The sequence below is a fragment of the Paraburkholderia fungorum genome, from assembly GCF_046026025.1.
In the GTDB taxonomy this organism is placed as follows: Bacteria; Pseudomonadota; Gammaproteobacteria; order Burkholderiales; family Burkholderiaceae; genus Paraburkholderia; species Paraburkholderia fungorum_E.
The window spans coordinates 115,344-172,024 of sequence record NZ_JAQQFL010000007.1 but is presented as its reverse complement, the minus strand read 5'-3'; the positions used below and the strand labels follow the sequence as shown (position 1 = coordinate 172,024).

At 63.1% G+C, this 56,681-nt stretch carries 54 protein-coding genes (2 of these 54 cut by a window edge); 27 read left to right on the top strand and 27 right to left on the bottom strand.

Annotated features, from left to right (window positions below):
- Both PQR67_RS10785 and PQR67_RS10780 read right to left on the bottom strand, forming a co-directional pair.
- Positions 1-1,117, bottom strand: the 5' portion of a protein-coding gene (locus PQR67_RS10785) for an FAD-binding and (Fe-S)-binding domain-containing protein (protein WP_408458088.1). The gene continues 1,907 nt to the left of window position 1, outside the view; 1,117 of the gene's 3,024 nt are visible here — the first part of the coding sequence; its start codon is at positions 1,115-1,117; the stop codon falls past the left edge of the window.
- A 52-nt stretch (positions 1,118-1,169) separates the two neighbouring features.
- Positions 1,170-2,207: a DUF1338 domain-containing protein gene (locus PQR67_RS10780; RefSeq protein ID WP_408458085.1), complete on the bottom strand. Its 1,038-nt coding sequence runs from the start codon at positions 2,205-2,207 to the stop codon at positions 1,170-1,172.
- 170 nt (positions 2,208-2,377) lie between these two features.
- Here PQR67_RS10780 and PQR67_RS10775 point away from each other — a divergent pair, with 170 nt between their 5' ends.
- Complete coding sequence (locus PQR67_RS10775; protein WP_408458082.1) at positions 2,378-3,310, top strand: LysR substrate-binding domain-containing protein; 933 nt, start codon at positions 2,378-2,380, stop codon at positions 3,308-3,310.
- A 42-nt stretch (positions 3,311-3,352) separates the two neighbouring features.
- On the opposite strand, the gene PQR67_RS10770 is transcribed toward PQR67_RS10775, so the two are convergent.
- Positions 3,353-4,486 (bottom strand): 4-hydroxyphenylpyruvate dioxygenase family protein, encoded by a 1,134-nt coding sequence (locus PQR67_RS10770; protein WP_408458080.1) that lies wholly within the window; start codon positions 4,484-4,486, stop codon positions 3,353-3,355.
- Positions 4,487-4,779: 293 nt separating this feature from the next.
- On the bottom strand, positions 4,780-5,778 hold the full coding sequence (pcaQ, locus tag PQR67_RS10765) for a pca operon transcription factor PcaQ (RefSeq protein ID WP_408458077.1): 999 nt from the start codon (positions 5,776-5,778) through the stop codon (positions 4,780-4,782).
- A 107-nt stretch (positions 5,779-5,885) separates the two neighbouring features.
- On the opposite strand from pcaQ, the gene pcaH reads away from it, so the two are divergent.
- Both pcaH and pcaG read left to right on the top strand, forming a co-directional pair.
- Entirely contained in the window at positions 5,886-6,590 is a 705-nt protein-coding gene (pcaH, locus tag PQR67_RS10760; RefSeq protein ID WP_408458075.1) for a protocatechuate 3,4-dioxygenase subunit beta, read from the top strand.
- A gap of 3 nt (positions 6,591-6,593) precedes the next feature.
- Complete coding sequence (pcaG, locus tag PQR67_RS10755) at positions 6,594-7,181, top strand: protocatechuate 3,4-dioxygenase subunit alpha (protein WP_408458071.1); 588 nt, start codon at positions 6,594-6,596, stop codon at positions 7,179-7,181.
- A 116-nt stretch (positions 7,182-7,297) separates the two neighbouring features.
- Here pcaG and PQR67_RS10750 read toward each other — a convergent pair whose 3' ends face one another.
- Positions 7,298-7,561: an H-NS family nucleoid-associated regulatory protein gene (locus tag PQR67_RS10750; protein WP_408458069.1), complete on the bottom strand. Its 264-nt coding sequence runs from the start codon at positions 7,559-7,561 to the stop codon at positions 7,298-7,300.
- Positions 7,562-7,893: 332 nt separating this feature from the next.
- On the opposite strand from PQR67_RS10750, the gene PQR67_RS10745 reads away from it, so the two are divergent.
- The 3 genes from PQR67_RS10745 (at position 7,894) to PQR67_RS10735 (ending at position 9,537) form a co-directional block, all read left to right on the top strand.
- Entirely contained in the window at positions 7,894-8,529 is a 636-nt protein-coding gene (locus tag PQR67_RS10745) for a LysE family translocator (RefSeq protein ID WP_408458067.1), read from the top strand.
- A gap of 293 nt (positions 8,530-8,822) precedes the next feature.
- Entirely contained in the window at positions 8,823-9,026 is a 204-nt protein-coding gene (locus tag PQR67_RS10740; RefSeq protein ID WP_012428559.1) for a cold-shock protein, read from the top strand.
- A 286-nt stretch (positions 9,027-9,312) separates the two neighbouring features.
- Positions 9,313-9,537, top strand: coding sequence for a hypothetical protein (locus PQR67_RS10735; protein WP_093635010.1), 225 nt, complete (start codon positions 9,313-9,315; stop codon positions 9,535-9,537).
- A gap of 98 nt (positions 9,538-9,635) precedes the next feature.
- Here the strand turns inward: PQR67_RS10735 and PQR67_RS10730 are convergent, their stop codons facing one another.
- A complete protein-coding gene (locus PQR67_RS10730) occupies positions 9,636-11,267 on the bottom strand; it encodes an acyl-CoA synthetase (protein WP_408458065.1) in 1,632 nt (543 codons plus the stop codon).
- A 158-nt stretch (positions 11,268-11,425) separates the two neighbouring features.
- On the opposite strand from PQR67_RS10730, the gene PQR67_RS10725 reads away from it, so the two are divergent.
- Together PQR67_RS10725 and PQR67_RS10720 are read left to right on the top strand one after the other, a co-directional pair.
- Complete coding sequence (locus PQR67_RS10725; RefSeq protein ID WP_408458062.1) at positions 11,426-12,172, top strand: Crp/Fnr family transcriptional regulator; 747 nt, start codon at positions 11,426-11,428, stop codon at positions 12,170-12,172.
- 313 nt (positions 12,173-12,485) lie between these two features.
- A complete protein-coding gene (locus PQR67_RS10720) occupies positions 12,486-14,045 on the top strand; it encodes a methyl-accepting chemotaxis protein (RefSeq protein ID WP_408458060.1) in 1,560 nt (519 codons plus the stop codon).
- Positions 14,046-14,182: 137 nt separating this feature from the next.
- On the opposite strand, the gene PQR67_RS10715 is transcribed toward PQR67_RS10720, so the two are convergent.
- The 3 genes from PQR67_RS10715 to PQR67_RS10705 form a co-directional block, all read right to left on the bottom strand.
- The gene (locus tag PQR67_RS10715) at positions 14,183-14,536 is read right to left on the bottom strand and encodes a transposase (protein ID WP_408458058.1); all 354 of its coding nucleotides are present in this window, start codon (positions 14,534-14,536) and stop codon (positions 14,183-14,185) included.
- A gap of 322 nt (positions 14,537-14,858) precedes the next feature.
- Complete coding sequence (locus PQR67_RS10710) at positions 14,859-16,022, bottom strand: porin (protein WP_408458055.1); 1,164 nt, start codon at positions 16,020-16,022, stop codon at positions 14,859-14,861.
- A gap of 812 nt (positions 16,023-16,834) precedes the next feature.
- A complete protein-coding gene (locus PQR67_RS10705) occupies positions 16,835-17,242 on the bottom strand; it encodes an HrpB1 family type III secretion system apparatus protein (RefSeq protein ID WP_408458053.1) in 408 nt (135 codons plus the stop codon).
- A gap of 351 nt (positions 17,243-17,593) precedes the next feature.
- Here PQR67_RS10705 and PQR67_RS10700 point away from each other — a divergent pair, with 351 nt between their 5' ends.
- Both PQR67_RS10700 and PQR67_RS10695 read left to right on the top strand, forming a co-directional pair.
- Complete coding sequence (locus tag PQR67_RS10700; RefSeq protein ID WP_408458051.1) at positions 17,594-18,175, top strand: hypothetical protein; 582 nt, start codon at positions 17,594-17,596, stop codon at positions 18,173-18,175.
- Between the two features lie 104 nt (positions 18,176-18,279).
- Entirely contained in the window at positions 18,280-19,479 is a 1,200-nt protein-coding gene (locus PQR67_RS10695; protein WP_408458048.1) for a cytochrome P450, read from the top strand.
- Here PQR67_RS10695 and PQR67_RS10690 read toward each other — a convergent pair.
- The 6 genes from PQR67_RS10690 to PQR67_RS10665 all read right to left on the bottom strand — a co-directional run bounded on the left by PQR67_RS10690 (position 19,452) and on the right by PQR67_RS10665 (position 26,768).
- Complete coding sequence (locus PQR67_RS10690; protein ID WP_408458045.1) at positions 19,452-19,697, bottom strand: hypothetical protein; 246 nt, start codon at positions 19,695-19,697, stop codon at positions 19,452-19,454. The genes PQR67_RS10695 and PQR67_RS10690 overlap by 28 nt on opposite strands.
- 33 nt (positions 19,698-19,730) lie before the next feature.
- Complete coding sequence (locus PQR67_RS10685; RefSeq protein WP_408458042.1) at positions 19,731-21,734, bottom strand: DcrB/PsbP domain-containing protein; 2,004 nt, start codon at positions 21,732-21,734, stop codon at positions 19,731-19,733.
- A 6-nt stretch (positions 21,735-21,740) separates the two neighbouring features.
- Positions 21,741-22,136, bottom strand: a complete 396-nt coding sequence (locus tag PQR67_RS10680) for a CesT family type III secretion system chaperone (protein ID WP_408458040.1) — start codon at positions 22,134-22,136, stop codon at positions 21,741-21,743.
- A gap of 82 nt (positions 22,137-22,218) precedes the next feature.
- A complete protein-coding gene (locus tag PQR67_RS10675) occupies positions 22,219-24,450 on the bottom strand; it encodes a glutamate cyclase domain-containing protein (protein WP_408458037.1) in 2,232 nt (743 codons plus the stop codon).
- 178 nt (positions 24,451-24,628) lie between these two features.
- Positions 24,629-25,456 (bottom strand): hypothetical protein, encoded by an 828-nt coding sequence (locus tag PQR67_RS10670; RefSeq protein WP_408458035.1) that lies wholly within the window; start codon positions 25,454-25,456, stop codon positions 24,629-24,631.
- 187 nt (positions 25,457-25,643) lie between these two features.
- Positions 25,644-26,768 (bottom strand): cupin-like domain-containing protein, encoded by a 1,125-nt coding sequence (locus PQR67_RS10665; protein ID WP_408458032.1) that lies wholly within the window; start codon positions 26,766-26,768, stop codon positions 25,644-25,646.
- A gap of 311 nt (positions 26,769-27,079) precedes the next feature.
- Here PQR67_RS10665 and PQR67_RS10660 point away from each other — a divergent pair, with 311 nt between their 5' ends.
- The 4 genes from PQR67_RS10660 to PQR67_RS10645 are packed head-to-tail and all read left to right on the top strand — an operon-like array spanning position 27,080 to position 33,037.
- Positions 27,080-27,826: a DUF3455 domain-containing protein gene (locus tag PQR67_RS10660; protein ID WP_408458030.1), complete on the top strand. Its 747-nt coding sequence runs from the start codon at positions 27,080-27,082 to the stop codon at positions 27,824-27,826.
- A 31-nt stretch (positions 27,827-27,857) separates the two neighbouring features.
- Entirely contained in the window at positions 27,858-31,370 is a 3,513-nt protein-coding gene (locus PQR67_RS10655; protein ID WP_408458027.1) for a hypothetical protein, read from the top strand.
- A 10-nt stretch (positions 31,371-31,380) separates the two neighbouring features.
- Complete coding sequence (locus PQR67_RS10650) at positions 31,381-32,286, top strand: aminoglycoside phosphotransferase family protein (RefSeq protein ID WP_408458025.1); 906 nt, start codon at positions 31,381-31,383, stop codon at positions 32,284-32,286.
- A gap of 4 nt (positions 32,287-32,290) precedes the next feature.
- Complete coding sequence (locus PQR67_RS10645) at positions 32,291-33,037, top strand: class I SAM-dependent methyltransferase (RefSeq protein WP_408458023.1); 747 nt, start codon at positions 32,291-32,293, stop codon at positions 33,035-33,037.
- A gap of 46 nt (positions 33,038-33,083) precedes the next feature.
- On the opposite strand, the gene PQR67_RS10640 is transcribed toward PQR67_RS10645, so the two are convergent.
- On the bottom strand, positions 33,084-34,184 hold the full coding sequence (locus PQR67_RS10640) for an aromatic ring-hydroxylating dioxygenase subunit alpha (protein WP_408458020.1): 1,101 nt from the start codon (positions 34,182-34,184) through the stop codon (positions 33,084-33,086).
- A gap of 623 nt (positions 34,185-34,807) precedes the next feature.
- On the opposite strand from PQR67_RS10640, the gene PQR67_RS10635 reads away from it, so the two are divergent.
- Positions 34,808-35,839, top strand: coding sequence for a response regulator transcription factor (locus PQR67_RS10635; RefSeq protein ID WP_408458018.1), 1,032 nt, complete (start codon positions 34,808-34,810; stop codon positions 35,837-35,839).
- Here PQR67_RS10635 and sctC read toward each other — a convergent pair.
- The 10 genes from sctC to PQR67_RS10585 all read right to left on the bottom strand — a co-directional run bounded on the left by sctC (position 35,826) and on the right by PQR67_RS10585 (position 45,567).
- Positions 35,826-37,670, bottom strand: coding sequence for a type III secretion system outer membrane ring subunit SctC (gene sctC / locus PQR67_RS10630; RefSeq protein ID WP_408458017.1), 1,845 nt, complete (start codon positions 37,668-37,670; stop codon positions 35,826-35,828). The two genes, PQR67_RS10635 and sctC, sit on opposite strands and share 14 nt — an antisense overlap.
- Positions 37,671-37,736: 66 nt before the next feature.
- Positions 37,737-39,191: a helix-turn-helix transcriptional regulator gene (locus PQR67_RS10625; protein ID WP_408458015.1), complete on the bottom strand. Its 1,455-nt coding sequence runs from the start codon at positions 39,189-39,191 to the stop codon at positions 37,737-37,739.
- A gap of 288 nt (positions 39,192-39,479) precedes the next feature.
- Positions 39,480-40,295: a type III secretion system export apparatus subunit SctT gene (sctT, locus tag PQR67_RS10620; RefSeq protein ID WP_408458012.1), complete on the bottom strand. Its 816-nt coding sequence runs from the start codon at positions 40,293-40,295 to the stop codon at positions 39,480-39,482.
- Between the two features lie 19 nt (positions 40,296-40,314).
- Positions 40,315-40,833, bottom strand: a complete 519-nt coding sequence (locus PQR67_RS10615; protein WP_408458010.1) for a type III secretion protein — start codon at positions 40,831-40,833, stop codon at positions 40,315-40,317.
- Between the two features lie 5 nt (positions 40,834-40,838).
- Positions 40,839-42,218, bottom strand: coding sequence for a type III secretion system ATPase SctN (sctN, locus tag PQR67_RS10610; protein ID WP_408458008.1), 1,380 nt, complete (start codon positions 42,216-42,218; stop codon positions 40,839-40,841).
- Positions 42,219-42,237: 19 nt separating this feature from the next.
- Positions 42,238-43,020: a type III secretion system stator protein SctL gene (gene sctL, locus PQR67_RS10605; protein WP_408458006.1), complete on the bottom strand. Its 783-nt coding sequence runs from the start codon at positions 43,018-43,020 to the stop codon at positions 42,238-42,240.
- Positions 43,005-43,718 carry a type III secretion protein HrpB4 gene (locus tag PQR67_RS10600; protein ID WP_408458003.1) on the bottom strand — a complete coding sequence of 238 codons (714 nt, stop codon included), beginning with the start codon at positions 43,716-43,718 and terminating at the stop codon, positions 43,005-43,007. The genes sctL and PQR67_RS10600 overlap by 16 nt, the downstream gene beginning before the upstream one ends.
- Positions 43,718-44,512, bottom strand: coding sequence for a type III secretion system inner membrane ring lipoprotein SctJ (sctJ, locus tag PQR67_RS10595; protein WP_408458281.1), 795 nt, complete (start codon positions 44,510-44,512; stop codon positions 43,718-43,720). Before sctJ ends, PQR67_RS10600 begins: the two co-directional genes overlap by 1 nt.
- A gap of 36 nt (positions 44,513-44,548) precedes the next feature.
- Positions 44,549-44,938, bottom strand: coding sequence for a type III secretion protein HrpB2 (locus PQR67_RS10590; protein ID WP_408458001.1), 390 nt, complete (start codon positions 44,936-44,938; stop codon positions 44,549-44,551).
- A gap of 29 nt (positions 44,939-44,967) precedes the next feature.
- Positions 44,968-45,567 (bottom strand): HrpB1 family type III secretion system apparatus protein, encoded by a 600-nt coding sequence (locus PQR67_RS10585; protein WP_408457999.1) that lies wholly within the window; start codon positions 45,565-45,567, stop codon positions 44,968-44,970.
- A gap of 434 nt (positions 45,568-46,001) precedes the next feature.
- Here PQR67_RS10585 and sctU point away from each other — a divergent pair, with 434 nt between their 5' ends.
- The 11 genes from sctU (at position 46,002) to PQR67_RS10530 (ending at position 55,654) form a co-directional block, all read left to right on the top strand.
- Positions 46,002-47,090, top strand: a complete 1,089-nt coding sequence (sctU, locus tag PQR67_RS10580; protein ID WP_408457997.1) for a type III secretion system export apparatus subunit SctU — start codon at positions 46,002-46,004, stop codon at positions 47,088-47,090.
- Positions 47,091-47,116: 26 nt separating this feature from the next.
- The gene (gene sctV, locus PQR67_RS10575; protein ID WP_408457995.1) at positions 47,117-49,201 is read left to right on the top strand and encodes a type III secretion system export apparatus subunit SctV; all 2,085 of its coding nucleotides are present in this window, start codon (positions 47,117-47,119) and stop codon (positions 49,199-49,201) included.
- 10 nt (positions 49,202-49,211) lie between these two features.
- Positions 49,212-49,862, top strand: coding sequence for a type III secretion system protein SctP (gene sctP / locus PQR67_RS10570; protein WP_408457993.1), 651 nt, complete (start codon positions 49,212-49,214; stop codon positions 49,860-49,862).
- 118 nt (positions 49,863-49,980) lie between these two features.
- Positions 49,981-51,192: a type III secretion system cytoplasmic ring protein SctQ gene (gene sctQ / locus PQR67_RS10565; protein WP_408457990.1), complete on the top strand. Its 1,212-nt coding sequence runs from the start codon at positions 49,981-49,983 to the stop codon at positions 51,190-51,192.
- Positions 51,176-51,826 carry a type III secretion system export apparatus subunit SctR gene (gene sctR / locus PQR67_RS10560; protein WP_120348858.1) on the top strand — a complete coding sequence of 217 codons (651 nt, stop codon included), beginning with the start codon at positions 51,176-51,178 and terminating at the stop codon, positions 51,824-51,826. The genes sctQ and sctR overlap by 17 nt, the downstream gene beginning before the upstream one ends.
- 30 nt (positions 51,827-51,856) lie before the next feature.
- Positions 51,857-52,120, top strand: coding sequence for a type III secretion system export apparatus subunit SctS (gene sctS / locus PQR67_RS10555; RefSeq protein ID WP_064266295.1), 264 nt, complete (start codon positions 51,857-51,859; stop codon positions 52,118-52,120).
- Entirely contained in the window at positions 52,117-53,067 is a 951-nt protein-coding gene (locus tag PQR67_RS10550) for a hypothetical protein (protein ID WP_408457986.1), read from the top strand. Before sctS ends, PQR67_RS10550 begins: the two co-directional genes overlap by 4 nt.
- A 158-nt stretch (positions 53,068-53,225) precedes the next feature.
- Positions 53,226-54,482 (top strand): secretion protein, encoded by a 1,257-nt coding sequence (locus PQR67_RS10545; RefSeq protein WP_408457984.1) that lies wholly within the window; start codon positions 53,226-53,228, stop codon positions 54,480-54,482.
- Between the two features lie 19 nt (positions 54,483-54,501).
- Positions 54,502-54,744, top strand: a complete 243-nt coding sequence (locus PQR67_RS10540) for a type III secretion protein (protein WP_408457982.1) — start codon at positions 54,502-54,504, stop codon at positions 54,742-54,744.
- Between the two features lie 131 nt (positions 54,745-54,875).
- Entirely contained in the window at positions 54,876-55,028 is a 153-nt protein-coding gene (locus PQR67_RS10535; RefSeq protein WP_217361938.1) for a hypothetical protein, read from the top strand.
- Between the two features lie 158 nt (positions 55,029-55,186).
- Positions 55,187-55,654 carry a CesT family type III secretion system chaperone gene (locus tag PQR67_RS10530; protein WP_408457980.1) on the top strand — a complete coding sequence of 156 codons (468 nt, stop codon included), beginning with the start codon at positions 55,187-55,189 and terminating at the stop codon, positions 55,652-55,654.
- 69 nt (positions 55,655-55,723) lie between these two features.
- Here the strand turns inward: PQR67_RS10530 and PQR67_RS10525 are convergent, their stop codons facing one another.
- Positions 55,724-56,065, bottom strand: a complete 342-nt coding sequence (locus tag PQR67_RS10525; RefSeq protein ID WP_408457977.1) for a hypothetical protein — start codon at positions 56,063-56,065, stop codon at positions 55,724-55,726.
- A 320-nt stretch (positions 56,066-56,385) separates the two neighbouring features.
- Between PQR67_RS10525 and PQR67_RS10520 the strand changes: the two genes are divergently transcribed.
- A protein-coding gene (locus PQR67_RS10520; protein WP_408457975.1) for a GNAT family N-acetyltransferase crosses the window boundary here: on the top strand, positions 56,386-56,681 show its beginning. 319 nt of this gene lie beyond the right edge of the window; only the first 296 of its 615 coding nucleotides appear in the window; it begins with the start codon at positions 56,386-56,388; its stop codon lies off the right edge, out of view.

Sequence of the window (56,681 nt, the reverse complement as noted above, 5' to 3'; positions counted from 1 at the left end):
GCGTATCGGCGCCGAATTCGAGCACGACCCATGCATCGCCTTGCGGGAGCAACGCGATCTCGTCCTTCTTCAACCCGCGCGCCTGCAAACCCCGAATGATCGCGCGGTCGAGCCCTTCGACCGCGATCGGCCCGCAACGCATGAAATGCGGCACAGCATCGGCAGCGGTGTAGATGTCGGTAAAGCCAACCACGACGATCACGCGTTGCGCCGGACTCTTCACGAGCCGCACTTTTGCCTGCAGGGTCACGGCGCACGTGCCTTCGGTGCCGACCAGCGCACGTGCGACGTTGAAGCCGTTTTCCGGCAGCAGTTGATCGAGGTTGAAGCCCGACACGCGCCGCTTGATCTGAGGGAATTTCGCACGGATCTGATCGGCGTAGGTGTCGCGCAGCCGCTTGAGCGCGGCGTAAATTTCGCCCTGGCGCCCGCCTGCCGCAATGATGCGCTCGAGTTCGTCGTCAGAGGTCGGGCCGACCCAGAAACGCGCGCCATCGAAGGTCGCGATTTCCAGCGCCTCGACGTTCTCGACCGTCTTGCCGGCCATCACCGAATGCGCGCCGCACGAGTTGTTGGCGATCATGCCGCCGAGCGTACAGCGGCTGTGCGTCGCCGGATCGGGAGCGAAGGTCAGGCCGTGCTTTTCCGCGGCATCGCGCAAGGTGTCGCAAACCACGCCCGGCTCGACGAGCGCGATGCCCGCTACCGGATCGACCGACACAACGCGGTTCACATACTTGCTGGCATCGGCCACCACCGCGACGTTCACGCATTGGCCGTTCTGCGAGGTGCCGCCGCCGCGCGGCAGGAAGGGCACGTCATTGCGGCGGCACGCGGCAAGCGTTTCCACCAGATCGTCGACGTCCGCAGGCACGACCACGGCAAGCGGAACTTGCCGATAGTTCGACGCATCCGAGGCATACAGCGCTTTCGAGCCCTGATCGAAGCGCACTTCGCCGCGCACATTGCGACGCAGATCGGTTTCAAGTGCCTGCAGCACAACGGCAGTCCCTTGAAAGGGCCTGGCAACCCGCGACGCTTTCAAGGCGCTATCGGCCACGGCGCTCAACGAAGCATTCACGCCCGCGCCCTGTTCTTCATCCAATGACGTTCCCACCGCGTCCCTCACGTCTTGTATCCAACGCCTGCGCCATGCCCTGAGCCGCGCATCACGCAGCCTGGCTCGCGGTCATCTTGAAGATGCCCTGCGCGTTGCCCGCGTCGAAACGCAGGTCCGTTTCCCAGCGGCGCGCGTCCTGATCGAAGGTCCGCTTGCGCGTGATGAACTCGTAGAACGAGCCCGGCACCTCGCGCGTCACGATGCTGCCGTCAGCCGCGCGGAATTCGCGCCGCACGACATCCGCACGGTACGCGGTCTGAAACACGCGGCCAGAACGCGAGCGTTCGACTTCCGGCTTCATCGGCCGCCCTTTCGCCTTTTCGTCGTCGGAAAGCTGGAACACGTCCGCGACGCGATCGGTGGCGTGATTGAAGGCGTTCCCTTCGGTCGCGATCCATGCCATTTCCGCCGACTCGTTCAACAATACTGCGTAATCGGCTTCGCGTGGCGTCTCGTGCTGACGTGCGAATGCACCGACGATCACCGGCAGCAGCGCATGCGCCGCCTCGAGCGGCAGCACGCCTTCGCGTTCGAGCTCCCACAACTGGCCGGCGGCTTGCGGCGTCAACGGATCGCGCGAGGCGCCGATCACGTTGGTTACCGCCTGCTGGAATGCCGCCGAAAACCGCTCCGGATGCAATTCGCTGACGAAGAACTGCGCGATTTCATCGGCGGCGTCGTCATGCGCCCAGGCGCGGCCCGTCATGCCGAGACGGTCGAGCGGATAACGGCCGTTGATGCTGAAGCCGAGTGGCCGCAGGATACGCGCGAACGCCGCTTCGCCCGGCGGCAACGCGCCGCTGCCGGCCCAGCGCACGGTGCGCAATGCGCCGTGGTCGAAATAGACGCTGCCGCCCGCGGCGATCGTCTCCTCGGTGTACTGGCGGCCATTCGCCGAGCGCGCCAGCAGATCTTCGAAGAGCGCCATGTTCATCGCCTGCGCCAGCTCGGCGCGCGTGACGGTGCCGTCCTCCCATTCGTCAAGAATCCGCGGATGGTTCAACGTCGCGAACAATCTGGCGGTTTTCTCGGCGCCGAGTAGTTTCAGCAGCAATTGTTCGACATTCGCATTCTTGATGTTTCGCATATCGGTTCCGGGCGGGGCGGCGGTGGGGACGCTTGCGGGTGTCTGAAGGTGGCCTGTCGGCGCAGCTTCTGGGCGCAAAGCGCGGCATCGTTGGATGCGAGATTATTCAAATCCGCAGCGCTGCCGTAAAGCGAGATAAAATCGCCACTTGATGCGTTTTTGGAATCAACGTGCGAAAGTTCAAGATCCCCAACATGGGTGCGCTGCTCGCTTTCGAAGCCGCCGCGCGGCACGAGAGCTTCACGCATGCGGCACGCGAACTCTTCCTCACCGAGAGCGCGGTGTCCCGGCAGATCAATACGCTGGAGAGCAATCTCGGCGTGCGGCTGTTCGTGCGCGTCAAGCAGCGCGTGGTGCTGACCAAGGCGGGCAAGGTGTATAGCGCGCAGGTGCGGCGCTCGCTGGAACAACTGGACCGCGACACGCTGTCGATCATTGCGCACGGCAGCGGTGGGGGGTATCTGGAACTGGCGGTGCTGCCCACTTTCGCCTCGCAATGGCTGATTCCGCGGCTGGCGGCATTCAACGCGCAGTATCCAGATGTGCGAGTCAATATGGGCGTGCGCACCGGCACCTTCCCGTTTGCCGATACCCATTTCGAAGCGGCGATTCACTACGGCAAACCGACCTGGCCCGGCACTTCGGCGGATTTTCTGTTCAGCGAGGAAGTCGTGCCGGTGTGTGCGGCGAGTCTGCTGACGCGCCCAGTCGGGGCCGCGGCCGATCTGCTGGACTACCCGCTGCTGCATTCCACCACCCGGCCGGACGGCTGGGCATCGTGGTTCGCCGGTCTAGGTGTCGACGATAACCGGACGATGCAGGGTGTGCGCTACGAACTCCACACCATGCTGATCAGCGCCGCGGCGGCAGGCCTCGGCATTGCGCTCGTGCCGCGTTTTTTCGTCGATGCACAACTCGACCAGCTCGGACTCGTGATACCGCTCGACATGCCCGCGGTCGCCGACTCGGCGTATTACCTCGTCTATCCGACCGAGTTGAGCCACGGCAAACCGCTCACGAGCTTTCGCGAGTGGCTGCTGCGGGAAGCGGCGGCATATAGCGCGATGAATCCCGAACTAGCCAGCAATCCCGATACGGATTGATTCAGCACCAGACGGCAGGTAGCAGGTCGCAGATGGCGGGCGCTACGCGCCCGCTTGCTCGCGTGCCTGCGCCAACGCGCTCAGATTGCCTTCACCGAAGCCGTGGTGCCCTTGCCGCTGCACGATCTCAAAGAAGATTTCGCCAGCACCGCGTCGCACAAAGGTTTGAAAGAACAGCAACGGCACGCCGTCGGCGCCGATCTCGCCATCCACCAGAACATGCGTGCGCCTGAGCCGCTCGACATCGAGCCCATGGCCCGGCAGGCGCGTATCCAGGTGGTCGTAATAGCGCGGCGGCGGCTCGACGAATTCGACGCCGTTCGCGAGGAGTTGCTCAACGCACGCAAAGATATCGTCGGTGGCGAGCGCGATGTGCTGCACGCCTTCGCCCGGGTGATCCGGCAGATACTCGTGCATCAGATTCGTGCGGCGCGTGCCCTCTTCGTACAAAGGCACGCGGATCGCGCCGCACGGCGACACCATGACGCGCGATTCCGCCGACACATGCCAGTTCGCGTGCAGCTCGTGAATCTCACGGAAGTTGAGCAGGTCGCGGTAAAAATCGAGCCACTCCTGCATCCGGCCCTCGCCGACCGTTTGCGTCAAATGATCGACCGCAACGAGACCGGTGCCCGCGTGATTCAGATCGGCCTGCGCGGTATCGATCTCGATTGGACGAAAGTCGATATCGAAGATCGAGATGTCGCCCACCCCGCCGCGCTGGCCGCCACGGCCGCGCCAACGGTCGACGAAATAGATGTGCGAATCGCCGATGCCCTGGATCGCCGGAATCTGCAGTTCGCCCGCGCCGATGCGTTCACCTTCGAACGCCCATGCGCCGAGTTCGATCGCGCGGTCGAAGGCGCGTTGCGCGTTGGCCACGCGAATGCCGATCGCGCAGATGCCCGCGCCGTATTCCTCCGCGTAGCGTTCGGCGAACGAATCCGGCTCGGCGTTGATCAGGAAATGCATCTCGCCCTGGCGATACAGCGTCACGTCTTTGCTGATATGGCGAGCAATCGCCTTGAAGCCGAGTTTCGTGAAAGTCTCGCCGAGCACCTTCGGCTCGCGCGAAGCGAATTCCACGAATTCGAGGCCGGCGGTGCCGAGCGGATTGTGCTCTGGCGCCGACACGGCGCGTAGCGCGGCGTCTGGCGTGGACAGGTCGCTGGGCATGGCAATCTCCTTGTACGGATTTTCGTACAGCGTTCCGGGTGTTCGTGATGTTTCTGCTGTCTGGTGCAAGCCGCCGTCCACTCCCAGTGTGACACCGCGTGCGCGGTACGTCGCGACATTGCGGCATTGCGGCATTGCGGCCCACGACGGCTTTTGCACCGTGTTTGTACACCGGGTAGCGGGGCGTTCGCAACCCTCATTTTGTACCAGATGGTTCACAAGCGGCGAATCGGCTCACGGCGTGACCCGAACGTGCATCGCCTGCGTTTCTCGCGGCTCCCGCGCAGCATGCGTCAGGTCACGGGCGCTCCGCCGCGGCCGCGCCTCGCCGCGCGCCTGGCTGCAGGCTTGCCGGCGGCAGCCGCCATGCGCTGCCGCGCGACTTCGCGCACCGCATCGATAAGGGCCCGGCCCACTGGCGACGGCTGCGTGTCCGAGCGCCGGATCAACCCCACGGGTTCGCCGGTGCCCGCGAACGGCAAGGGCAAACGCACCAGCATCCCATGCGCCAGCTCATAGTCGACGGCGCTCAACGGCACGAACCACACCGCGTCGTTCTCCAGCGTCAAAGCGCGCCCTGTGGACACCGACAGCACCTCGACAAATCCCGACAGCGGCGGCACGCCCCACGCGCTCAACAGGCTTTCAGCCGATTGCCGGATCAACGTGCCGAACGGCGGCAGCACCACCGGAAAATCCTCCAGCGACGTGGCCGGCAAACCTGCCACGCGCGCCAGCGGATGCCCGGCGCGCACCACGGCAATCAACGGCTCGCTGAAAAGCTGCTCGAAGCTGAGCCCGACCATCCTTTCCGGGTCTGCCAGACGTCCGATCGCGAATTCGATCGTGCCGGCCTTCAGGCGTTCGAGCAATTCGGGGTTGGCGCCCGTGGCAAGGCGCACGATTACGCGCGGCCAAAGCGCGGCAAACTGCTTCAGCACCGGCGGCACCAGCGCAACCGCAACGGTTGGCAGAATGCCGATTTCCACCGTCGCGGCGGCCGCGCCTTCAGCGCGCGCCAGCAGGTCGACGCCCTGTCGCAACGCACTGACGCAGGCGCTCGCATGCGGCATGAAGAGCTGCCCCTCGCGGGTCGGCACAGCGCCGTGGCGGCCGCGCTCGAACAGCTTCACGCCGAGAATCGCTTCGAGTTCGGCCACCGTCTTGGAGACGGCGGGCTGCGTAACGGACAGGCTTTCGGCGGCCCGCTGCACGCTGCCGAACTGTGCGACGGCCAGAAAGCACTGGAGATGACGGAATTTGACGCGGCTGTCCGCGAGGCTGCGTTGCATAACGACAGGTTATACGAAAAGGGCGAAAACGTCATTTTGCATAACCTCTCAGGTTAGATAAAGTCGCTCTATACGTCGTATCCCACAATTATCCGAAGGAGACACTAATGGACGAGTCCTCTCTCACCGCGCGCGATTTCGCGTCCCATCCCGCCTACGTCTATCCCGGCTACGGCTCTTCGGTCAAACGCGGCCCGACGCGTCCGCTGATTCCTCTGAAGGAAAAACTGCGCGATCAGCGCGTGCCGGTCTACGGCACCGAAGACCTCGGCGCGCTCGATCACGATCTGACGCGCAATGCGGTGCGCAATGGCGAGCCGCTCGGCGAACGCATCATCGTGACGGGCCGCGTGCTCGACGAAGGCGGCCGTCCGGTGCGCAATACGCTCGTTGAGATCTGGCAAGCCAATGCAGCGGGCCGTTATGTGCACAAGAACGATCAGCACGACGCACCGCTCGACCCGAACTTTCTCGGCGCCGGCCGCTGCATCACGGATAACGAAGGCCGTTACCGCTTTCTGACGATCAAACCGGGCGCCTACCCTTGGGGCAATCACCCGAACGCGTGGCGCCCGAACCATATTCACTTCTCGCTGTTCGGCGACTATTTCGGCTCACGCCTCGTGACGCAGATGTACTTCCCGGGCGACCCGCTGCTGGCCTTCGACCCGATTTTCCAGGGGACGCCCGAGCACGCGCGCGACCGCCTGATTGCAAACTTCTCGCTCGATACGACGCAAGAGGCCTACGCGCTCGGCTACGACTTCGACATCGTGCTGCGCGGCCGCAACGAAACTCCGATGGAGCGCTAAGCCATGACGACCTTCAAGCAAACGCCTTCGCAAACGGTTGGACCGTACTTCGCCTATGGTCTGTGCCCGCAGCAATACGACTTCGACTTCAAGAGCCTGTTTACGCCGGTTCTGGCCGACCGTGAGGCGGCCGGTGAGCACGTCACGATCGTCGGTCAGGTATTCGACGGCGACGGCCAGGTAATCGGCGACGCAATGCTGGAAATCTCACAAGTGGACGCGCAAGGCCACTACCCGGAATCACGCGAGGAAGCCCTGAAGACGGGCTTCCGTGGTTTCGCCCGCGTGGGTACGGGAACCGATCCACAGAAGCGTTTTGTCGTTGAAACGGTGAAGCCCGGCCGCGCAAGCCCGGACGAGGCGCCGCATCTGAACGTGGTCGTGACGATGCGCGGCATGCTCCTGCACACCTTCACGCGGGTCTATTTCGAGGACGAAGCCGAAGCTAACGAAAAGGATGCCGTGCTGGCAGCAATTCCAGCGGACCGGCGTAGCACACTGATCGCGCGTCGCGAACCGAATACGGCCAATGTGTACCGGTTCGATATCCATATGCAGGGCGACAAGGAAACCGTGTTTTTCGACCTGTGACGTGGATTTTCTATACTTTCATATGGCTTTCACATACACTGGAGATGATCCGTCTAGCGACTGGATCGCGAAACTCCGAGTAGTTAAGCCCGCCCCGCGCGGGCTTTTTTTTGCGTTCAGCAGCGGAAATGGTCGATGTTCTGTCCGGCGTAGATCGCGCGCGCCAGCCAATCCGGTTTGTCGCCATGGCCATCCCACGTATTACCGTAAGCGTCGCGATACATCACGGCACGGACCGCCGCTTTGTCAGCTTCAATCGCTTCGGCAAGCGCTTCCATCGTAATGGCGTAGTCGTCCATGCGTCGGCGGATCCACACGATCAGGCGCTCACGCGCATTCCCGTCGAGGTCGAACAGCCGTTGTTCTTCTCGCTCTTTCATAACGTACCGGTTTCGCGGCTGATAATGCTCGTGTTTGAAAAACAAAAAGCTCCGCTAAACAACGCGAAGCCTCGGTGTGAATTAGATGGGTTGAGTGCAAATCGAAGTCACGACGCTACTCCCGATGCGTGACAACTCGCATCTGGAATCATGCCCAATCCTGGATTCAGGGGAACTCGTCGGCAAACGGCTCGAATCGCGCCCGGTCGGCCTTGGTGCGCCAAGGCTGCTTTAGCGTATGGAAAGTGATTCTAGCATCCAAATCCCGCTCTCTCATGCTATGTTTCACCGTTCCGACGGCCCGCCTCGCCGCCTCCAGGAGACTCACAAAAATGCCCGCCTCGACAGCCATCGCCACCATTCTCGCCGCGCTGCTGCTCGGCGCCATGAGTCCCGGACCGAGCTTCGTTATCGTTGCCCGCAATTCAATTGGCCTCTCGCGCGGCGACGGCCTCGCAACAGCCGTGGGCATGGGTATCGGCGGCGTGTTCTTCAGCGGTATCGCCTTGCTCGGTCTGTACACGTTGCTCGCGACGGTCGAGTGGCTATATGTCGGCTTGAAAGTGGCCGGTGGCCTTTATCTGATTTACCTTGCGTCGAAGATCTGGCGCGGCGCCGCTAAACCGCTCGCGTTCGATGCCGCGCAAGCCGCCACCGCCAATGTGCGCAAATCCTTCTGGATTGGTTTGAGCACGCAACTCAGCAATCCGAAAACAGCGGTCTACTACGGCAGTATCTTCGCGGCCTTGCTTCCGCAACATCCGCCGCTGTGGTGCTACTTCGCATTGCCCCCTGCGATCTTCGCCATTGAAGCCGGCTGGTACACCGTGGTCGCGTTGTGTTTTTCGAGCAAACGGCCGCGCGACATCTATCTGCGGTGGAAGGCCTGGATCGATCGCGTCGCTGCAAGCGCCGTGGCGGCGCTCGGATTACGCCTGATCCTGACAGCGCATAAAGTGGGTATCTGAAACGGAAACACCGCTTGAATGGCTTGTCGTGCCGCGAGACGCGACAAGCCAGCAACGAGGGCCGCATCGCCGTGCGCCGAACGTATATAAGTCAGGTTCATAACAAAACAGTTACAAGATAAGTGTTGACGCCGGCATACCCTGGCGGTTACTGTGGCATCCGAAGTTCAAGAAGTTCGATTGCTGTTCATCAATGTCTCGCTCCTCAGCGGTATTCGTTGTCCTCTCCCTCCTTGATGCTTCACGCGCTCACTAGCTGAGCAAATTTTTCTATTTTTACTCAAGGATTCCTCATGGATACCGGTACCGTTAAGTGGTTCAACGACAGCAAAGGCTTTGGCTTCATCACCCCGGACAAGGGCGGCGACGACCTGTTCGCGCACTTCTCCGAAATCAGCGGCGACGGCTTCAAGACGCTGGCTGAAAATCAGAAGGTGAGCTTCGAAACGAAGCAAGGCCCGAAGGGTCTGCAAGCGGCTAACATCAAGCCGCTGTAAGTTTGAAGGGCTCGGTGTCCGGCAACGGACATCGGGCTGCAGCGACATCCTCGCGGAGCTTTGTCTCCCACAGTTGGCGCAATCGCTTTTAGCTGCAAACATTGTTCAGCTAGCCTAAGCGCCAAACGCCTCGTTGCACCTCATTCTCCCCTCTGGCTTCAACGCCCTTCTTTCGCTTTCCGACTGCGTTTGGATTCGGCTCGCAATGGCTTGAATCGGCTCGTCCGCGTGACCCGTACAACGGCTCGCACGGCAGGCGCGCACTCAAATATTATTAAAATATAAAATGCAAAACAAACATATTCATCATTACAACGGCTATGCCGTCAAACCCTCGGCGCATCGATTGCCCGACGGTAGTTTTTCATCCAACCTGCTGCTCGAACGCGCTAACAGCGCGCGTACCGAAGGGCGCTACCAGTTCTATTCGCTCGACTACTTCCCGAACGAAGAACAGGCACTGCAGCACTCGGCACGCTGGGCACGCCGCTGGGTCGACACGCGCGGTTAAGCGCGAATCGAACCTGATGCACGCAAGACCCCGCGCTTGCATCGTTCAGCACTCATCGCGCGCCATCCGGCGCGCCAGACCAGACTACCGCGCGCGATCTATCCGGCTTGTTCCGCCTTGATCCGCGCGCGCAGTTCGAACTTCTGAATTTTTCCCGTCGACGTCTTCGGCAATTCGCCGAAGCGCACCGCTTTCGGCAACTTGTATCCCGCAAGAAACAGCCGGCAGTGCGCAATGATCTCTTCTGCGCTCACCTGAGCCCCTTCCTTGAGTTCGACGAAGGCGCACGGTACCTCACCCCACTTCGGATCGGCCATCGCCACCACGGCGGCAACCGACACCGCAGGGTGACGGTACAGCGTGTCTTCGACCTCGATACTCGAGATGTTCTCGCCGCCCGAAATGATGATGTCCTTGCTGCGATCACGAATGCGAATGTAGCCGTCAGGCATCCGCACGCCGAGGTCTCCAGTATGGAACCAGCCACCATGGAAAGACGCTTGCGTGGCGCGCTCGTTCTTCAAATACCCTTTCATGCAGATATTGCCGCGGAACATGATCTCGCCGAGCGTTTCGCCGTCGTCAGGCACGGGCGCAAGCGTGTCCGGATCGAGCACCGTTACGGCTGCCTGCAGGTGGTAGCGCACGCCTTGACGCGCGTTCATTTCGGCGCGCGCGTTGTCGTCGAGCGCGTCCCATTCCTCCTGTTTCGCGCAGACCGCGGCCGGGCCATAAGTCTCGGTAAGCCCGTACACGTGCGTCAGATCGAAACCGATCTCCTTCATCTTGGCGATCACCGCCGGCGCGGGCGCCGCCCCCGCCACCATCGTCGACACGCGATGCGTGATGCCTTCGCGCCATTCGGCGGGTGCATTCGCAAGCGCGCTTTGCACGATCGGTGCGCCGCAATAATGCGTGATGCCTTCGCGGCGAATCAGTTCGAACACCGTCTTCGCGTCGAATTTGCGTAGACAGACGTTCACGCCGGCACGCGCGGCGACAGTCCACGGGAAACACCAGCCGTTGCAGTGAAAAAGCGGCAAGGTCCATAGATAAACCGCATGCCTGGGCATATCCCATTCGAGGATATTGCTGAGCGCGTTCAGATAAGCACCGCGATGGTGGTAGACCACGCCCTTCGGGTCGCCGGTCGTGCCCGAGGTGTAGTTCAGCGCGATAGCGTCCCACTCGTCGGCAGGCAAGGTCCATGCGAACTCGGGGTCGCCGCTTTGCAGGAACGCTTCATAGTCGGTTGCGCGGATGAACTTGTCTGCGTCGGCAGGCATTGCATCGGCCACGCTGATCACGCGCAGACCGGGAAATTCCAGCGCCGCGCGGTGCGCGAATTCGCTGTACTCCGTATCCACGATCAGCGCCTTCGCCTCGCCATGGCGCAGCATGAACAGCAGCGACGATACGTCGAGCCGTGTATTCAGCGTATTGAGCACAGCCCCGGCCATCGGTACGCCGAAATGCGCCTCTATCATCGGAGGAATATTCGGCAATAGCGCGGCAACCGTGTCGCCGCGTTCGATACCGGCCTGCCGCAACGCACTGGCCAGGCGCCGAGCGCGCCGGTAGGTTTCGCGCCAGTTTTGGCGAATCTCCCCATGGACGACCGCCAGCCGCTCACCGTAGACTTCCGCTGCGCGTACGATGCAATCGATGGGCGTCAGCGGGACATAATTGGCCTCGCGCCGCTGCAGGCCGTCTTCGAACATGTGCTTCATCGCTTTGTCTCCTGAGGCGCTGGCCGCGCCGTCAATTTTTCTGATTGATGGACTAGCCTAACAACTGTCATGGTGAACTGTCTGTCATTCAAATGACAGAGTGGCACGCCCTGGCCCACCTCAACCGGTTTCACCCGCCTAGGCCCCGCTAGCCGCTTATGGATGACGCTTCGCTCTCCGTCCTCGCAGACGCCCCCTCGCATCGGCCTGAACGGGTCCCGCGCGCCGATCTGCCACGGTTGTTCGGCACCTGTGCCTGGTTCAGAGCACTCGCCGCCGAGCATCAGGCCATGGTCCTTGCCAGCGCGTACGCGGAACATCTGGAAGGAGGCGCATGGATCGCGCGCCGCCAGGAGCCGTCTGATTACTGGATCGGCGTCTATTCCGGACTCATCAAACTCGCCATCTACAACGCCTCGGGACGCAGTTGCACGCTCTCGGGCGTGCCGCCCGGCGGCTGGTTCGGCGAAGGCAGCGTAATCAAACGCGAATTGCGCAAATACGACGTGGCCGCCATTCAGCCTTCGCTCGTGATGTTCGTGCCGTCGCAGACGTTCCATGCACTGCTGGAATCGAGTCTGCCGTTCACCGGCTTCGTGATCAGGCAGTTGAACAACCGCATGGGCGAATTCATCGCGACGATCCAGAATAGCCGCCTGCTGGACGTCGACGCACGCGTCGCCCAGTCGCTCGCGCAACTGTTCAATCCCGACCTCTATCCCGACACCGGGCGCACGCTGGCCATCTCACAGGAAGAAGTCGGCCTGCTGGCTGGCGTGTCGCGCCAACGGATCAACCAGGCGCTGCAAAACCTCGAAAAACTGCAGATTTTGCGCCTCTCGTACAACCAGATCGACGTGTTGGACCTCGAACGCCTGGGGGCGTTTGGGCAGGAGCAGATCTAGGGCAACGAGTGCGAGTGCGCGCGGTTGGCTGCCTCGGCGTGCCCGTAGCCCCCGTCGCTTCCCGTCGCTTCCCGTCGCTTCCCGTCGCTTCCCGTCGCTTCCCGTGATTTTCTGCGGGTTTGACTCCACTTTCCCCGATTTTCCGCGGCATTTCCCCGCTTTTCATCGGCCGACTCAGCCCGAACATTCACTTTCAGCGCAGGAATTTCGGACGCCGCAATAAAGAATCCATCGCGATGGCCGTTATGCCGACTATGCAACGCAGATTGCAGCCTCTCCCTATTCCGAGTTCAACGTATTGTCGAAGCCGATAATGAACCGTCTGACACTAAAACAGAAATTGTGGGTGCCGATACTGCTTTGCTGGGCAGCGCTCCTGATCGTTACCGTGGTGAACGCGTTCGATGCACGCAACGCCCAAATGGAGGCGCGGCGTGCGGACCTGGCCGACGTCACCGACATGGCGGTATCGATCGTTGCGGACTACGCGAAGCAGGCCGACACGGGCAAACTTCCAGTCGACGAGGCCAAACAGCAGGCCATCGCCCGCATCAACGCACAGCGTTATGGCACATCGGGCTACGTGACAATCGTGCGCAGCGACTCGGTCATGGTCGCTCACCCCATGAGCCCCAAGCTCAATGGCAAGGACATGAGCAGTTTCCGCGATGCCAAAGGCAACGCGCTGTATCACGACATCGCGCAGGCGGGCGGATCGGCGGGTGGCGCGGGCTATCTGCGCTACTGGTGGCCGAAACCCGGCGAGACGGCGCCAAGCGAAAAGATCGGCTATGTGAAGCGTTTCGGTCCGTGGAACTGGGACTTTATCGCCGGTGCCTACATGGACGACATCCAGACGCAGTTCTACGCAACCCTCGCGCGCTCGGCCGGCATGCTGGTGCTGCTGGGTGTTGTGGTGTCGTTCGTGGCCTCGCGCGTGGTGCGCAACGTATCGCGTTCGATCGGCGGAGAGCCTTCACGGGCGGCGGCGATTGCCACGCAGATTGCACGCGGCGATCTCGCCACTCACATCGACCTGCGGCGCGACGACACGTCGAGCCTGCTGTTCTCCCTGCGTGAGATGCGCAATCAACTGGCTGCCACCATCGCGCGGATCAAGACCTCTGCCGAGACGATCACGGTCGCCTCGAAAGAAATCGCCGCGGGCAACCTGGATCTCTCGAGCCGCACCGAAGAACAGGCGGCCTCGTTGCAGCAAACCGCCGCCAGCATGGACGAGCTCACCAAGACCGTCACGCAGAACGCCGACAATGCGGCGACCGCGTCGGAACTCGCGACGGATGCATCGACTATTGCCGCGCGCGGCGGTCAGGTCGTCAACGACGTGGTCGAGAAAATGGCTGGAATCACCGATAGTTCACGCAAGATCGGCGAGATCATCAGCGTGATCGAAGGGATCGCGTTTCAGACCAATATTCTGGCGCTGAACGCGGCGGTGGAAGCAGCGCGCGCCGGCGAAGAAGGCCGTGGCTTCGCGGTCGTCGCGGGCGAAGTACGCAATCTCGCGCAGCGCAGCGCGACGGCGGCCAAAGAGATCAAAGTGCTGATCCAGCAGTCCGTCGCGCAGGTCGGCGAGGGTTCCACGCTGGCAGGCAAGGCCGGCAGCACGATCGGCGAAGTAGTCGACGCCGTGCGCCGCGTGACGGCGATCATGAACGAGATTTCGGCGGCCTCGAAAGAGCAGAGTTCGGGCATCGGCGAAGTCAATCTCGCGATCCGTCAGATGGACGATGTGACACAGCGCAACGCCGCGCTAGTCGAGCAAGCGGCGGCCGCGGCAGGGTCGCTCGATGAGCAGACCGAACGTCTGCGACATGCCGTTGCGGTGTTCAAGGTCGAACCGCAGGCGTGATCGAGCGGTATGCTCACTCAGCCGCTTGACATGGTTCATCAACGCAGCCGATAAGAAAGGCCGTTGTCCACCTGCCGGGCAACGGCCTTTTCTGTTTTTTGCATACGGGACCTGCTCTGGGCCTGCTCTTGGCACTGCTACGCAGTGCGCGGATAGCCCCGGCGAGTGACAGGCCGCGCCAGCATCGCATCGGTGTCGAAAAGCGCAAAGGCGATGTTCGACAGCACACCTGAATTCTTCCAGCGCAGATAGTAGCGATGCGCAGTCTGATACGGCGCATACCGCTCGGGCATCGCGTGCCACGGCTTGCCCGTGTGCAGCACCCACAGCACGCTATTCACCACGCAACGAATGTCGATGCTGGGGCGGCCACGCCGCGGCCCGAGATCTTTCATTTCAGGCAGGAGCGGCACGATGCGATGCCATTGCTCGTCGGTGAGGTCTTGAACGGCCGGCGAACGGGCCGGTGGGTTTGAAGGGGGAGTATCCATGCAGTAAGAACGCGCACCTGCAGCACACGTGCCAGCGTCGCCGCGAAAAAGAAGTCTATAAATCAATCGTTTTTCAGACTACCCCAAGCACGCCCTCAAGAAAGTCAATTATTGTCAGACTTGTGTGTGCAATTGTCAGGAATCGCAATACGTTATCGCGCCAACGGGTTAGTGGTGCGGCGAGCATGGTGGTCTATCGTCGGCGCGCCAGGCATTCACGCGAGGCGTGGGCCACCAAAGTGGCGCGCCCATAAAAAAAGGTGCCGCGAACGGCACCTTTTTTGCAACAACCAGCTTCTTCTGCTGAAGCCTGGAGGCGGTCTTAGAAGCGGTGACGCAGACCGACCGTAGCAGCCGTCTGGTTCTTCGACGACGATGCCGGGACAGTGTTGTCGCCGCTGTAGATCGAAGCAACACCGCCGTCACCCATTGCGTGCTGGTACACGGCTTGAGCGTAGACGTCCGTACGACGCGACAGCGAGTAGTCAGCTTGCAGGCCGATCTGGTGGTAACGGGTCTTCATGTCGTTGCCAGCAGAGTTGACACCGTAGCCACGTGCGTCGGTGAACGTGTAAGCAACGCCCAGAGCCATAGCCGGCGTCAGGTTGTACTTGCCGTTGACTTCGTAGTTGTTCGAACGACCTTGACGTTGGCCAACTGCTGCGCCAACCAGGTTGTCGATACGCGATTGCGTGAATGCAGCACCGACGGTAGCCGGGCCGAACGAGTACGCAGCAGCCGCGCCGAACTCACGTTGACGGAAGTTGCCCGTGATGACGCCCGAGGTGTTAGCCAGCACGCCATCCGAAGCGCCGCTCACGTTTGCAGCCGGGTTGTTCTGCTGTGCGTAAGCCGCGCCCAAACGCAGACCTTGGAACTGGTATGCAGCACCAACGCTGTATTCGCGGTTGTTTGCGAATGCGCCAGCCTGGTTCGAGAAGCCGTACGTGCCGCCGAACGTGAAGCCTGCGTAGTTAGCGCTCGAGTACTTGATCGAGTTGTTGACTGCGTAGCCGCCGTTCGTGCTCAGGTTGTCGTTGTTGAACGGGTGAGCGAAGTACGTACCGCCCCAGCTGCCCGTTGCCGTCAGCGGTGCCAGGTAGTCTTGTGCTGCGTCGTATTGACGACCCAGCGTGACCGTACCGAATTGCGCGCTCGACAGACCGACAAACGCTTGACGGTTGAACATGCCGTTGTTGTTAGCGAACTTGCCGTTGTTGATGTTGAAGCCGCTTTCCAACGTGAAGATTGCCTTCAGACCGCCGCCCAGATCTTCCGAACCACGCAGACCGAACATGCTTTGGTTGATGCCGCCGCTGCCTGCTGCCCACTTTGCGTTGCCGTGGCCGACGCCGTTGGCGGGAGCGGCGTTGCTGGTGTACGTCAGGCCTGCGTCCAGCAGACCATACAGGGTCACGCTGCTTTGTGCGTGAGCGACGGATGCGAACGATGCGGCAACCGCAACAACGATGAGACTCTTTTTCATGCGTGGGACTCCAGTTCGATAAATTTACGCGGGGAGCGGGACCTGCCTCAGCAACGCAACCAGCACGCGCTGCCGCCCTGTTCGCCGAACCATGTCGGATCAGCCGGGCACCCTTTAAACGAAGCGTGAGTGTAGGGGGAGACCCTAGTAGGGACGCCCGCAATTTACACAACAGGATTTTTCAGAATCCGCAACAATCGAACCGGAGCAGGCATTAAGTCTTTATCTTTCAGACATTTATCGCAAAATACGAGCTGTGCCGCACCTGCTCTGGACAGAATTCGTCCGCAACATATCAATATTAAAGTTGTGTGTATGCAACAGCATTTAATATGCGCGACGTAATCGGGTCGGAACGTTAGAAAATGAGAGACATCTGATTGCCCGAAAATCAGGCAATTGAAATAGGTTCAACCCGGTGCGGCGTAAATTTATTTTAAAAAAGTGGGAACTTAATTGATTTAATACAGTCGCCGATTTAACACCGCTGAATCGCCGAGGAATGACGACTGTATTTAGCCATGATTAAAGCGGGTCGCGGGTCGCCGCCTGGCTTGATGAAGTGAAACGGAGTAAAGCGAAATGAAGCCTTCAGCACGGGCATTGCCCGGAGGTGTGCTGCGGCGCCGACCGCCGCGTGACAAAAAGCCCGTGCCGAAAGCGGACGGCATAGATCGAACTACCTTCCGTATCTAATTAACGGCATCGCCGCGCACATTTTTTACACGGAGTTTCCCTAATCTCCGGCCGTCGCGCATTGGGCTCGCCATGAACCTGTCAGTCGCCGGGATCCGCTACTTGCGCCAGGCGCCTCACAGCACCTCGGCTATCCGTTCCGCGACCGACTCGCCGCTGACCTCCAGAAACCTCGCGGCGATGGCAATCCCGGTCGAGTCGCCGCTGCGCAGAACCGAAGCCACGCAGCGACGCCAGTCCTTATCGCCCAGAACGTAGAGGCACCAGCCCTGCAGCGCGAGGATGGCCGGCGAACCCGGCTCGTGCTCTTCGATTTGAATAAGCAGGCGCAGCGCTTCGATCCACTTGCGCGAATTGACAAGCAACCGGACCTCGCAGATATCGACCGCGGATGGTTTGGGGTGCAGCAAACGCAGGGCAAGCAGCAGGTCCTCCAGGTCGGCGCGCGCATCGACTTTGAGCCCCGCGCCGAAGATCGACAGCAACACGCCGAGCACCTTCGGACTGCATTGAATGTCCGTCATGTTTCGTCCTCGCGATATGCGCTGCCCAGCCTTCGTCCGCACGCGACCTTTCATTGTCCCAGCGGGGCCCGCACTTCGCCCCGCGAACACGAAAGACTGCCCAGCAAAGCGAAGTGTCAACCATGTCCCCGCACATCTGTCAGCCATGTCCCCGGTCCATACATCCGGGCAAAAAGTCCACGAGCCGTTCGCTGCACATCGATCGCACACCGGAGATTCGCGTTACGGCACCTCACTTCGCATCCCGACACGTGCCACCCTCTCAATCCCATACCCTTTTTGCTGGATGGGCGCGCGCCTGCGACCTCACCGATTCCCCCAACATCCGCATGTCCAACCTGAGAGAAAACCATGGCCTCCAATGCGATTACGTCACAGTTCATGAACAGCGATTCGTCGATGTACAACATGAACTTCAACGGTTCCCAGTCCAGCGGCGGATCGAACAACGCAGAAGAACAACAGCTCATTTCGGATATCGAACAGTTATTTTCCGAAATGGGCAGCAATAGCTCCGGTTCGAACGGCGCTCAAAACAACCCGTTCGACCCGAGCAGCTATATGAACAAGGGTGGCAACCCAGGACAAGGTTTGACTCAAGGCCAAGGCGATGGCCAACAAGGTTTCCGCGACGTCAAGATCAACTCGGGAGCCGGCGGTGAAGCCTTGCACCTGAAGGAAGGCCCGGACGGCACCCTCTACAACGGCAGCGGCAATTCGGTGGGCGTCATCGGGGCCGATGGCAGCGTCTCGCTCAACTCCGGCGCCACGGATGAAATCAACCGGCTGGAAACCGGCGGTAAAAATCCGTTTCAACTGTTGGCCTCCGGCGGCCCGGTGCAAGGAACCAAAGGCGACGGCGGCAACGTCACGTTCTCGTCCTCGCAAGTCACGGTGAGCGACGGTGACCTGAATCAGCAAAACGATTTCTGATCGCTCGCGCGAGCACCGCGCCTGACTTCCGGAGTGGAGCCAGGCGCGGGGTTGCGTTGTTCGGCGCATTGCGCTTGAGTTTTGCCCACTGAGCCGACCCGACTTTGAACACCCCTGATCTGGAATTGCGCAGCGTCCTGCCGTCGATCATCGGCAGCGGATACGACGATCCGTATCCGGTGTACACATACCTGCGTGCGAATTGCCCCGTGCATCGCGATGCGAGCGGCGTCTGGCTGCTCTCGTCGCACGCGCTGATCACGCGCCTGCTCGACGATCGCAACTTCTCCGCGCGCCCGCCAGCGATGGATCTGACGGCTGACGATCCGCTCGGCTATGCCGGCATGATCGTGTTCCAGCATGCGGACGAACATGAGCGCCTGCGGCGCCTGCTCGCGCCGCTCTTCTCGCCAAGATCGCTCGCCAGGCTGCAGGATTTCATCGATGCGGAAATTGCGCGCCTGCTGGAACCGTTGCAGGACGCCGCGCGTTTCGATCTCGTCGCCGAAGTGGCAAGCGTATTGCCGCTGCGCACGATCTGCCATTTGCTCGGCTTTCCGGTGTCGAACGCAGCGAACTATCTGCAGGCGTCCATGGGCGCATGGCAGTTGATCAGCGGCGCCCAGTTGAGCAGCGGGCAGCGGGCTCATGCGGTGGCGCAGACGCAAACCTTTCTGGACCACATCGACGCTCTCATCGGCGCGATCGATCCGACCCGCTCGCCTGAGCATCCGATCGCCTGGTTTCTGCACCTCGAACACGAGGGTGAGTTCACGCGCCGCGAGATGCTCGTCAACATTCTGTTTCTGTTCATCGCGGGCTACGGCACGACGTTGCTGTCGATCGGCAACAGCATTGCCGCCGCATTGCGCCACCCTCATGCATGGCGCGCGTTGCGCGACGACCCAGGGCTGATTCCCCAAGCGGTGCGCGAGCTGTACCGCTACGATCCCGCCGTTCAGGCAATCTTTCGCTATGCCTGGCAAGATACCGAATTCGCCGGCCACCTGATCCGGCGCGGCGAACTGGTCGCCTTGCTGCTGGGCGCGGCCAATCGCGACCCCGACGAATTCGGCTCACCCGACGAGATCGACTTCGCACGCACGCAGGGCCGCTCACTGACGTTCGGTGCAGGCCCGCATAGCTGCATGGGTGTCGTGCTCGCGCGGATGCAACTGGAATCGCTGCTGCGCGCGTTGCTGCATCGTCTGCCCGACTTGCAACTGAGCGCCGTCGAATCACGGCGCCTGCAACGCGGCACGTTCCATGGTTTCGATCAGCTTTGGCTCGAACGGCCGTCCTGATCTTCAGACGCTTCCTGCCGGTTCACGTACCGGTTCCAGCGCGCATCGAAGGTGCGCTTGTAGGCCCAGATCGACGCCGCGCCGACAATGGTTTCGTAGGACCCGGCGATCGCGTATAGAACCGGCTGATGCAGAAAATACGGCCCGAGTGCCGCGCCCATGAGCGGAGAGGTGTAGGTGCCGATAGTCAGTCCAAGACGTGCCGGATTGATGCCCATCGCTTCCCGCGCGCCCGCACCCCAGGCTTCGCGCTATCCCACCGGCTTGCTCTGTTCGAGAAACGTGGCTGCAATCTCCGGTGCGTCCAGGTTATGCATGCGCGCCAGCACCGCCTCGCGCTCGGCCGGTTCCGCACCGCAACTTGCCAGGGCGTCGTCGACGATCGTGATCAACCGGTCCTTGGACAAATCCATCTCGCTCAACTCGTCGAGTCTTTCGCGCAACTCGGGCGGAAGCGTCAGATGACCGGGCAGTTTGCCGTCCTGTTCCAACTGGCGATACTGACCGGCAAAATACTTGACCGACATGATGCCGGTCACCGCGGACAACAGCACCGCACCGACCGAGAACAACGCGCCGCCGACCCGCTCGCCGGCCTTGTGCGCGACTTCGTCGATTGAACTGGCTGCGGCGAGCGCCGCCGCCGCGAACGGTGCGAGGAACACGACGCGCTTGCGCATTTCGGCCGGTGTCATGCCCGCGCCGCGCAGCGCCGACAGTTCGGCGGCTTCAGCCATGACGTCGTCGCCCGAGGCCGCGATGAACCTGGCGACGCCACCCAGATGCAACGCGTCCTGCACGATCTCCACCGTCGGCGCCATCACGGCCAACGACTTGATGATCGCCTGTGCGCCTTCCGAGGTGCTGTTGGCGTCGTCGGCGGTCAACAGGCGGTGCGCGTATTCGCGTCCGAACATGGACCCAAGCGTTGCGTTCAAGGCGGCAAGCTCGCGCTTCGACACAGCATCGCCGGTGCTTGCCGTCACGCGCATGACGCTGCCGGACAAGGTGCGGATCAGACCGGTTGAACGGGTGAAATCAAGCTTGTCGGCCAACTCCCCGGCGGACTGGCGCTCGAGCAGTTGACCCCTGAAACTGGTGTCATCCACTTTGGCCAGGGACTTTGCCCATTGCTTTGGATGGTTTTCGTTGATGCGGTCACGATCCGCCTGAATCACCGTCGGTTCGATGTCCGCCTTGACGAGATCAGGCAACCAGTTCGACACGAAATTGTGCTGCGAATGCGTCGCCACATGGCGAATCGCTTCCAGCACGCCGTCCGGCGTCTGCTTGCATTTCACAAACTGCAGTGTCGCGCCCTGCTGCTGCAGCTTGTCCAGTGTGCGCTTCGCCGCGGGACTCAGTTCGACAAGCCGTTCGATCTCGCGTGGCATGTCGCCGTCGGCCCGGAACGTGACAACCTCGAAATGATCGTCGACGAATGTCGGCACCTGTGGGCCACTTTCAACGCCTAAGGCATTCCATACGTCGCGCCGCGCATCGAGCCACTCGCGTTGTTCAGGTGGCAATGCCGCGAGCACCTCGGGCGGCCACGACAGCATGTGTCCTGCATCGAACGCCTCACCTTCAGAAGGTTGCACACGCACCGTTAGCGGCTGCATCGTCAGTACGCCGCCTGAGTCGGCGAGATCCACGTCGAGGCTGGCCCGCGCCTCTGCGCCCTGGGTACCGAGCCACTCGGTAAGACGCGCCCGGTCTTCTCCCTCCTGCTGCTCCCACGTTGCGCGCTGATGCAGATGGTCGACCACCTCCTGAAGCCGGTCGCAACGGCTCTTCAGACGCGGCAAACGATGTTTCATCGCATCGATACGGCGTCCCATCACCGGCGCCCGCTCGTATCCCAGCCCATACGCGATGTCTTTTGCGGACAGCTTCACGTCGGCGCGATTGGCTGCCGCGATCAAGGTAAGCGCGCGACTGACGTCTTCCGCGTCGGCGTCACGCGTCTGCGAGGTGTCGGGCACCGCCGCAGAGCCCGTCTTCGCACGAGTCAGGGCCGGCAACGCGCGCTGCCTGCGCGCTGCGGGTGTGGTCGAACCTGTACCGCCTGCAGCCTGCGCAGGCCCCGCACGCTTCGACTCATCGGGTTGATCCCGGGATCGCGCGTTCAAGCCCGACACGGAAGACGGCCGCGCTCGCTTCGGAGGCGGGTTGGACGACGCCGCCTCCTTGCGCGCATCGCCGCTTTGCTCATCGAACGCGCCGGGGCCGTTCCCGGAAGGCACCTTGACCATCGCCGTTCAGACCGTCGCCAACGCCTCGAGCCCCACGTCGCCGACGAAACGGATCAGCGAATCGAGCAGCGCCTGACCCGAAGCCTGTTGATCGAGCCGGTAGCGGAACGAGTAAAACAGATGCCCGGTTTGCGGATGAACGCTAAGCGAGCCGCGCTGACTCGCGCTCAGCTTGAAATTGATCATGAGAAACGTCTTGTAGGAAGCAGCCTGGTTGTCGGGAAGCGGGCCCATGTCGATATAGACCTGCAGCAGATTCGGATCGACGCTTTCGTCATAGATCAGCGACACGAGATAGTCGTCGATCTTCAGCCGGCCACCGTCGAGCAGCGTCTTCGGTGAGCCGAAGCCGACCACCTTGCAGAGTTCCTGGACAACACGCTTGTATTCGGAAATGTTCATGGGAATTTCGCTCGCGGACAAAATGGGGAAAGCGCTCCTCCATCAATCGGACCAGGTACGCTTGATGGAGTCGATGGCTACGTTATGTGGATGACGGCCCGGGCGGATGATCGTCTTGCTCCGGTTTGCGTTTCGGATGCAGCCGATGCGGCCTCGGACGCCCTTGGGTCACGCTCTTCTGGCCGACGCGCAACGGCGATATCAATTCGATCGTGTGACCGTCGCCGAACTGCGTGTGAACCACTTGCGTATCCGTTGCATCCAGCAGCTTCTGCGCCGAGCGCTCCACCATCCCCGGCTCAGTGCTGGTCGTCAACACCACGGGCGAGAGCACGGCGAGCCGGTCTTGACGAACAATGATGCTGTCATCTTCCAGAGTGCTAATGATCCTGTCGGCCTGATACTCCATCGGATCGATCACTGGAATATGGCCCATGCCGCGCTCTTCGAGCCGCTTTTCGATGCGCTCCTTCAGGGCCGGATAGTGGGTGCAACACAGCCACAGCGAGGTAGCATTCCGCGGCACACGGTCCACATACTGCGCGACGGCGGCGTCCACGCCGCGCGACACTACGGGGTCGTCGCTCAGGTGATCGAGATTGTTCACCAGCTCGGCCCAGCCCGGTGCGCCGATCGCGTAGTCGTCCCGCAGCCTGACGTTGCGCTTCGACTGGTCGACGCCGGCGCGTGCGTATTGCGCGATCTTCGAAGGGTAATCGGGCGATTCCGCGGTCTTTTGCGTCGACAGCATGGCCGGCCGGTCCCCACCGTGATTGACCATCTGCTCAGCCGTCGTTTCGATCAGATCGAGCACCGGCAACGAGATGCCGTCGCTCGCCGTCGGGAACGCCGTGCAGGCCGTATTGCACGCCATCGCAATGACGTCCACGCCGACATCCTCGCTGGTCTTCAACCCCTTGCCGACCAGCGAAACGAGTTCGTCGTGCTCTTTGCCACCGTACGCGCCCGAGCCATGATCCGTTACGATCACAAGGCGCACTTTGTCTGCCATCCGGTACTTCAGAAACTTGGCGACATTCTGCGCGGCAATCAACCCGCCGTTGCCCGAATCGAACAAGCCGACCAGGAACGGCTTGTCGTGGTCAGGCGAGCGCTTGGCCACGATCCCGCCTTGCGGCAATTGCGCGACATTGGTCCGCAGCAGTTCGAGCATGCCACGATGCACATCGAGCGAGTGCCCATCGACGCCCGTGTAGTTCCTGCCATCCGCGGTGGGTTGATTGACCTCGCGACCGCGCGTGACACCATCCACCGCACCGGCTTCGATCGTCGCGCGAATCGTGTTGTCCTGCTGTTCGCCCGTGAGCAAACTGCCGAGTTTGCCGGCACGTTGCAGCATGACCGCGCCAATCGCGGTCGCACCCAGATTCGAGTTCCATGCCGTTACCGGATGATCGGCCGGCACCGCAGCGGCCATCGTTGCGCCATCGAGCGCTTTGGGTATGCCTTCCAGGCCACCCATGCCGGCTTCGTTACCGCCGTCACCGACACCGACGGTCGTGATGTCGTCACGCTTTCTCGCGTTGATCAGCAACTGGTCGACCGGCGCGTTGAAGCCATTAATGTTTTTACCGCGCATATTGAGGCGATCGCCATTTTCGTTGCGGCTGGGCAGTTCGATTGCCACTACCGCATCGGGGCGATGCTTGTCGAGGAGCGCGTCCGCCTGCTTCGAGGCGGCATGGCCCGCATGCGATGCGTCCATGATGTCGAAGCGGGCATATCGCTCGGCCTCCGGATTCAACGCCTTCACCGCCGCGCGCAAGACTGGTTCGTTGGCCTTGTCGGTGACGAAGGTGACCACCTTGCCGAGCTCCCACAGCGCGTGTGCAAGCGCGGCGGCGCCCGGTGGCCCATCGGTCTCCGGTAAGCCTGGACTGGTGGGATCCGTGGGATCGGTATGGTCGACGGAGAAGCCCGTGAGGATCATCACCTGGTTGGCGTGTTCGAGCGCTTTCGCCGCGTCCAGCGCACCCCCTTCAACGTGAAATCGGGAAACGTCGCGCAGGTCGTTCGCGGTCAGCAGACGGTCCAGCCGCGCGGATACCCGTGCTTCCTGTTGTGCGGTGTCGTCTGCGGCCGCGGGGGGCGCTTTGGCATCGCTGCCTTTGCCAAACTTTGCAGCGATCTGTTTCTGTTTCGCCGACGCGGAATCCGCAAGGCGTTTCAGCGCGGACGCCCCCTTGGGCTGCACGGTGGGCTTTGGCGAGGCCGGCGGTTCCGAAGGCTCACCCGTCCGGCCGATGTTGCGCTCCGGATCGGGGTTACCCGGTCCAGTGATTTTTCCATCCATAGTCAGACACCCTTCCGTATCGTCATATCGGGGATACAGCAAGGGGCCACTCTACGAGCGCAATGGAGCTGTCATATTCGGCGAGGCGACGTCAGCGACGGTCAAACGAATCTGCATTTCGAATATAACCAAGGATACCGAACCATATTATTTTCACGAGATGCCGCGTCGCTATCCGTTACTGCGACAGGAACTGAACGTCGTCCTGATTGCCAGTCCAGTTATCGTACGAAACGACCTGCGGACCGGAACCGCCGTCCGTATTGTTCGAACCTACCAGGGTAATGCGGCCGTTGTCATTGCTGGCGACAATCTCGACGTGTTCGTCGCCGCCCACGATACATACGTCGCCCGCTTTTGCCTGGCTTCTGCTTTCGTCATGCCAGCCGTCGCCCTTGAGCTCGCCGGCCAGCGTACCGACGCTATTTGTGTGCTGCGAATCCGGTAGCTCACCGGCCTTGACGAGGCAGGCGGAGGCGAAGTTCGCGCAGCACACGTCGGTCGGAATGCCCTTATCCATCGGCACCTGCTGGTTCTGCATGATGTTGGCCGCCGAGGTATTGAGCAGCCCTTCGGCAATACCCGCCGGGTTGCCGGAACCGGCTCGCTTCACGTTCAGATCGCCCTGCTGGCCCGAACCCGCCGCGTTGCCACCGCCCGAAGACGGGCTCGCGCGGCGGGCGGACGTGGAGCCACCGCCTCCTCCTCCGCTTCCCCCTCCGTACCCTGTGCCACCCGAAGCGCCATCGGATGAACTCGATTCGCTCATCACTTCCATCAGCGCGGCCAGCAGTTGCTGTAGTGCGTCATCCAGGGCGCTATTCGACGCACTGCCCGCTGCGTCCCATTTCGAACTGGAACTGTCAATCTTGTTTTGCCACGACGTCCAGTAGCCCGTGTCGTCTCCGCCCTGCGCTCCGGGTGCTTGCTGAAATGAAGCGGCGTCATAGGACGTCGGGAAAGACGTGGGCGAAAAAGATAACGCGGAAATTGCGCTATTCGACATGACAATTCCTTTCGCGGCGTGCGCGGGCGGCTTCGCAGCGCGCCCTGTTATTGAACAGCCGATGCGGTGGACACACTTTGAGGCGTCCCCCACCTTAGAACGAGGAGACGATCACAGCAGGGTGGCATGCGCAGCGACGAATGAAAAAACGAAACTCGAACCGGCCGTTTTGTTCGTTGCGAGCGCGCTATGTCAGGCTCTGCGCCACCTCGTCACGCATGAACCGGCTGACCGACAGGACATCGTCGAGCGCCCACGTGCAGTGATACCAGCCAGTCGGCACGATCAGAAGATCGCCGGGTTCGAGAATCACGTCAGCGTGCGTTGCTTGCGCAAAACGCGGAAAGCGCGCCAGGTCCGGCGTATCGGCATTGACGCGGCATAGCTGATGCGAATTGAACGCGCCGAGGACATACAGCAGATCGCACTGACCTGGCGCGAACAGCCGCACCTTCTTGCGCCCATATACCTGCGCCAGAAAGGAACTGGCGATATCACAGTGCAAACCTGTGACGAAGCCGTCGCGCCGCCGCCCGCTCCATAGCTGGGCCGCACTGAACGCGTCAGTGGGCAATCCGGGCAACGCAAACAACGGCGCAAGCTTTTCAGGCAGCAGGCATCCGTCGGTATAGGGCTGCACGGCACCGTGCCGATCGCCACGCCCGGCATCATGCGAACTGTCGGGCTTCGGCAACACATCACGCAGCCGCAGCGGATCACCGCCGGGCGCCGCCTCGCGCAACACGATGTCGCCATAGCGCGCATCCCATTCGACGGAATCCCATCGCACCGCCGGCCAGTCGAGCACCCCTTGCAGATGCAGCGGCGTGCTGCACAGCACGGCGTCGAGCATCGCCGCCCGGTCGCACATGGCTGTAGCCCGCACAGTCGCGAGCGCCGCCGGCGCGACCGCCCGCGCGCGGTCCAGCGCGACGCGCGCAGCGGGTTCCGGGCGCTTGAGCAGTTGCAGCCAGTAGTGAGCGAAACGGGTTTCGCCATCCACGTGGAAGCACCCGTTGCAAGCCCGCAGAAAGACCGCGTTGCGCCAGTCGAACGCGGCCGGTTCAGCGAGGGCCCATGTCAGCGCGCGGCGCGTCAGCGTGATGACGGCATCGGCAGGCGCGACGGTGCGTGACATCGTCAGCCGTTCACCCAGCATGAAGCTGCAATCGAGTTCAGGCGCATCCGCCACCCTGACACCAACGCTTACCGGTCGCGCCGTGGGTAAGTAATGCTCGGCGACGCGCTCGTACAGCAACTGCGCAAGCTGCGCCGACGGCCAGGCACGCTCGTGGCGATTCACGTCCATCATTGCGCCCCGCACCGCAATGGCGCGAATCGTGTCGCGGACTGAGCGGCAACCCGGGTGCCGGTCCGTCTGTGCGGAATGGATTTCAGAACGAGGCTCGTCAAGGTTCGGGCGCCAGAGTCGGATGAAGCCATACTTTCCGGCTGGCACCCGCGGCGTGCTTGGTCGCGTGCGAAGCCGGGCGCAATGCCGCGAATGCACGCGACGTTGCGCATCGGTGCGTCTGGTCATTCAAAAATTCGGATCGCATGCGGCGGCCGCGCCTTCTTTGAGTTGTACTTCGTACCTTGCCCCCAGGTGAGCCTGCCGTTTCGATGAAACTTTTCACGACATCACTACGTAAGCTGCTCGCGCTTCGTTTCATCGTGCTTTCGTGCGACATCGTGGCTTTGAGCCGGGATCGTTGCGCGTCGCGGGCGGTTCGCAGCGCATCGGCTGCGGCGCTCATTGCTTTGCTTGCTGCCTGTGCCCGGCCACCTTCGGCTGAGCAGATCCCGCCGGCCAACGCAACCTTGCCCGCGTCGTTGCGCGCGACGCCGCAGGAAATCCTTCAGGATGCGCTGACCGCCGTCGGCGACACGACCTACAGTTGCCGTCGCGACGGCGAGCGACTGTCGTGGGTTCTAACCGGTTCGGAAGCGACGCTGGTCGACGGTGCACGGCAGAGCGTCGGCACGGTCGCACCCGGGCGCTATTTCACGGCCTACGACGGAAGCTATGTGATCGGCCGCGTAACGGCCGAAGAGATCGTCACGACGAGTGCGCTGCCGTGGCAGCGCCTCACCGCGAAATTCAACGCAGGCGAGCGGCAAGGTCAGGGGCGCTTTGCGAAAACCAGCTCGGTGCAGCGGGTGCGAACCTCAGGCGGCCTGCCGCCCGACCCTTCGTGCAACCAGGAAGGGATGTCGCTGTTCGTCCCCTATACCGCGACGTATCTGTTCTATCGGGCCGCGGAGCCAGCCGCCGCCGATGCCAATGCCGCCGCCACGCCGGTTGCCGATCCCGCCGTGGTCGTGTCACACGCGGAAACGCCGGGCACGGCACCGGCTCAAGGGCAATAAAGCGCCACCGCTGCATGTTTCGGAGAAGCTGATGAATTTTCGTCCCGTGTCGTGGCTAAGCACGCTGTTGCCGGGCAGCAGCGCGCATGCGTCGACCCCGCCCAGCACTCCGGCTTCCACACCGGCATCGACGCCACAAGGCGGCGCGGCGCCCGACACGCCACTTGGCGGACTCGCGCAGGTTGCGGATAACGTCAGACACAACCCCCTCACACGACTCTTTCGCACCAGCTCGACAACGCGCACCAGGCTCGAATCGACCACGGTCTCGGCAGGCGGATTGACCAATCCGCTTGGCGACGCCTCACTACCTCGCCCATCGCGCAGAACGCCGCTCCCCGAACCTTCGCCGCCAGCGCGCAATGAGGTGCGCATGGGGCCGCAGGGTGGCCGGCTCGGCAGCAGCTCAGTCGAGCGCGCGAGCGCGCATCTGGTTACGGATGGCGCGGCAAGCCGGGGCGTGCCGGTGCCGAAGTTCATGAGTCCGCGGGCAATCAAATCGTTTCTGACCCGCACGCGCCAGCGTAAATTGACCGCTGAAGCACGCGCGTGGGCCGACGATCTCGACACGCGCTTCGAAACTCCGAGGCTGGCGGTCAGCGCGCTCTTTCCTCCGCCTGACGGCAACGACCCGCAGGCGCTGGCCGATCATGGACAAGCATTGAACGCGCTGCTCGACGTGCTGACACAGCACCCACCGAGCCCCGCACAGGCCGACCCGGCGCTGGCGAACAGGGTCGAACGCCTGCCCCGCGACTGCACGATGCCGCTCGCGAACGCCCTCGCGCAGGCAAGCGACGGCGATGCGCGGACCGCGGCGCAGATCCTGGCGCGCTTGCAGGAACCGCTCGATATCGACGACCCGCGCGCCAGTGTGCCGAACGAAGCCATTGAAGAGAAAGCATGGCAATGCGCCCAGGATCTCGCGCACACGCGCTGTGCGGCGCTCGACGCGCTATTGCGTCTGCAATACGGCGCGGCGCAAGCCGATTGCGAGCGCGGCAACGGCAAGGCGGCACGGCTGCTGGTCTACCTGCAGGCTGGCCACAAGCTGCGTACGCTGGAGAAAAATCTGGGCGCGACACCCGCGGCGCTCAATCAGGACCGCACGCGCGACCGGTTGCTGGGCGACGCCCGCGCGCGGCAAGCGGCGCTCGCGTTGACAGCCGCCCGGCAATTGCCTGACGCACCCGGCGGCACTCACGACATCGGCGCCTGTTCACCGGAACAGATCACCGCCTACCGGACCTGGCAATGGGGCTTCGACGAAAGCGGCCGCGGTTCGCCGCTGGACAAGGCCTCGCACCTGCTCTACGAGGGCGGCACGAAGTGGGTCGAACTGGGTGCGAAACGGCAGGCGCTGAAAGATCGCGCGATGGGTTCGATCGACGGCGCGCCTCCCGCGCAGCGCATGGCCCGCGCCAAGGCGCGCGTGGCGCTCGCCGCACACGATGTGCCGCGCGCCTTCAGCAAGCAGCGCACGCCCTATCGGACGACCCCGAATATGCTCGGCGCGGACGCGCCGTTCTTCGACACGTTACGCGGCCAGTACGACACCGCGCTCATCGACGTACGCACCGAGTTGCTGGACTACAGCCGGCAGCAAATGCCGCACGCGACGAATCCAGCCACGCTGATGACCATGGCGCTCAATGTCGGCCGCCTCGGCACATGGCACGCAGCCCGCCCCGACGTGCCAACCAATGCCGCCCCGCGCGAGTTGCAGAAACGCCGTCCTGAATCGTTCAGCATCGGCCGGCGCGAAGCGCAGCGGATGTGGCAGGACGCACGTGCCAACGTCGAAAGCATGCGTGCGGGAACAAACGATGCCTTGATCCAGCAGACGCTGGACCTGTTCGACGACCGGACGCAGCGCGACGCCTTCGTCAAGGAGATGACCCAGGGCGCCGCGAGCGACGACGCGAAAACCGGCTTCACGCTCGCCGCCCTCGGCCGCTGGACAACGGCGAGCGGCATGAAGCAGGACGACCCGGCACGCGCCGAACCGTTGCGAGAGAAGTTCGACGCGGCACGCGAACTAACCACCCAACCCGGTATCGCGCCGCTCGAACGCATCTCGACAGAAAATCTGCGTGACCAGCAGCATGAGTTGATGGAGCAAAACGTCCTCGGCACGATCTACACGTCCTACGACGGCGGCATGCTCGGGCTCGACGCGAATCTCTGGGCCAATCTGCCGACCAAAGTCAGGCTGACGTCGGTGGGGCCGATCCTCGCTGCAATGGGCGGCCGTGACGCGGTCTACGCGGTCGGTACCGCGTATGACGGCGGCCAGATGCAATTCGGCACGCGCAACCGTTTGAACACGTCGCTTGGCGCGCAGGGGTTTCTCGGCATCGCCGGCGAGATTGGCAAGGTGAAAGGCATCGCCGGCGCGGTGGCCTCCGCCGCCGTCAACGGCGCGGTATCGCGCGAAGATACGGTTGTGCTGCGCGCGCACCGCGCCTCGGCAACGCGTCTCGGTCGCACGCCTGAGCCCAATCAGTGGCGCGACGACAGCAGCGAAATGGTCGACGCCTACTGGGATGCGATCGAGCAGTCGGCCTCGCCGGAAGGCTTCATGCAAAAGCTCGCGGAACTCACGGCGGACAATCCGCGCATCTCGCTGTCCTCACAGACCTACGGTGCAACCACCGTCACCGCCACCCCGGTTGCCGGTGTCGCTGTACGCGCAAACGTCGACGACAGTCCCGATGCGCCGAATCGCATCGGCATCTACGTCAACGCGGGTTTGAACACCACGCTGTTCGCAGGCGGCAATCGCACCGAAGCGGGCGAGTTCACCAACGTCGTCGATTCGACCCTCTTTCAGAACACCGTTACCACGGGCGCCGGCGCGCAGTTCGCGCCGCGCCTGATCCCTGACGGCGATGGCAAGGGCGACGTGAAATCCTTCAGCGCGGCCAGCAAGACGCTCGCGGCGACGACGACGGAGTTCGCGCGCGTCGGGCGTTCCGGCTATGTTTATCTGACCCGTGACAATCGCGGCTTTGTGCCCGAATTCATGCTGCGCGACGTGATGTATCGCAACGCGGACGACTGGGGCCATGCGATTCGCGCCAATCCCGCCTGGGTAGACGGCGTGGGCTCCCAGCGGCTGGAACAGGTGATTGGGGAGGCCCAGGATGAATCGTCCGGCGAATTCTCATTCGGCGAGCGCTGGATCATCAAGGAAGAACGCGTGCCGAAACTCAACCACTATCTGACGCTCAGCAAGCAGTTAATCGAAAAACGCAGCAACACCCCGAGCCGACGCGCGCGCGCCGCTATCGATGCGAAACTGCGTGCGCTGGAAAAGAAGATGGACAACGAACTGAACGACCCGCATGCATGGCGGCCACTCGGACTGTACGGGCTGCGGGAGACGACCCGCAGCAGTTCGCAGGGCTGGAAATATGGCGTGCGCGCCTCGCACGAACAGACGCAAAGCGGCATCGGACTGACGATGTGGGAACCGGTCACGCCGCGCCAGGCGGTTTCTCCGGCTGGTAGCGCGAGCCCGGCGCCGGTTAGTGGTGTCTAGAAGCGTGCCCGTGAGTGAAGCGCTCGCCACGCCGAGGTTCGAACTCGCAGCGGGTACAGCCCCGCTTGGTGTCGGTCGCACGTCTGAGGTGTTCGAATGGTCGCCGGGTTGGGTGGTGAAGCTGTTTCGCCCGGGTTATCCGTTGCGGCAGATCGAACTGGAGGCCAGCCTCGTCGACCGCGTATGCCGCGCAACCTACGAGAATTCGGCGTTTCGTGTGCCGTCTTCAGGTGGAATCGTCGCGGTCGCGGGACGCCACGGATTGCTCTATCGGCGCGCCAGGGGGCAATCCATCGTCAGTGCAATGCGTCAGAGCGGATGTGGCTCTCCCCTTGCGCGCAGCGGCGAACAACTGGCCGAGCTTCATTTCGCGACGCATCGTATCCAGGCCGGCGCTCACACGCGGCTGTACGGCTTGCCGCCCCAGCACGCGAAATTGCGCTGGTCGATCGAGGCGGCGCCGGACCTGCCGCGTCGGCTTCGCGCCGCGGCGCTGCACGCGCTTGCCGCGCTGGCAATACGCGATGCTCACGATGCGGCTGATATGTGCCTTTGCCATGGCGATTTCCATCCCGCGAATGTGCTCGTATGCCGTGACGGAACCGTCTCACTGATTGACTGGATGTCCGCGGAACGCGGCAGCGCTATCGGCGACCTGGCGAAAACATCGGTTCTCCTTCTTTTTGGGCGTACCTCGGAAGCACACGTGATATCGCCGCGTGAAGAGGCGGCACGCCGGCAGGTTCACGATACGTACGTGAAACGCTACTTCGAGCTTGCCGGTCTCCCCGATGGGTCCGCCCGCCTGGCACGCTGGCTCCCGCTGGCCGCCTTGGCCCGTCTGAGCGAAGGCATCGGCAACGCCGAGCGGGCAGCCTTGCTGCCGCTATCCGAACAACTGCTCAAGGAGGAATAAGACCATGTCCGCCACTGACATTCACCCTCAGCCGATCGATGCGCCATCGCAGCACGAGAGGAATGCGCATGCAAAGGCCAATGTCGAGAGGCCTCGTGCGGACCCACACGCAGCGTACTACGCAGCACGCGCGTCGGAATATGACGTCTCCGTAGGCTATGGAACGCCCCTCGTCGAGCGGCATCTCGCTTCGCTGCAGGCTCGCCTTCAGGCCGACCTCAAAGGCCACGACGCACTCGAACTTGCGTGCGGGACCGGCTACTGGACCGGCATCGTCGCGGCAACGGCGCGTTCTGTACTAGCCACGGATCGCGACGCGGCCTCGCTTGCGCTCGCACAAGCGAGGATGGCGTCGAGCGACCACGTCCGATGCCAGCATGCCGACGCGTATTCCCTCGAAGGCGTAGCGGGCCCGTTCAGCGCGGCCTTCGCGCTGTTCTGGTGGTCGCATATGCCGAAGTCGAAAATTCCGGCCTTCCTGAGCACACTGCACGGCAAACTGACCCCGGGTGCGCGGGTCGTCTTCGCCGACCAACTGCCGTACGAATGGCACGGCAAGCGGCGTTGCGACGATGAAGGCAACCTGCTCGAGGAGCGAGCCTTGCTCGACGGCACCCGCTTCGAGATCGTCAAGAATTTTCCGACCGAAGCCGAACTCGCCGGTCTGCTTACGGGTATCGCCGAGCAGCCGGTCTATTCGACGGGCGCCGATGGGCGCTGGTGGATGATCAGCTACCGGACCGCTTCATGAGTCTGACCGGCAGGCCTCACTCATAGGTCTGCCCCATAGGTCCGACTCATAGGCCCGACACCTCGCCAACGCAGCCCGCAATACGCTGCTGTGCGCCCGGCGCTGCGGCATTGAGGTACGCGAGGTCGTCGGCAATCAACCTCTCCATGATCCGTCTTGCGCGAACCGCCCCCGCGTCGATCGGCAACAGCGCCGGGCGCAGCGACCAGAAATCGCGCTCGCCGATGGCCCGCTGTTGCGCTTCCAGCATCGGCAGATCCTCGTCGCGGAATGGCTTCATCAAGCCTTCTACCGAGAACTGAACGAGCGCCTCGCCCTCGTCGCCCATCTCGCGCGGCAATCCGAACGCGAAGAAATAATGGGTACTGTTGGCCGTTTCGGGCGTCAACCAGTGGGCGGACATTCCGACACGCGTCATTTCCGGCGGCGCCCCGGCTTCGCGCACGCTCACCGTAATCGTCAGCAGACCCGGCGGTTGCCAGCGCACGTCCAGATCGCGATCCGCCGGCTTGCCATCCGGTATGCCGAACGCCTGCCCGACAAACGGCTGCAGCACTTCCCCGCGCATCGCGCGGCGCACCCGGACGATGTCGCCCTCGCTTGCCGATTGCACCGTGCCGCGCGCCATCATGCCGCTGCCGAGTGTGTCCGGATGCAGGTACTGGAAATGACTGAGGTCAAGCAGATTGTCGGCACTCAACTGATAGTTCGCCTGCGTCAAGAGATACCCGTCGCAGGTGAAATTGTGTAGCGGGTTAAGAAACTCGAAATCCGGCAGCGGCACCGTCACGGCCTCGCGGGCTTCGCCAAGCCAGATCCAGATCGCGCCGTAACGCTCGCGGGTGGGATAGTGCCGCACCACCGTCCCGGCGGGCACACGTCCATCGCCGTGAGGATTGAGTACACAGGTACCCGCCGCGCCGAAGCGCAGGCCGTGATACGGACATTCGAGCGCACCGCCGATCAGGCGGCCGCGCGAGAGCGGCGCAAAGCGGTGCGGGCAGCGATCGTCGAGCGCGACCACCGCGCCGCTCGCCTCGCGATAGAGCACGACCGCACGGTCGAGCAACGTGCGCGCAAACGGCGCGTCTACGGTGACCTCGCGGCTAAATGCAGCGACATACCAGGCGCTGGATAGAAACGGCATTGGATGGGCTCCGTGGCGGATATCTGCGCAGCTTGATGGGTAAGCTCCGTGCTGGCAGCCTGCAGATTCGATCCTAAGCAAGCGGCACAGCCACACGCTCAACAATCCTCACGAATGCCGTATTCGTAAATATTTCCCAAATAGCAATACGCATGCAATACGCGACATACAGATCGCCGGCTCAATGCGGCCTGATGTTTTGAAAAACGAACTTGCAGGAAGCAATGAATATTCAAACAGCAAACAAAACCTCAATTAGCTTAATTTTTACTTTCAATTTCGAAAGATTTCTCATCGCAGGCCCGATAGGACGGGCGATTGACCTCCGCCCGGTCGAATCGACCGTAAGCTTAGGAAAATGCGAAAGAAATACTCACGCCATATCAGTGAGCTAATTCACCGCTAACTCACGATAAGTTGTTCACAAAATGCGATGCTCAGTTCGCCTATGTGTGACCGAAAATTAGCCTGGTGACGCTTTGCAATTTAAATGAAACAAACCGTTACACCCTTGATTCATCTGTAGCTCTACTGTCCGATCATTCGCAACGAACTCCCCATCGCCAGGCAGTTGCTCCCGTCGCGGACGAGTCCGTCGCGCGCCAGGACCATTCGGAGGAAAAATGAAACTCGCAGTAATGACCCGAAGCGGGGCGCTTTTCAGGTTGATCTGTCAGTGTTTCGAGGCCGACGGAGCGACCTGCAGGCAGTTTGACGATGACGTGGCGCTTGCGCGTTCGGTATATCGCGAAGAGTACAGCGCGATCCTCATCGACGCCGATACGGGTGTCAATCCACTGCGCCCGGTGTTAGCCCGGCGCGCCTGCTATGCCGACCGCCGTGCACCGCTGATCGTGGTCGGCGCCCGCGACGACCGTACCCAGATCACGCATCTGTTCGATGCGGGCGCGGACGACGTCGTGCTCTCGCCGGTCGATTCGCGTGAACTGGTGTTGCGCGTCCATCTCGCGTTGCGGCGTTTCCAGCCGCTCCAGGCCGCCGACGCCGACGACCGTCTCGAGTGCGGGGCGTACCGCCTCGAGCGCCGCACTTGCGAGGTACTCGTCGAGGGCGAACCGGTGCGGCTGACATCACGCGAATTCGCGATTGCGTGGCTGCTGTTTTCGCGTCCTGGCGAGTACGTGAGTCGCCGTCAGATTGCAGGCGCGGTGTGGAGCAGTTCCGAGGACATCGTGGGACGCACGCTGGAGCAACATATCTACAAGCTGCGCAAGAAACTCGATCTCAACGGCGCACACGGGGTCTATCTGCGGACCATGTATGCACACGGCTATCGCGTCGAAGCGATCGCGGCACCCGCCGATCTCGCCGAGCAGGGACGGGTTGCGCGTGTCTCGCCGTCAAGCGCCGTCAACGAGGGCGTGGAGGCCGCCGCTTGCATCGAAGCACAGTCCCATGCACTTTCCGTGCTGGCGGCGCTTGCGCAGCGGGCCATACCGGTGAAACGCGACGAAGCGAAAGTGTGCTCACTACACGAAACACCGCATGCGGAAATCCATCCGCCGGATAGCGCGACCGCGCGCAACGCGCCGCCCTGGTCCAACCCCGCCTGCGAAGCGACCTTTGCCGGCTGCGCCACCGCCACATCCACGGCGCGCCCCTTGCCCCTCACTCCCGCATTCAGAACTCGATGATGCGCGGCGACAGCAGGAACAGACGCTCCATGTGGCTGCGCTCGTCGTCGCGATACCGGAATAGCGCGCCGACCAGCGGAATCTTCGACAACACCGGTACGCCGGTTTCGCCATTGGTCGTACTGTCGACGCGGTAGCCCGCAATCAGCAGGCTCTCACCCTGCCCCACGAACGACTCGGTATTGATCGTGCTCGTGGTGATGATCGGGATGTTGTCGACCTGCTGGTTGGTCACGGAACCGTCTTCGATGTGCACGTTGAGCTTGATCTGCGTTGCGCCGTTCTCGTCGACGACAAGCGGCAGCACCCGCAGCGAGACACCGGTGGAAACGCTGTAAAGATCAGCCGACGTGTAGCCCGACACCCGCACGAAAAACCGCGTCTTCTGGTCCATCACGGCCTCGACATTGTTCAGGGTCGCGACCTTTGGACTCGCGTCGATCTTCGCCAGATTGGTCTGCTGCAGTGCGTTCACGCGTGCGAGCAGGTAACGCCCGGCATTGCCGAGGACCGCGGTCAACGACGCGCCCGCGGGCGTCGTGTTGATGACCGTGGAACCGTCGGCCAGCGTCGAGGTGCCGAAGATCGGATCGATGTTGCCGTTGTACCCGTTCTGCTGCGTATTGCCGTTGCCGGTCTGGAAGTCCACGTGACTGTTATGAGCGCGCCAGTCGACGCCGATCTGCTTGAGCGCGTTGTCGTCGATCTCGATGATGTGCGCTTCAATTTCGATCAGCTTCGGCTTCACATCGAGTTGATCGATCAATGTCCGGTACTGCGCGAGGCGTTGCGGCAAATCGCGGATCAGTACCGAGTTCGTACGTGGATCGGCCTCGATCACCGGCAACGACTGCGTGCCGCCACCGGGGGCCCCGGCCATGTCGCCCCCGCCGCCCGAGTTGCTCGATCCGCTCACACCGCCGCCGTAACCCGGCAATGCCGGCATGCCCGACGCCGCGCTGCCGCCCGCCCCCATGCCGTTCAGCAAGCCGCCGAGGCCGGGCCCCGTGGAGCCGCCCGCGCCCATCATCCCGGCCGGCAATGGCGGTGGCGTGACACCGTTCTGAAGTCCGCCGCCATTCATGCCGCCGGTCACGTCCTGCATCGGCTGCAGGCGGCGCATGGTCGGCACGATGGCATTGCGCTCGCCGCCGTTGTTACTGCTCCCGCTCTTGTCTTGCGGGTGGTACATGCCGGCCAGCACGTTGGCGACGCCGGGCACGGTCACTGAGTTGCCGTCGATCTCGACGTTGTGATCGGCCGCCCACGCGTGATGCAGCGCGAACACACGCACCTCCGAACCCGTGCGCTGCCCGGCATTGTCGTCGAGCCGGCGCGCGAGCTCCGCCACCAGTTGCACATAGGGCACAGGCCCGCTGACGAGCGCCGTGCCCTGGCTCGCGTCGTACATGACGGGAAAGCGCGGATTCGCGACGTGCAATTGGTCGAGCGCGGCGCGCAGGTCAGCCGTGCTCGCATAGTCGAGCTTGATGATCTGACGCGTCACGGTATTGACGTCGCTGATCGACAGCACGTTGCCGTCATAGAACCAGACGAAACCGAAGGTCGAGGCGAGGGTGTCGAGAAAGCGCTGCGGCGACATATCGAACTGCCCCGTCACCGTGCCATGCACGTCGTCCGAAATAGTCGCCGGCACCCCCTGACCCGCGGTGAAATCGCGCAGGACATCCTTGAGGTCCTTGCCTTCCGCCGAAATATGGACCGTCGAACCGCGCCAGTGAATCGTCGCCGCGTCGGCAACAGGGCCGCCCGTCGCGATTGCCAGAGACGCCGCCAGCCAGGCGGCGCAGATGAGCCGTTTCTTGTTCATCGAGGGATCCACGATTATTGTAGGTTGGTCGCAGCAACCGGCGCCGCCGGCACGAAAGCCCCGGGCCTATCGCCCCAGCGTTTCTGACGGCGCTTCGTGAAACTGCTTGCGATAGCCGCTGACGAGCGTCGAGCGGTTTTGCACGCCCCATTTGTTGGCCGCGCACAGCACGCTGCGATCGCTCGTGAACGAGTCTTGCAGCAGTTCGGCGCGGATGCGCTCCATGCGTTGCCGCCGGATCAGCTCAGTCGGCGACAGGCCAAGGAAGTTCTTGAATGCGCTTTGCAGCGCACGCTCCGTGACCCCCACTTCCGCCGCCACTTCACGCACCGAGAGATCGTGGCGATCGAGATTCTCCTGCAGGTAGCGATAGGCGCGCCGGTACTTCGCGGGCAAACGTGCGCCCACGTCGTCGAGTTGCGCCGCGTGCCGCGCCGCCCGGTTCGCGAACGGCGCGATGGCCGGGGCATCGTCGCGCAAGCATTGCGTCGTGATCAAGGCGTAGCGGCTGTATAGCTGCATCGATTCGAGCGTGCGCCCCTGCACCTGGCGCACCTTGGCAACGCAGTACAGATACTCGAGTTGACGATGCCCTGTCGAGGCAGCGTAATCGGTTCGATGCAGTGGCTCCAGCATGGTTTCCGCGAGTTGCGGCGCATCCGACGCGAGCGCGGCGAGGACAATTTCGAAGCGCGTCGTACGCAGGTACTCGTGCAGTCCAGCGTTCTGGGCCCAGTTCAGATGCAAGCCAATGCCGCTCATCGCGTCACGTTCACCCTTCATCAAGGCACGCAATTGCTGCAGATAACCGATCCGCTCCCGCAGCAGCGGTATCTGTACGCGCAGCGCCTCGGTCTCGTGAAGATCGGCGGCCATGCTGGCGTCGCCACTGCCCGCTACGCGTTCGTCGGTCATGCCGGATTGCCAATACACGTGATCGCTCAGCAGCACGGAGGAACGCAGTTCACGTTGAACCGCGACATCGAAACGCAGGGTCGCGAGGACGTCGCGCCATGCCGCCGAACCGCCCTCACCCGGTGACGCGGCCATTGCCGTGAGTTCGTCGAGCGCGTCGAATGCATCGCGCGACTGCCCCAGTTCGTACAGTGCGCACGCAATGCCGAAGCGCGCTTCGAGCCGCTGCACCGGTTCGATACCGGTTTCGTCGACAACCCGTGCGAAGCACGACAACGACGTCGCAAACCGATGGCGAAACAACGCTTGCCAGCCGACGTTGCGGCACGAAGCCGCGCGGATCGCCTCACGTGGCGAGCGAATCGCCTTCTGTGCGCGGCGATACTGTTCCTCCGCTTCGTCACCAATGCCGAGTGTCATCTGCATGTCGGCGTAGATCTGCAGAAGCCAGGGCATGTCGGTACGTTGCTGCACCTCTTCGGCCCAGCGGTTTGCCTGGGTGCGAGCCGCGTTGAGATTGCCTTCCAGCAGTTTGTCGAGAAATCCTTCCGGCAGGCCCCGCACGCTGAGCGCCGCAGCCAGTGGAAAATAAAGCGTCAGAAACATTGTTCGACTCCTCGTAGATGCACGCACGCCGGTGAGTTCCGGCATGAATGCATGACATGCGGTGCTGATGCCTGGACAGGAATCCACAGATGCAGCGACGTGAATGACAATGTGACCGGCGACCGCGTTGCCCCAATGTATAGAAATGGGTCACGCGAATTTTCAACAAATCTGACCGCGCTTGAGGATTTGAGAGCTGTTGAGATTTGCGCGAGCGTTGGCCCTTGTCCAGGATGGCTCGGCAGGTGTTGGATTATTTTTTGTGCCCGGCGCCCTACGAAAAATAGGCTATTTCTTCATCTCGTCGGCGATAGAGCGTAATTGTCCGCCAAGGCTCGTCAATACCAGTTGATCTTTGACCTGATCGACAAAAACCCCTACAAACAGCGCCAGAATCAACACGGTCAACGCGCCCTTGACCGGCTGGGCCAAGGTCACGAGATCGAGTTTTTGCGCAGATTTCGCACCGAAGCCAAAAGCAAGATCGACCAGCAGCAGCACAAACATCATCGGCGCCGCGAGTTTCGCCGTGGTCTGCATCAGCGTATCGGTCTGCGTCAGCACGAAGCTCTCGAGAACGTTCGCCGCCACCGGCGTGTTCGACGTCAGCGGCCACCAGTGATACGACTCGTAAAGCACGCCGAGCAGAAACGTCATGCCGCCGAACGTCCAGAAGGCGACGCTCGCCACCTGCGAAAGCAGCGTCGCGGTCGGCGTCGACTGATCCTGGCGCAGCGGATTCGTGATCTGCACGTTGTTGTATCCGGTCAGATCGTCGACATAGGTGCCGGCCGCTTCCGCCACCCAGAACACGGTCGAGGCGGCAAAGCCCAGCACCAGTCCGATAATGCCTTCGCGCAGACCGATTTCGATCAGCGTGACGCCGGTTAGCGAAGTGACGAGCGACGCAGGTTGTCCATAAGCGATGAACGAACTGAACAGCAAGACAATGCCGTTGCGTACGACACCCTGGAGGATGCCGTCGGCCGTGGGCGGAAAAATGTACAGCATCACAAAGAGCCGCACAGAACAGACGCCCAGCACCATCAGGTAGTCCATCAGCGTGGTGCCGAATTGCGGGAGCGTCGTTAGGGCTTCATTCATCCTGGGTCCCGGCGTCGTGTCATACGGTGGAGCGCGCGTTGAAGCGCATGCGTGCGAGCGCGGCTTCTTCGGCTTCTTCGTCTGCGGCGTCGCTCGCGGCATGGGCCACGGTCCGCCTGATCTCCACGACGCGCTGAGTGCAGATGTCGATCCGGCCGCGGTTGTTCGCGATCGCGCGCAAGGTCGCGGCGACCTCGAGGGCCCTGGCCTGCACGGCCTGCTCCAGCGTAGCGAGTTCGGCTTCGGCGGCCCGCAGCCGGTCCGCGACGGTCTCCGCGTGGCGCATGCTGGCGTTCATCTCCGCCAGCGCGAACGCCTTGCCGCCGCTCATCAGTTGGGCGATACGCTCATGGCATGCCAGCAGGAGATCGCGCTCACGCTGCACAGTTGCATGCTTGTCGTCACGCTGCGCTTCGATGCGCGCGTGTGCTTCACGCTGGGTCGCCAAGGTCGCCCGCAAGCCTTTCTCGAGCCGGACGCGGCGTTCGATCGTGCGGCACAGCGCGGCAATGCGCCGGTCGGCAACACTGACTCCCATAGGCGTCACCCGCTGGCGAGCGCGAAGAGCTGCGCCTCGGTATCCTCAGGTGCCGCGAATTCGTCGGTCGCCTGCGAGAAGAATGCCCGGATCGCATCGATCTTGGCGATGGCTTCATCCGCGAGCAGATTGCCGCCTGGCTTGTATTCGCCGATCTGCAGCAACATCTCGACCTCGCGGTAGCCGGCCAGCAACTCACGCACCCGCGCCGCCGCCTGCACGTAGTCGCGCGACATCACCTGCGGCATGACGCGCGAAAGGCTCGCGAGCACATCGATCGCCGGGTACTGGTTCTTCGCCGCGATCTCGCGCGACAGAATCATGTGGCCGTCGAGAATGCCGCGTACCTCTTCCGCAATCGGGTCGCTGCCTGAATCGTCTTCCGCCAGCACCGTATAGAGCGCGGTGATCGAACCGGTCGCGCCCATGCCGGCCCGTTCCAGCAGACGCGGCAGTTCGGCAAAGATCGACGGCGGGAAGCCGCGCCGCGCAGGCGGCTCGCCCGCCGCGAGTCCGATCTCGCGCTGCGCACGGGCAAAGCGGGTCAGCGAATCCATCATCAACAGCACGCGGCGCCCCTGATCGCGGAAATGCTCGGCGATCGCGGTGGCCACGTACGCGGCCTTCGCACGTTCGATCGACGAGCGGTCCGAGGTCGCGCACACCACGATCGAGCGCTCCATGCCCTCGGGCCCCAGAATCAGTTCGACGAACTCGCGCACTTCCCGGCCGCGCTCGCCGATCAGCGCGATCACCGTCACGTCGCACTGCGCGCCGCGCGCGAACATCCCGAGCAAGGTGCTCTTGCCGACGCCGGCAGGCGCGAAAATGCCCATGCGCTGTCCCTCGGCCAGGGTCATCATGCCGTCCACGACGCGCACGCCGGTCGCCAGCGGCGCATCGATCATCTGGCGGCTCATCGGATCAGGCGGACTCGCGAAGATCGGCCTTTCATCCTCGGCATCGATCGGCCCCAGCCCGTCGATCGGCTGGCCGAGGCTGTCGATCACGCGGCCCAGCAGCGCGTCGCCGACGCGCACCGAAAGCGGCCGCCCGAGCCCGATGACCTGGGTGGATCGCGAGATATCGGCCAGCCGCGAGAACGGCGACAGCAACGCGACGTCACGTGTAAAGCCGATCACCTCGGCATGCTGCAACAGCGCGCCGCTCGCCGAGCGCAGCTCGCAAAGTTCGCCCAGCGTCACATCGAGTCCGGCGACTTTCACGAGCGTGCCGATCACCTCGAGCACCTTGCCGCTGCGGGCAATGTTGCGGGTCGAGAGAATCTCCTGCTCGATCGCGTCGGTCAAGCGCTCGACATCGAGCAGCCGCCGCGCGCGCGGGCCGTCGGGCCGTTCATCGGGAATTGGGCGTGGTGAGTTCATCGTGCGGGGCCGGCTACCGTTAGCGGGCGCCGTCGGCGTCAGCGGGTTCATCGTCGAACGCTGAGGCAACGTCATCCTCGCGCGCCTCGCTCGCCGACAGTTTGAGTGCGCGTGCTACCGCGGAGCGCATCGCGCGCAGTTGGGTCGCAAGGCTCGCGTCGATAGCGCCGAAATCGGATTCGCAAATGCAGCTACCCGCCTCGAGCCGCTTGTCCGCCACCACCGAAAGCGGGAACGGGCGGCCCAGTTCGCGCCAGCGCGCCGATAAACGTTCGAAGGCGACGCAGGCCTTGTCGTAGTCACCCGGGCTGACGGCAACTCTCAGATAGGTTGCCCCTTCGACGATCCTGTCGACCGTTGTCAAGGCCCGCTCGAACAGCAGATCCGATTCCTGCACATTGACGATCTGTTCGACCGCGACGGTGACGATCTCAGCGAGGCGTTCGCGCATTCTCGTCTGCGTGCGCCGCTGCTCGGCTCCCGCATCGGCGAGCCGTTCGACCCAGTCCGCCAGTGCCTGTTGCTCGCCGTCACGGTAGCCGTGTTCGGCCGCGGTGTCGTACTCGCGCCGCGCCGCCGCGAGGATCGCCTGCGCCTCGAGTCGCGCTGTATCGACGATAGCCGCTGCTTCGTCGCGGGCCTGCGCGAGCGCCGCTTCGCAATCAGCCGCGAGTTGCGCATACGCTTCGTCGATCTCCAGCAGCGCGCCGAAGGTGGCGCGCGGAATCACGTCAGCGTGGGCCCCGACGCGCGCAATCGCCGCATCCCGCATCTCCCGGTCCGATCTCAACCAAATAACCATGCCCACTCCGGAAGCAGTTCCGGCAAGCGCGCGACGAGCCGCGCCGTGCCGTCCGCGTCGAGTTCGCGACCGCCGTCATCGAGCCAGGGCGACGCCGGAAGATCGCGCGGCAACGCGAGACGCAGCAACGCAAAAGGCGTGGCGACGCTGCGTGTGTCACGTGTCATCAACGCGTAGCCTTCGTACGCGAGCGTGTCGGCGTCGAGACGGTCCAGTGCGGGCAGCAGGCCGCGCGCGGTCAGCCGCGTGATATCGGGCGCGTTTGCCGTACCGGCCGTGCCGCCGGTGAGCCGGTCGAGCGGCACGCCCACGCATTCCGACAACTGCATGCGATTGCGCTTGTCGATCAGACGCCGCACATCGGCACGGCGCAAGGCGAGCGAGCGCATCCGCAACACCCGCAGCCCCCACTGCGGCGGCAAGGCGTCGAGCACGGCAAGATTAGGGGCGCGCAATGCGTCGAAGGACGGGGCTTCTACGCCGAGCGTGCGCAGCAGCGCGAGCGAACACGCTTCAACCTGCGCATGCGCCGCCGTCGCCAGTGCGGCACACAGACCGTCAAGCGCGCCGGCTTCGACACCCAGCGCGCCAGCAAGCCATGACCGATGGACCCAGCACACTGCCTGCCGGGCATTGCGCTCGTACGCAGCAAACGCAGCCGCCGTTCGCGCAAAGGGAATCGCAGTCGAGACGGTCATCAGGCGGAGGTTGTCGGTTTGACACGCCGCAGCCGTGCGAGCAGCGCGTTAAGCCGCGCACCAAGGCCACGCGCGGCGAAGTTCACCGGTACGCCACGCTTCATCCACACGAAAAGGGCCGCTGCGCACACGAGGAACACCAACGCCGCCGCGACGATCATCGGCAACGGCGACGACTGTGCCTGCGGCAAACGGGACAGGTCTACCGGATCGGCCGGCACCGCGGTGACGCTGACCGCGTCGTAAGTGAGCCCCTCAACGCTGTGCATCACAAGCGTCTTGATCTGCGGCACGAGCGTGCTGGCATCGGAGTCGGGCCGGTACTTGATGAAGACCGACGCCGACGAAGGCTTGATCTGCTGCGCCAGCGGATCGTTGTTCGGCAACACGATCTGGACTCGCGCGACGATCACGCCGTCGATTTTCGATAACGTCGACGACAGCTCCTGAGATAAGCCGTAGATGAAGCGCACGCGCTCCTCGGTCGGCGTCGACACGAGGCCGTCCTTCTTGAAGAGACTGCCCAGGTCGTCATACTTGCTGTGCGGCAGACCACGCGCGCGCAGCACTTCCATGGAACGGACCATCTGGCTCTGGTCGACGTCGAGCGCCCAGGTCTTGCCGTCGTCCGAACTCGCTTTCGTCGCATTGACGCCCTGTTCCAGCAGCGCGACGACCATCTCGTTGACGTCCTGCTCCGACAGGTTGCCGTAGAGCTCCTTCTGGCATCCGGCCAGCACCATGCACAGCGCGAGCATCGCGCACGCCGCGCCGCGCCGCGGCCAGTGCCGCATCGCGCCCACCGTATCGAGATTCGTCGCGGCCATGCGCTATTGATTCTTCATCAGGGTTTCGAGCGACGATTTCGACGAATCGACGACGCTCATCTTCGCTTCCATATCGAGCTGCGTGCTCGCCAGTTCGAGTGTCACTTTCATCGTGGCGGCCGTCATTTCCTGCATCGACATGTCAGGGGCGTGGTCGGACAGCTTGACCACGTCGTCGACGGAATGCTGCAATTCCGCGTCCTGCGACGCGACCAGCTTCGAGACCACATTGGTGCCGTCGTTCTGGCCGTGCGACGGCGACTCCATGCGCGGATGCTGCATCAGCGACTTGAACTTGTCGCCGAGTTGCTGCATGGAGGGATCCGCAGCGGACTGCGCCGCGCTCTTCTCAAGTGCAGCCGCAATCTGCTTTGACGTGACGGACACGCTCATGACCGGTCTCCCGCGCTACGAACCGTGGCTCAGATACGCAGATAGTGGTGTTGGGGAATCGCCTCCGCCGTCGCCGCGGCAGGCTTCGCGCATATCCTGGCGGCTTCGCCGTCGTTCTCGGTGCTCTCGTCGCTTTGATCGCTTTCTTCGCTGAGTGTCGCGATCGACATCGGCACCTCGAACTTTCCGCCGCTTCGATAGGTACGCACCGCCGCGCGCAGATCGTCGCGCGCTTCAAGCGCGCGCACCAGCCTGCGGGTATTGCGGTCCGGATTGTCTTCCATCGCCTCGCCCGCACTGCGCCGCCAGTTCGGATCGCCCTTGGCCGACAGACAGAATGCCAGCAGCGCCTTGGCGTAGGCAAAGCGCGGCGCGTCGGCAATGACCCGGTGGAAAACCTGAATCGCATCGTCCCAATTGCCGCGCTGCATATGCAGGACGGCGTCGACCGTTTCGAGTTCCGCCATCTTCGGGCGCAGCACGCGCAGCGCATCGAGCACGAGCTCGATATCGTAGGGATCGACTTCAAGCACCGGGAAATTGTTGAGCAGCACGGCGGAAACCGTTTCGATCAGGCCACTGACGATGTCCTGACTGCAGTTCAGATAGTTCGTCGAAGTAACACTCATGACGCAGAGCTCCCGCAAGGTGAATGCCGACCGATTACACGAGACCGATGCACTGCGGTGCGCTCGCGCCCTATCCCACAGACGCCGCCCACGCCGACACCTCGATCTGTCGATATGCGGACGATACCTGGAGGGGCGTCGCCGCTGCGGAGGCGACGCGAAGCAAGCGCAACCTGTGCGAAGCGCGTTCGCCTGCTTCGCACAGGCGGTGCTCGACAGCATAGGCCGTGCCTGCCCGCGTCAACATCGGCGCAGGGCGGCACGGTCCGCACTGTCCGTCCGGCGCTTCGCTTGCGACGTGGCCGCTTCGTGTCCAGCGCGCGCGTTGTGCAAGCGCGCCGATATCATCGTTTGTCGAGGTGGACCGGGTATCGCACCTGCAAGCGCGTACCCGCATCCGCCCCAGGCCCTCCGCCCGTTCACCGAGATGTCCGATGAGTGAAGAAAAGACCGAACAGCCCACCGAGAAGCGGCTCCGGGACGCGCGCAAGGAAGGCCAGATATCGAAGAGCACCGATCTGACCGATGCCGTCACGATGTCCGCGGTAATTGGCGTGCTGCTGCTCGCCTCGGGCACCTTCGCGGGCGCGTTTCGCGCGATCGTTGTGACCGCGCTGGGTTTCGTCGCCGGCGATCACTCACTGCCCAATCTGTTGGGCAAGCTATACAGCCTCGGTGGCCAGGGTTTGCTGGTCGTGGTGCCGTGTGTGCTCATCGGCGCGGTGGCGGCGATGGCCATACTGGTCCCTCAGGTCGGCTTCAAGGTCGCCACCAAACCGGTGGTGCCCAATCCGATGAATGCCAGTCCGATCAACGGTTTCAAGCGGATTTTCTCGTGGCGCACGGTGATCGAGCTGATCAAGATGATCATCAAGGCCGTCATCATCGGTGTCGTCATGTGGTGGACGATCAGATGGATGCTGCCACTCATTGTCGGTTCGCTATATCAGCCGCTGCCACAGTTATCAAAGATGTTCTGGGACCTGATTCTCAAGCTGTGCTCGATCGCGGCGGCGGTGTTCGTCGTGATCGGCAGCGCCGACGTCAAGCTTCAGCACGTCATGTTCATCCGCAAGATGCGCATGTCGAAAGACGAGGTCAAACGCGAGCACAAGCAACAGGAAGGCGATCCGAAGATCAAGGGGGAGCGCAAACGGCTCGCGCGTGAGTTCGCGAGCTCTGCCGCGCCCCAGCAGCGGGTCGGTTTTGCCAACGCGCTCATCGTCAACCCGACGCACTACGCGGTAGCGATACGCTATGCGCCCGGCGAGCATCCGCTGCCGCTCGTGACCGCCAAAGGGATGGACGAGAGCGCCGCGCAATTGCGCCGCTTCGCCCAGCAGGCAAACGTGCCGATCATCGGCAATCCGCCGGTTGCGCGAGCGCTCTACAAGGTCGGCATCGACGAACCGATTCCCGAGGAACTCTTTGAAACGGTTGCTGCGATCCTGCGCTGGGTCGAGGCGATCGGCGCGAAAAAACAGTCCGCATCCGGTGAAGATGCGGCCTCCTCGCTGCACTGACGTCACGCAATACCGAGAGGTTCGAGATGTTCAAGTCACTGAAGCTGCCGGCGGGCGGGGAAATCGGCATCGCGCTGCTGGTCGTGGCAATCATCTCGCTGATGATCCTGCCGCTGCCGCCGGCGCTGATCGATATTCTGCTGGCCATCAACATCACGATCAGCGTCACGTTGCTGATGATCACCATGTACGTGCCGAGCGTCGTCTCGCTGTCGGTGTTTCCGTCGCTGCTGCTGTTCACCACGCTCTATCGCCTCTCCCTCAACATCGCGTCCACCAAGTCGATCCTGCTGCACGCCGACGCAGGCCATATCATCGAGAGTTTCGGCGAACTGGTGGTGGGCGGTAATCTGGTGGTCGGACTCGTCGTCTTCGTGATCATTACCACCGTGCAGTTCATCGTGATCGCCAAAGGCTCGGAACGGGTGGCCGAAGTCGGCGCACGCTTTACGCTCGACGCGCTGCCGGGCAAACAGATGAGTATCGACGCCGATCTGCGCGCCAACATCATCTCGCCCGAAGAAGCACGCCGCAAGCGCGCCACCCTGGCGGTAGAAAGCCAGTTGCATGGCGGCATGGACGGTGCGATGAAATTCGTCAAAGGCGACGCCATCGCGGGGTTGATCATCACGATGATCAACATCGTGGCCGGCATTGCGGTGGGCGTTGCCTATCACGACATGTCCGCGGGCGAGTCGGCTAACCGGTTCTCAGTGCTCTCCGTCGGCGACGCGATGGTCTCGCAGATTCCGTCGCTGCTGCTGTCTGTCGCGGCCGGCGTGATGATCACACGCGTCTCCGATGAGCGCGACGTCAAACCGCTTTCGCTCGGCGACGAGATCGGCCGTCAGCTCTCCACCAGCCACCGGGCGCTCTATTTCGCGAGCGTCCTGCTGCTCGGCTTCGCGGCGGTACCCGGCTTTCCGACCATGCTCTTCCTGCTGCTGTCCAGCACGCTGGCGTTCTGCGGCTATCGTTTGAGCAAGCGCTCCCCTGCTTCGAGCACGCATGCCAGCGAGACCGTCAACGCCATGCAGCGCGCCGGCTCGAAGATCGATGTGCCCGCCATTCTGATGCGGCCGCCGCAGTTTGCGTCTCCGCTCGGCGTGAGGATCTCGCCGGACCTCGTGGCGCGCCTGTCCACCGCCGCGCTCGACAAGTCGTTCGAAACTGAACGGACGCGTTTGCAGGAATACCTCGGCTTACCGTTCCCGGGCATCACGATGTGGACGAGCGATGCCCTGCCTCCGTCCAGTTGCGAACTGCTGATGCACGACGTGCCGTACTGTGCGATCGAATTGCCGCCGGGCAAGGTCATGCTGCCCGATTCGATGTCGATCGGCAAAAACGAGCCCTTGCAGGCGGAGATCGCCGCGTTGATCCAGCGCGGCGAGCAGCGCCGCGGGCTCGACGGCGGCCCGGGCCCGACCTGGTGGCTCGACGAAAAATCGCTCCCGCCCAAAATACCCGCATGGCGCGCGGAACAGGTGATCGCCCATGCTTCCGTTGCCATGTTGCGGCGTCACGCGTCGCTGTTCCTGGGCATTCAGGAGGTCCAGTGGATTCTCGACCAGCAGAATGCGGAATACCCCGGTCTGGTCGCCGAGGTGCAAAAGGTGCTGCCACCTCAGCGGATCGCCGACGTGCTGCGGCGACTGCTCGAAGAACAGATTCCGATCCGTAATTTGCGGAACATTCTCGAGAGCCTGATCGTCTGGGGTGCGAAAGAGAAGGACATGCTGATGCTCACCGAGTATGTGCGCGGCGATCTCGCGCGTTTTCTCGCGCATCGCGCATCGGGCGGCACACGGCAACTGCCCGCCGTGCTGTTCGACCTGCCGGTCGAACAGCACATCCGGCAGGCAATCAAACAGACACCCACCGGCAACTTTCTGGCGCTGCCGCCTGACGAAGCCAATTTCCTCGTCGACAAGATCCAGTCGTTCGTCGGCCAGGTGCCGCGCGAAGGGGTGGCCCTCGTCACCTCGATGGACATTCGCCGCTACGTGCGGCGCATGATCGAAGCGCGGCTCGACTGGCTGTCGGTCTATTCGTATCAGGAACTCGGCGAGCATGTCGAGTTGCAGCCGCTTGGCCGCGTGACCATCTGAAGCGACGCTCATGATCGAATCCCGCTCACTGCGCATCATCCCCGGCGACATGGCAGCCGAGCAGAAAGCCGACGATGCGCGGGTGCGCGCCTTCGACTATGCCGGCCTCGCGCGCAGGACACGCATGCAGCGTCTGGCCGCCCGCTCGCACGACACCGGTAGCGGACATGTGGCGGGCGATAACGATGAATCCGGCGGTGGCCGCCCGCGGATGTTCGAGTCGCATGACGACGAGAAGCGCGACGACAGCGCCGATCAAGCGGCTGACATCAGCGACCAGGCGGCGGCCAGTCAGCGAGAAGCGGTCGCGCAACGCGTCTGCGGCGCGACCCTGCCGGTGGTCGACGCACTGTTTCGCACGCAGGGGCAATTCCTCGAACTGGCCACCTCGCTCGCCAACGAAGTCACCGCGTTCTGCTCCGATCCGGCCATCGGCAACGCCGGCAACTGGGAAGTCCAGATGCCGCTCGACAAGGCCGTGCTGCCCGACACCACGCTGTACCTGTCACTTTCGTGTTTCAGGCTTTCGCTTCGGTTCGATACCTCGAGCATGGAAACAAAGCAGTTACTGTTGAACCACAGCGCCATGCTCGAACGCGAGATCGATTCGCTGTTGAAGGCATGGGGCGCGCCGCGTGATATCGAGTTGACGGTCTGGTGATATCCGCCATGCCCAGGTGCTCGTGCAGACGCACCCATCCTATTTCTACCGCCACCGCATGGGTTATCCGATCGCTGAAATGCCGGGGAGTGTCGAACGCGCCGACAGGCGGTCAGACATGCACGCCCGGCACGATGAAGCGCAGCCGGCCCGCGTCCGTGCTCTCGACGCACCCGCGCCGCGCCTGCCATTGCGTGCAGTGTCGCCGGTCGCCGCGCGTACTGCGCGATTCGTCTGCGACGCGCGTACGGCGTGGGCCGTGCAGCGCCTGCCAGGTATCGACGGATGGCAGGCGGCGTTGTGTGATGCAGCCGCTGCGGCAAGCGAACGCTTCGTTCAACCCGGTGTGCTCGAACTCCTGCATCGAGCGGGTCCCGTCTACGTGACGTTCGATCTGGCCGCACACCCCTCGCTCGACATCGCAGCGTGGCCTGGAGAGAGCAGCGCGGTGCCGCTGGCGGACGCGCAACGCGCATTGCGCCTCGCGGTGGCGGGCGTGTTGCTCGAACCATTGTTGCAGCGGCTGGCGGCGCTCGGGCTCGAACTCCGTATCGCGCGACTGCTGCGAGGCATACCGGCACGCCTGTTCCCGGCCGATGCCGCACCGGTTGCGCTGTCGTTCACGCTCGAAGGACGCCGTTATGCCGCCGAGCTTACGGTTCCCCCCGCGCTGCTTGGCGCATTTGAAGACCTGCACGCGACGCAAGCAACGGACTTCGCCAATGCAGCGCTCGCGCGAGCCGGTCAATCCGTCGCCCGACGGGCCCGCCTGGCGGATTGCCTCATCCCGGGGCGTGCCGTGCTCGGATCACGGCGCCTGCCGGTCGAGACATTGCGCGCACTCATGCCGGGCGACGTTCTGCTGCGCTCGCTCGTCAGCGGCCTGCTGCCGCTCGCCGCCGATACGGCACTGCCGGCCGGGGCCACGGCGATTGCTGCGTGGGGCACACCCGGCCTGACCCGGTTGCATGCGCCCGTGACGATCGACGGGCGCATGCTTTCCATCACGAAGGAGCCGACCATGACCGATGAACTGGATCCAGTTCGCCTCGACGATTCGCTCGTCCCCGATCAACCGGAGAACCCCATCGAGATCGGTGAGCTGGATCTACCGGTTCAGTTCGAAGTCGACACCGTTGCGCTGCCGTTATCGCAGCTCTACGCGCTGCGTCCCGGCTACGTGCTGGAGTTGCCGACCCCGGTTGCCGAGGCCCAGTTGAAGCTAGTCACGCATGGCCAGACCATCGGCTACGGCGAACTCGTGACGGTCGGTGAACATCTTGGCGTACGAATCTTGCGGATGGCGCACGGCGATGGTCCAGTTCAGTGACGTTACCGGTTTACTGCTAGTCGTCATCGCGATCAGCCTCGTGCCGTTTGTCGCGATGGTCGTGACCTCCTACGCGAAAATCGTGGTCGTGCTCGGCCTGCTGCGCAATGCGCTTGGCGTACAGCAGGTGCCGCCCAACATGGTGCTGAACGGCATCGCGATTCTGGTGTCGCTGTATGTGATGGCGCCTGTCGGCATGCGCGCCGCTCAATCGCTGCAAGGCCAGCAAATCGCCGGTCAGCCGACTCAGGCACTGATCCAGGTGTTCAGCGCCGCGCGCGAGCCGTTCCGGACCTTCCTCGAGAAGCACGCGAACGAGCGCGAAAAACGCTTCTTTATCCGCTCCGCGAACGTCGTGTGGCCGAAGGATGCCGCCAACAGCCTGCATGAAAACGACCTGATCGTATTGGCCCCGGCCTTCACGCTGAGCGAGCTCACCGATGCGTTCAAGATCGGCTTCCTGCTGTATATCGCGTTCATCGTGATCGATCTGATCATCGCCAACGTGCTGCTCGCGATGGGTCTGAACCAGGTGACGCCGACCAACGTCGCGATTCCGTTCAAGTTGCTGCTATTCGTCGTGATGGACGGCTGGTCGACCCTCATCCACGGTCTCGTCATGACTTACCGGTAGCGTCCGGCCCGCCACGCAGGAACTGAGCGCATGGATATCGACACACTCGTTCGTTTCACCACGCAGGGCATGCTGCTGTGCATGTTCGTGTCGTTGCCGATCGTGATCGTCGCCGCCGTTGTCGGGCTCGCGGTCTCGTTTCTGCAGGCCATCACGTCGATGCAGGATCAAACGCTGTCGCATGGCGTGAAGCTGATCGCCGTGACCGTCGCTATCGTGATCGCCGCGCCGTTTTCGGCCGCGGCGATCCTGCATTTCGCCAATGAAGTGATGCAGGCAGCAGTACCGCAATGACGCGCATTTCGCAAACATCGCAAGCAGAAACCGCGAACCTCACTCGCGCGCATGAGACAGGGCGTGCCGGCAACGAGCAGGACGTCGCGCGGCATGCCGCCCTCTATCGCGGCACGACCCGCTTCGCGTATACGCCAAAGCCACAGCCAGGCGCGCGCGGCTCACTGCGCAACCGCAAGCTCGCCGAACTGCAGGCAAGGCGGCGGCGCGCCGCCTTGCGCCGGACCCGCATGAATGGCAGCGGCAGCGTGGACGATGACGGAGACGGCGAAGGCGGCGCGCACGAAGAGAGCCGCCGCGTGACGCGCGACGGCGGTGGAGGTGGGGGCGGTGGCCACGGCGGCGGTGATCAAGGCGGCCAGTCGCACGATGGCCAGCATGACAGCGAAGGCGCCGTGCCGTTGAACGTGCGTGTGCGCGTGGGCATCGCCGCGCAACCACTCACGCCGGGTGCCTTGCAGACGCTCGCGGCCACCTGTTCGAACGACGCCGAGCGGGCTGACGCAGTGCGCGGCGGTCTATGCGACGGGCTGCGGGACGTGCGCGACGATATGGCGAATCATCCGGACGCCGAGTTCGACACGCACCTCTACGAACTCATGGCCGATGCGCGTGCGGCCCTGCGCGATGCGCCCTTTAAACCAGGGAATCCTGCCGGATTGCGCCAGTTGATGATCGATCGCAGCGGCAGCCGACGGGCGCTGTCCAAAGAGCCCGCACGCTCCATCGATGCACGCCCCGCCACCACTGCGTCAGCGTCGCCCGCTCATTCGGTTTCGGGCACGCCCGGAGCGCAGTTAAACCGCGTGCAACGGCTCAATCTTCTCGAATACCTGTTCCTGCTGAGCGCCGAAAGCCCCATGCCGCCTGCGCAGCGTGACGGCGCGGTCAACAGACTGAGTTTGCTGCGCGCCGGCGCGCTCGCGCGCGGTAAAGGGCAGCGCTGACGCCACCGCGCATGCACATCGCAGCGCACAAATTCGCATAGGCGCTAGCGGCTTCGCATTGCGTGCGGAGATGCCACACTGACGGGCTAGAGTAAGCGCGTGAAGCCTGCGGGACATGCCCGCGCGCTGCAGCCGTTCGACCAACCAATCGCCACCTGATGAAACTGCTTCGGATCCTGACTGGCGTACACGCGGGCGCGGAACTGCGTCTGACTGCCGGCGCGCATCGGATCGGCGCGGACGACGATGCTGACATCCGCATCTCCGACTGGCGCGGAGCCGACTTGCTGCTGACAGTGGACGACAGCGGCACCGTCAGCGCGCGCTCGGTTACGCCGGGGTCCGAAGCGGTGCCGGGCGACGAACTGGCGTTGGGCGTCGTCGGTGGCATGGCGGCGAGTGTGCCGCAAGCGGAAGCGGAATCGGAGACGGACGAGCATGCAGTGGCGGTGGGGACGGTAGAAAGGCCCGATGTGCCCGACACCAGCACGGTGCTGCTCGTCGACTACGTGCCGATGCAGTTCGGCGATACGGTGATCTGCATCGGCTGGCCCGATACCGCCTGGCCGAGCGATCTCGACCTGCTGTCGACGCTGCTCATCAAGCCCGCACAGGCGCGCCGCGAAGCGGAGCGCTCGCGTCAGCGCAAGCTGGTCGGCATCGTGCTGGGCTGCGCGATGCTGAGCGCGGTGATCGTGATCGGCTCGGTATTGATGACGACGATCGTCAGCCGAGCGGCGCTGCCGCACGATGCGGGCGATCTTGCGCAACGGGTCAACACGGCGCTTGCCGCGGCGCATATGAACGAATTGCACGCGCAGGCTCACGGTTCGAGCGTCACCGTGAGCGGCATGGTGGCCAGCCCCGAAGATGACGCCGCCGTGCGAAAGCTGCTCGCGCGTGTCTCGTCGACGCCGGTGCTGCGTCACTACGATATCGCGCAGAACGACACGCGCAACATCGAGGATTCGCTCGGCATGCAGGGCGTTCACGTGGAGTATGCGGGCCACGGCGCATTCGACGTCACGGGCAAGGCAGCGAATCCGTCCGACGTGGATACTGCCCTCGTGCGTATCCGCCGCGACCTCAGCGACAACGTGAAGGCGTTGCGCATGCGGGTCGCGCAATCGAACGAAGGCGCGCCGCTGCCGCCCTCGTTTTCGGAATTGATGTCGTCCGACGATGTGCGCTATGCGGAAACGCCGGACGGCGTGAAGCATATCTACGCGATGCCGGAAACGCCGGCATCGTCAACGGCGGGCGCCGCCGGCGACGATACGCTGGCCAACGCGGACGGGGCCTCGGATGCGCTGCCCGCTACCGTCAAATCAGGCGCCGCGGCCGGCGTCATGCAGCCAGTCGGTGACCCCGGCCCCGCTCCCACCGCGGCGCCCACGCCGTTGCCGACGAAGTGAAACTCTGGAGAGGATGGACATGTACGAACCACTCGAAACCTGTGCCGCCGATTTCAACAATTTGCAGAAGATGCTCGACGATCCGGCGGGCGGTCCACGGCTCGCTGCGATCCGCACGGCGCTCGAGGCCACGGCCAAAAATATCAGTGAGGCGACCGGCGCAACCGAGGTCGATCGCAACAATCTCGCGAAACTGTATCGCGGCCTGCTCGCTGCCAGCCGGATCGTGTCGCACCTGCAGGATAAACGCGGCGTGGCTTGAGGGCGCTCGCTACCGGCGCGCCGCGCCGGGCACCAGGCTGGTTTTGCACGGCACATGCTTCGAGAGAATGTGCAAGACGGCAAACTTTTCATCTAGACCGAGGAGGTTTTATGGCTTTAAGCGGAGCAGCAATGGGTGCGATGGATGGCATGACGGCCCAGGGGATTGCAACCACCCTGGATTCAGCCAAGGATCAGCAGGAGCTGTCCGAGGCCGGCGCCGTCGGCAACATCATGAAGACGCTTGGCAGCAATCTCAGCCAGGCATCCCAGCACCAGGGTTGACGCGGGTCGGCTACGATCCGCAGCAGGCCGCACAGCGAGTCTTTCCGATGGCTGCCTGCTGCCCTTCGCAACACCGGGCGGTTTGCGCGTTTCGCGCATGCCGCTCGCTCTTTTTTGCCGGCCCGGCCGCGGCGGCCTGAATCTCCTGGACACCACAGTTGGACACCACAGACAGCTCCGAGCGCTATGTGCAACTGGTCCGCGATCTCTGCAGTACGGTAGGGCTCGCTGACGCCGAGCACGTGTTGCGCACGCGCTCGATCGAAGTCGAGGGCTTCGACGTCCAACTGGAACACTTCGAGAACGACCTCGAGGCGATCTACGCCAATTTCCACTATGGCACGGTCACCACCGGACGCACACTCACCGTGTTCCGGCTGATGCTCGAGGCGAATTTGCTGATCTACGCGCAGGACCAGGCGCAACTTGGTCTCGACACCGATACGGGCGGCATCGTGCTGGTATTGCGCGTCCCGATGACCTACGACGTGGACGGCGCCGTGCTTGCCGATCTGCTGGCGCATTACGCGGAGCATGGGCGCTACTGGCGGCAGAACATCATCGAATCCACCGACGAGATGTTCGAGGGCGTGGCCGCGGGCGACTACGTGTGGTTGCGCGCGTGAACCTCGTGCGCGAGCGCGAGCCTGGCCCCGCGGACTATCCTGCGCACTACCCCGCGTACTACCTGATAGTCAGACCTTGCGCGAGGCTTCGAGGATGACGTCAGCGGCTTTCGTCGCGACACCCGCGAGCTTTTCCGCGTCTCTCCCGGCTTGCTGAAAGATGCTGCCTGCGAGTTGAGCCAGTCCTGAGGGACCGTGTGGCGCGGGCTGCGGCACCTCGGGCGTTGCAGACGTACGGAATGAAGCGCCGGAGCGCTGCGTGCTCACGTCTTTCAGCGCAACGAGCGCCGCGCCAGGTTTCGTTTGCGTGGGTGCCGCAACGGCGGCTTTCCCGGTGGGAGCGAGCGGCGCGCCGTTCTCAGATGTACCACCCGATGCACCACCAACCGACAAGCTATCGATCTTCGTCATTGCACTGAACCTCGCTGGAAACCGTGCGACCTACTTCCAACCCGCGCACGGGTCCGCCATTTATAGCGAAACACCGACACGCGCATGGCCCGTCATGCGAAGGAGGGAGGTGTCATCCGAAGCGGTTCACGACGCGTGCCTTTGTGCGTCGCGCCATAAAATTGACCAGGCGGATCACACCGGCCACGCGCGTGGCACCGGCGAGCGTCGTGGCATCGTTGCCGTACGTTCGCGCTTGTGCGTGCTGCTTCGCGATCCGGCGGTGGACCATGTCAGGCATCCGACACAATCGATCCATCTACTGTGCGTGGAGCCGTCCAATGTCCCAGTTTCGTCCTCCTGAATTGATCGAGTCCGACGAATTGCTGCTGCGCCCGCCGGAACCACGCGACGCCGCCATGCTCTTCGACGAAATGCTCGGCGATCCCGGGACGACGCGTTATCTGTGCTGTCGCTGCCACGTCTCGCTCGACGAGACCCTGACGTTCATCGACGAGTCGCAACGGGGTTGGCAGGACGGCACGCTGATTCGCTGGGTACTCGAGGACAAGTCAAGCGGCCGGCTTACCGCCCTGATCGAGTTGCGCCCACGGCCGCCGCGCGCCGAACTGGGCGT

What these genes read in the sequence shown, in the direction of transcription:
- PQR67_RS10780 (WP_408458085.1), bottom strand. Translation starts at nt 2,207, where the DNA reads ATGCGAAACATCAAGAATGCGAATGTCGAACAATTGCTGCTGAAACTA.
- PQR67_RS10770 (WP_408458080.1), bottom strand. Translation starts at nt 4,486, where the DNA reads ATGCCCAGCGACCTGTCCACGCCAGACGCCGCGCTACGCGCCGTGTCG.
- pcaQ (WP_408458077.1), bottom strand. Translation starts at nt 5,778, where the DNA reads ATGCAACGCAGCCTCGCGGACAGCCGCGTCAAATTCCGTCATCTCCAG.
- pcaH (WP_408458075.1), top strand. Translation starts at nt 5,886, where the DNA reads ATGGACGAGTCCTCTCTCACCGCGCGCGATTTCGCGTCCCATCCCGCC.
- pcaG (WP_408458071.1), top strand. Translation starts at nt 6,594, where the DNA reads ATGACGACCTTCAAGCAAACGCCTTCGCAAACGGTTGGACCGTACTTC.
- PQR67_RS10750 (WP_408458069.1), bottom strand. Translation starts at nt 7,561, where the DNA reads ATGAAAGAGCGAGAAGAACAACGGCTGTTCGACCTCGACGGGAATGCG.
- PQR67_RS10745 (WP_408458067.1), top strand. Translation starts at nt 7,894, where the DNA reads ATGCCCGCCTCGACAGCCATCGCCACCATTCTCGCCGCGCTGCTGCTC.
- PQR67_RS10740 (WP_012428559.1), top strand. Translation starts at nt 8,823, where the DNA reads ATGGATACCGGTACCGTTAAGTGGTTCAACGACAGCAAAGGCTTTGGC.
- PQR67_RS10735 (WP_093635010.1), top strand. Translation starts at nt 9,313, where the DNA reads ATGCAAAACAAACATATTCATCATTACAACGGCTATGCCGTCAAACCC.
- PQR67_RS10730 (WP_408458065.1), bottom strand. Translation starts at nt 11,267, where the DNA reads ATGAAGCACATGTTCGAAGACGGCCTGCAGCGGCGCGAGGCCAATTAT.
- PQR67_RS10725 (WP_408458062.1), top strand. Translation starts at nt 11,426, where the DNA reads ATGGATGACGCTTCGCTCTCCGTCCTCGCAGACGCCCCCTCGCATCGG.
- PQR67_RS10720 (WP_408458060.1), top strand. Translation starts at nt 12,486, where the DNA reads ATGAACCGTCTGACACTAAAACAGAAATTGTGGGTGCCGATACTGCTT.
- PQR67_RS10715 (WP_408458058.1), bottom strand. Translation starts at nt 14,536, where the DNA reads ATGGATACTCCCCCTTCAAACCCACCGGCCCGTTCGCCGGCCGTTCAA.
- PQR67_RS10710 (WP_408458055.1), bottom strand. Translation starts at nt 16,022, where the DNA reads ATGAAAAAGAGTCTCATCGTTGTTGCGGTTGCCGCATCGTTCGCATCC.
- PQR67_RS10705 (WP_408458053.1), bottom strand. Translation starts at nt 17,242, where the DNA reads ATGACGGACATTCAATGCAGTCCGAAGGTGCTCGGCGTGTTGCTGTCG.
- PQR67_RS10700 (WP_408458051.1), top strand. Translation starts at nt 17,594, where the DNA reads ATGGCCTCCAATGCGATTACGTCACAGTTCATGAACAGCGATTCGTCG.
- PQR67_RS10690 (WP_408458045.1), bottom strand. Translation starts at nt 19,697, where the DNA reads ATGGGCATCAATCCGGCACGTCTTGGACTGACTATCGGCACCTACACC.
- PQR67_RS10685 (WP_408458042.1), bottom strand. Translation starts at nt 21,734, where the DNA reads ATGGTCAAGGTGCCTTCCGGGAACGGCCCCGGCGCGTTCGATGAGCAA.
- PQR67_RS10680 (WP_408458040.1), bottom strand. Translation starts at nt 22,136, where the DNA reads ATGAACATTTCCGAATACAAGCGTGTTGTCCAGGAACTCTGCAAGGTG.
- PQR67_RS10675 (WP_408458037.1), bottom strand. Translation starts at nt 24,450, where the DNA reads ATGGATGGAAAAATCACTGGACCGGGTAACCCCGATCCGGAGCGCAAC.
- PQR67_RS10670 (WP_408458035.1), bottom strand. Translation starts at nt 25,456, where the DNA reads ATGTCGAATAGCGCAATTTCCGCGTTATCTTTTTCGCCCACGTCTTTC.
- PQR67_RS10665 (WP_408458032.1), bottom strand. Translation starts at nt 26,768, where the DNA reads ATGATGGACGTGAATCGCCACGAGCGTGCCTGGCCGTCGGCGCAGCTT.
- PQR67_RS10660 (WP_408458030.1), top strand. Translation starts at nt 27,080, where the DNA reads ATGAAACTTTTCACGACATCACTACGTAAGCTGCTCGCGCTTCGTTTC.
- PQR67_RS10655 (WP_408458027.1), top strand. Translation starts at nt 27,858, where the DNA reads ATGAATTTTCGTCCCGTGTCGTGGCTAAGCACGCTGTTGCCGGGCAGC.
- PQR67_RS10645 (WP_408458023.1), top strand. Translation starts at nt 32,291, where the DNA reads ATGTCCGCCACTGACATTCACCCTCAGCCGATCGATGCGCCATCGCAG.
- PQR67_RS10640 (WP_408458020.1), bottom strand. Translation starts at nt 34,184, where the DNA reads ATGCCGTTTCTATCCAGCGCCTGGTATGTCGCTGCATTTAGCCGCGAG.
- PQR67_RS10635 (WP_408458018.1), top strand. Translation starts at nt 34,808, where the DNA reads ATGAAACTCGCAGTAATGACCCGAAGCGGGGCGCTTTTCAGGTTGATC.
- sctC (WP_408458017.1), bottom strand. Translation starts at nt 37,670, where the DNA reads ATGAACAAGAAACGGCTCATCTGCGCCGCCTGGCTGGCGGCGTCTCTG.
- PQR67_RS10625 (WP_408458015.1), bottom strand. Translation starts at nt 39,191, where the DNA reads ATGTTTCTGACGCTTTATTTTCCACTGGCTGCGGCGCTCAGCGTGCGG.
- sctT (WP_408458012.1), bottom strand. Translation starts at nt 40,295, where the DNA reads ATGAATGAAGCCCTAACGACGCTCCCGCAATTCGGCACCACGCTGATG.
- PQR67_RS10615 (WP_408458010.1), bottom strand. Translation starts at nt 40,833, where the DNA reads ATGGGAGTCAGTGTTGCCGACCGGCGCATTGCCGCGCTGTGCCGCACG.
- sctN (WP_408458008.1), bottom strand. Translation starts at nt 42,218, where the DNA reads ATGAACTCACCACGCCCAATTCCCGATGAACGGCCCGACGGCCCGCGC.
- sctL (WP_408458006.1), bottom strand. Translation starts at nt 43,020, where the DNA reads ATGGTTATTTGGTTGAGATCGGACCGGGAGATGCGGGATGCGGCGATT.
- PQR67_RS10600 (WP_408458003.1), bottom strand. Translation starts at nt 43,718, where the DNA reads ATGACCGTCTCGACTGCGATTCCCTTTGCGCGAACGGCGGCTGCGTTT.
- sctJ (WP_408458281.1), bottom strand. Translation starts at nt 44,512, where the DNA reads ATGCGGCACTGGCCGCGGCGCGGCGCGGCGTGCGCGATGCTCGCGCTG.
- PQR67_RS10590 (WP_408458001.1), bottom strand. Translation starts at nt 44,938, where the DNA reads ATGAGCGTGTCCGTCACGTCAAAGCAGATTGCGGCTGCACTTGAGAAG.
- PQR67_RS10585 (WP_408457999.1), bottom strand. Translation starts at nt 45,567, where the DNA reads ATGAGTGTTACTTCGACGAACTATCTGAACTGCAGTCAGGACATCGTC.
- sctU (WP_408457997.1), top strand. Translation starts at nt 46,002, where the DNA reads ATGAGTGAAGAAAAGACCGAACAGCCCACCGAGAAGCGGCTCCGGGAC.
- sctV (WP_408457995.1), top strand. Translation starts at nt 47,117, where the DNA reads ATGTTCAAGTCACTGAAGCTGCCGGCGGGCGGGGAAATCGGCATCGCG.
- sctP (WP_408457993.1), top strand. Translation starts at nt 49,212, where the DNA reads ATGATCGAATCCCGCTCACTGCGCATCATCCCCGGCGACATGGCAGCC.
- sctQ (WP_408457990.1), top strand. Translation starts at nt 49,981, where the DNA reads ATGCACGCCCGGCACGATGAAGCGCAGCCGGCCCGCGTCCGTGCTCTC.
- sctR (WP_120348858.1), top strand. Translation starts at nt 51,176, where the DNA reads ATGGTCCAGTTCAGTGACGTTACCGGTTTACTGCTAGTCGTCATCGCG.
- sctS (WP_064266295.1), top strand. Translation starts at nt 51,857, where the DNA reads ATGGATATCGACACACTCGTTCGTTTCACCACGCAGGGCATGCTGCTG.
- PQR67_RS10550 (WP_408457986.1), top strand. Translation starts at nt 52,117, where the DNA reads ATGACGCGCATTTCGCAAACATCGCAAGCAGAAACCGCGAACCTCACT.
- PQR67_RS10545 (WP_408457984.1), top strand. Translation starts at nt 53,226, where the DNA reads ATGAAACTGCTTCGGATCCTGACTGGCGTACACGCGGGCGCGGAACTG.
- PQR67_RS10540 (WP_408457982.1), top strand. Translation starts at nt 54,502, where the DNA reads ATGTACGAACCACTCGAAACCTGTGCCGCCGATTTCAACAATTTGCAG.
- PQR67_RS10535 (WP_217361938.1), top strand. Translation starts at nt 54,876, where the DNA reads ATGGGTGCGATGGATGGCATGACGGCCCAGGGGATTGCAACCACCCTG.
- PQR67_RS10525 (WP_408457977.1), bottom strand. Translation starts at nt 56,065, where the DNA reads ATGACGAAGATCGATAGCTTGTCGGTTGGTGGTGCATCGGGTGGTACA.